This is a genomic window from Streptomyces sp. NPDC051921 (assembly GCF_040680975.1).
In the GTDB taxonomy this organism is placed as follows: Bacteria; Actinomycetota; Actinomycetes; order Streptomycetales; family Streptomycetaceae; genus Streptomyces.
In genome coordinates this window covers 110438-167046 of record NZ_JBFAXU010000009.1, presented here as the reverse complement: position 1 = coordinate 167046, position 56609 = coordinate 110438, and the positions used below count along the sequence as shown (strand labels likewise).

Below are 56609 nucleotides of genomic sequence, written 5' to 3'. Positions count from 1 at the left end.
GGATACGAGTGGCTGCCCGGGCCCTCTGCGACAGCAGGCCCGAACCAGATCATCACCCAACGTGACGACTCCCCGGCCGCAAATTGAGCAGACGGGAGTCCACTTCCGCAAGTGCCTCAACTCGGCTTGACCCAAGGGGCGTACAGGTCTTACGTTCTCAATGTGCGGCTCTCCGGAGTCGCCGCGGACGCGAAGCCCCCGGTTGTTCCCCCGTGATCGGGGGCTTCGTTCCGCCCTCACGCTCACCGAGGGTCACCGACGGTGAGCCGACGACGGGCCGCGTCGATCACGGCCTTTCGCCTTCTTCTCCCTCATCACGCACGCCCTGCGCAGGTACGATGCCCCCGGTGCGGTCAATTCCCGTCCACGTGTAGACGGTTGTGGGGGACCCGATGGACTTCGGCACACAGGGCACGCATGCCCCCGCCGAGCTCGCCTGGCTGCGCGGAGTCGACGCCTACACGATGGGCGCCTATCCGCAGGCCGAGGAGGAGTTCCGTACGGCGGTGCGCATCGACCCCGGCATGGCCGACGGCTGGCTCGGTCTGCACGCGCTGCGGGTCGACACCACGACCGCGCTGCTGCGGATGTACCGCAATCGCGAGCGCTTCGGCGAACAGCGCACCCGGCACCGCAGGACGCTCAACTCCTGGTACTGGCTGGGCTGGTGGGTCCAGCCGGTGCTCGAGAGCCCGCGGGACCTGCTCCTCGCGCACGCCTCCCACTGGCTCGACGGACGCCACGTGCCCGAGCTCGACCGCGCGCTCGCCGGGCTCCCGCCCGTCGACGCCGACCCCCAGGTGCGCTTCCTGCACGCCTGCCGTTCGTACCTGGTGAAGGACTGGGAGCAGCTGGTGCGGCACACCGAGCCGCTGGTCGACGACCCCCTGCTCGGCATCGAGGCGGGGCTCTTCGGCGGCATGGCCCGGGTGCGCCTGGAGATGTACGGGCAGGCCGAGCCGCTGCTGGCGGCGGCGCTGATGCGCTGCCGCAGCGAGCAGCCGCAGCGCAAGGAGCTGCGCTACTGGCTGGCCAGGGCGCACGAGGGCACGGGCCGCACCGCCGCCGCACTCCCGCTGTACCGGGCGGTGCACCGGATCGACCCGGCCTTCATGGACACGGCGGCCCGGCTCGCCGCCATCGCCGAGTACGACGGCTTCGAGGGCCCGGACGACCCGGTCGGACTCGCCCCGGCGATGTACGGCGGGCTCGGCGGCCAGGACACGATCGACGGCGAGCGGCTCGACCCGGACGTCGCCGCCGGTGAGGGACTGATGGTCAAGCCCGGGGCCGTGACGCAGCCCGCCGCTCCGGAGCCGCCCGAGTTCGTACGCCAGAAGGCGGCGGTCCCGGCCCAGCCGGTGCCGCCCCGCTTCCCGGCCAGCCCCACCGACCCGGCGCTGCTCGCGGAGGCGCTCGCGGAGCTGGAGCGGATGGTCGGCATGGAGCCGGTCAAGCGGCAGGTCAAGGCACTGTCGGCGCAGTTGGAGATGGCCCGGCTCCGCGCCGGGCAGGGACTTCCCGTCCAGCCGCCGAAACGTCACTTTGTCTTCTCGGGTCCCTCGGGCACCGGGAAGACCACCGTGGCCCGCATCCTCGGCCGGGTCTTCTACGCGCTCGGCCTGCTCGGCGGCGACCATCTCGTGGAGGCGCAGCGGGCCGACCTGGTCGGCGAGTTCCTGGGGCAGACCGCCGTCAAGGCGAACGAGCTGATCGACTCGGCGATCGGCGGGGTGCTCTTCGTCGACGAGGCCTATTCGCTGTCCAACAGCGGCTACAGCAAGGGCGACGCCTACGGCGACGAGGCCCTCCAGGTCCTCCTCAAGCGCGCCGAGGACAACCGCGACCACCTGGTGGTGATCCTGGCCGGGTACCCGGAGGGCATGGACCGGCTCCTCGCCACCAACCCGGGGCTCTCCTCCCGCTTCACGACCCGCGTCGACTTCCCCTCGTACCGGCCGCTCGAACTCACCGCGATCGGCGAGGTCCTCGCCGCCGCGAACGGCGACGGCTGGGACGAGGAGTCGCTGGACGAGCTGCGCTCGATCAGCGCGCACGTCGTCGACCAGGGCTGGATCGACGAGCTCGGCAACGGGCGCTTCCTGCGCACCCTGTACGAGAAGTCCTGCGCGTACCGCGACCTGCGGCTCTCCGGCTACCTGGGGACCCCGGGCCGCGAGGACCTCGCCACCCTGCGCCTGCCGGACCTCATGCAGGCGTACGGCGAGGTCCTGTCTGGCCGCGGGCCGACGAACCGCGGCCCGCAGGAACCGCCGGGGATCTGAGCGCTCAGCCCGTCAGTGCCTCCGCCGGCCGTTCGGGCCTCGGCGGCGGGGCGATGCGGTGGGCGGGGTCGCGGACCTCGCCGACCAGCATCTCCAGGACGTCCTCCAGGGCGACCAGGCCGAGCACCCGGCCGGAGGCGTCCGACACCTGTGCCAGGTGGGTCGCGGCGCGGCGCATCACGGTGAGCGCGTCGTCGAGCGGCAGCTCGGCCCGCAGGGTGGCCATCGGGCGCCAGATCTGCTGGGGCACCGCCCGCTCGCGGTCCTCCAGGTCGAGGACGTCCTTCACGTGCACGAAGCCCATGAAGATGCCGCGACCCTCGCCGCGCACCGGGAAGCGGGAGTAGCCGGTCCGCACCGTCAGCTCCTCGATGGCGCGCGGGGTGACCGACGGCGGGACCGTGACCAGGGCGGACGAGGGGATGAGGACGTCCGTGACGGGGCGGGTGCCCAGCTCCAGGGCGTCCTCCAGACGCTCCTGCTCGACCGGGTCGAGCAGTCCGGCCTGGCCGGCGTCCTCGACGAGCCGGCCGAGCTGGGTGCTGGTGAAGACGGCCTCCACCTCGTCCTTCGGCTCGACCTTGAAGGCCCGCAGGACCAGGCGCGCGCAGCTGCCGAGCGCGCTGGTCACCGGTCGGCAGGCGCGGGCGAAGCCGACCAGACCGGGGCCGAGGGCGAGCGCGGTGCGCTCGGGGTCGGCCATGGCCAGGTTCTTGGGGACCATCTCGCCGATGACCAGGTGGAGGAAGACCACCGCGGCGAGCGCGAACACGTATCCGAGCGGGTGGATCAGGCCCTCCGGCACGCCCACGGCGTGGAAGACGGGTTCGAGCAGCCGGGCGACGGTCGGCTCGGCGACCGCGCCGAGGGTCAGCGAGGCGACGGTGATGCCGAACTGCGCGGCGGCCATCATCTGGGGCAGGTTCTCCAGGCCGTACAGGACCTGGCGGGCCCGTTTGCCGCCGAGTGGCTCGATCTGGCTGCGGCGTACGGAGACGAGCGCGAACTCGGCGCCGACGAAGAAGCCGTTGGCGAGCACCAGCAGGACGGCGAAGAGCAGGGGGAGCAGACTCATCGGGCCGCCTCCGCGGCGACGGGCACCGGGGCGGTGCGCACGATCCGCACCCGTTCGGCGCGGTAGCGGTCGACCTGGCGCACCGAGAGGCGCCAGCCGGGGAGTTCGGCCCGGTCGCCCGGGGCGGGGATCCGGCCGAGCAGATCGGCGACGAGCCCGGCGACCGTCTCGTACGGGCCGTCGGGCACGTCGAGTCCTATCCGGTGCAGGGTGTGGACCCGGCAGGAGCCGTCGGCCTCCCAGACCTGGGTGCCGTCCTCGGAGGGCACGGCCGCGAGTTCCGGCCGCTCGTCGGTGGCGGTGTCGTGCTCGTCGCGGACCTCGCCGACGAGCTCCTCGACGATGTCCTCCAGCGTGACGACGCCCGCGGTGCCGCCGTACTCGTCGACGACGACCGCGATCGGCTGCTCGCGGCGCAGCCGCTCCAGGAGGGCCTGGGCCGGCAGCGACTCGGGGACGAGGAGCGGCGGGACGGCGATCCGCCCCACGGGGACCCGGTGCCGCTCCTGCGGCACGACGGCGAGCGCGTCCTTGAGGTGGACCATGCCGACGATCTCGTCGATCCGCTCGCGGTAGACGGGGAACCGGGACAGGCCGGTGGCCCGGGTGAGGTTGAGGACGTCGGCCGCGGTGGCGTCCGACTGCAGGGCGCTCATCTTCACCCGCGGGGTCATGACCTGCTCGGCGGTGAGTCCGCCGAGCGACAGGGTCCGGACGAAGAGGTCGGCGGTGTCCTGTTCGAGGGCGCCGGCCTGGGCCGAGTGGCGGGCGAGGTGGACCAGCTCCCCCGGGGTGCGGACCGAGTCGAGCTCGTCGGCCGGCTCCACGCCGAACAGCCGGACGAGCCGGTTGGCGACGGTGTTCAGGAGGGTGATCACCGGCCGGAAGAGCGCGGAGAACACGTGCTGCGGTCCGGCGACGAAGCGGGCCACCTGGAGCGGCCGGGAGACCGCCCAGTTCTTGGGCACCAGTTCGCCGACCACCATCTGCACGGCGGAGGCCAGCAGCATGCCGACGGCCACGGCGATGCCGGAGACGGCCCCCTCGGGCAGTCCGGTCGCGGTGAGCGGGCCGTCGAGCAGCCCAGCGAGCGCGGGCTCGGCAAGCATGCCGGTCACGAGCGAGGTGATCGTGATGCCGAGCTGGGTGCCCGAGAGCTGGAAGGACAGCTCGCGCAGCGCCCTGACGACGGTGCGGGCCCGGCGGTCGCCTTCGGCGGCGGCCCGCTCGGCGTCGGCGCGTTCCACGGTGACGAGGCCGAACTCGGCGGCCACGAAGAATCCGTTGGCGAGGATCAGGAGGAAGGCTGCGGCGAGCAGCAGCAGGGAGACGATCATGCCGCCGCCTCGGGTGAGGGGGCGGCGCAGGTACTACCGGACGATCCGTCCATTGCTGGAGGGAGTCACTCCTCGGGTCGAAGGGCTGTCTCGCGGACCGCCGACGGGCGGCCCTGCACATGCGAGACGGTGGTGCCGCTCGGCACCACCGCCACAAGAGTAGTCACGCCCGCGCCTGCGCGGGCAGGGGGTCGGCCCCATATGGGGGACGGATCACGCTTCGTCCCGGGGCCCGGGATCAGCCCTGCTCCGCTCCGCTGCCCCGGCTGTCGGCGAGGCCGCGCAGCGCGCGGGCGTCCTGGATGGCCCGCTGCTTGGCGATTCCCGGCTGGATGCCGAGCACGGGCAGGCTGGTGCCGTCGCTCAGGTCGAGGAAGACCCAGGGGTCGCCGGGGCGCAGGTTGACCCGCAGGATCTCGGCCCACGCCAGTCGGCGCGTCCGGGTGATGTTGACGACGGTCACGCCCTGCTCGTCGGCGACGACCTTGGGGCGGGCGAGCAGCACCAGGACGCCGAGGAAGAGCGTGGCGGTGAAGACGAAGCTGGCCCGCTCCCCCGGCCCGAGCTTCTCCAGCATCATCCCGACGGTCGTGATGACGACGAACATCGTCACTCCGGCGGTCAGCAGGACGGCCCGGGTGCGGGCCGGCCGGAAGGTGACCGGGAGGGCGGGAGCGGTGGACTCGGGCATGGGGTGTTCCTACCGGGTGGTGCGTCGGAGCGGGCGGCTGGTCAGAGGCGGCAGGCGTGGATGGCCGTGGTGAGGATGGCGCGGGCGCCCAGCTCGTACAGGTCGTCCATGACCTTCTGCGCCTCCTTGGCGGGGACCATGGCGCGGACGGCGACCCAGCCCTCGTTGTGCAGCGGCGAGACGGTGGGCGACTCCAGGCCGGGGGTGAGCGCGACGGCCTGCTCCAGGTGCTCGGCGCGGCAGTCGTAGTCCATCATCACGTACGACCGGGCGACCAGGACGCCCTGGAGACGGCGCAGGAACTGCTGGACCTTGGGCTCGTCGGCCGGGGCGCCGGTGCGGCGGATGACGGTGGCCTCGGAGGTGAGGATCGGCTCGCCGATGACCTCGAGACCGGCGTTGCGCAGGCTGGTGCCGGTCTCCACCACGTCGGCGATGATCTGGGCGACGCCCAGCTGGATCGCGGTCTCGACGGCGCCGTCGAGGTGCACGACGGAGGCGTCGACGCCCTGCTCGGCGAGGTGCTTGGCGACGATGCCCTCGTAGGAGGTGGCGATCGTCATCCCGTGGAAGTCCTCGGGGCCGTTCGCGGTGCCGGGCCGGGTGGCGTAGCGGAAGGTGGAGCGGCCGAAGTTCAGCGGCAGGATCTCCTCGGCGTTGGCGCCGGAGTCCAGGAGCAGGTCGCGGCCGGTGATGCCGATGTCGAGCCGGCCGGACGCCACGTAGATCGCGATGTCCTTGGGACGCAGGTAGAAGAACTCCACCTCGTTGTCCGGGTCGACGGTGACGAGCTCCTTGGACTCCTTGCGCTGCCGGTAGCCCGCCTCATGGAGCATCTCCATCGCAGGTCCGGAGAGAGAACCCTTGTTGGGGACGGCGATGCGCAGCATGGGGTGGGCTTCCTTTGCCTCAGGAGTTGCTGGGGTGTTCGGTGCTCGGTGTTCGGTTCGTGCTCAGAGGTGGGCGTAGACGTCGTCGAGCGAGATCCCGCGGGCGACCATCATCACCTGGACGTGGTACAGCAGCTGCGAGATCTCCTCGGCGGCCGCCTCCTTGCCCTCGTACTCGGCGGCCATCCAGACCTCTGCGGCCTCCTCGACGACCTTCTTGCCGATGGCATGGACACCCTTGCCGACCAGTTCCGCGGTGCGGGAGGTCGCCGGGTCGCCGGTCTCGGCCTTGAGCGTGAGCTCGGCGAAGAGCTCTTCGAAGGTTTTGTTCGCCATGATGTCCTAAGAGTACGGGGTGTGAGTTGCCGGGTGCTCAGCGCCTCCAACAGGTGGACGGAGGGCGGGCGGCACTCAGCGCCAGGGTTCGCTGACGGTCCGCAGGGTGGTCGCGGTGGCGACGGCGGCGGTGACGGCCTCGTGGCCCTTGTCCTCGCGGGAGCCTTCCAGACCGGCGCGGTCCAGGGCCTGCTCCTCGTTGTCGACGGTCAGGACGCCGAACCCGACGGGTACGCCGGTGTCGATCGAGACCTGGGTGAGGCCGTGGGTGACGCCCTGGCACACGTACTCGAAGTGCGGCGTTCCGCCGCGGATGACGACGCCGAGCGCCACGATGGCATCGTAGCCGCGCCCGGCGAGCACCTTCGCCACGACCGGGAGCTCGAAGCTGCCGGGGACGCGGAGCAGGGTGGGCTCCTCGATGCCGAGCTCGCTCAGGGCGCGCAGGGCGCCGTCGACGAGGCCGTCCATGATCTTCTCGTGCCACTGGGCAGCGATGACCGCGACGCGGAGGTCGCCGCAGTTCTTCACGCTGAGGACGGGTGCGCCCTTGCCGCTCATGTTTCTCCTTGCCGGTGTACGTACGCGATACAGAGGATGACGGGATACGGGATCACTGGTTGCCGCAGGTGCCGGCCGGGGTCCCGTCCAGCCAGGGCAGGTCGTGGCCCATGCGGTCCCGCTTGGTGCGCAGGTAGCGGAGGTTGTGCTCGCCCGCCTGGACCGGCATGGGCTCGCGGCCCTCGACGGTCAGGCCGTGCCGGGTGAGCGCGTCGACCTTGTCGGGGTTGTTGGTCATGAGCCGCAGGCTGCGGACCCCGAGGTCGTCGAGGATCTGCGCGCCGGCCGCGTAGTCGCGGGCGTCGGCGGGCAGGCCCAGCTCCAGGTTGGCGTCGAGGGTGTCGCGGCCGCGCTCCTGGAGCTCGTACGCGCGCAGCTTCGACAGCAGGCCGATGCCGCGGCCTTCGTGGCCCCGGAGGTAGACGACGACTCCGCGGCCGGCCTCGGTGATGCGGTCCATGGAGGCTTCCAGCTGGGGGCCGCAGTCGCAGCGCAGGGAGTGGAAGACGTCGCCGGTGAGGCACTCGGAGTGGACGCGGACGAGGACGTCACGGCCGTCGCCGATCTCACCGTGGACGAGGGCGACGTGCTCGACGCCGTCGACGGTGGAGCGGTAGCCGTACGCGGTGAACTCGCCGTGCCGGGTGGGCAGGTGGACCTCGGCCTCGCGGCGGACGGTCGGCTCGGCGCTGCGCCGGTAGGCGATCAGGTCCTCGATGGAGATGATCGTCAGACCGTGCTTGCGGGCGAACGGGATCAGCTCGGGCAGTCGCAGCATGACACCGTCCTCGCCGGCGATCTCGACGATCGCGCCGGCCGGGCGGAGTCCGGCGAGGCGGGCGAGGTCGACGGCGGCCTCGGTGTGTCCGTTGCGGGCCAGGACGCCGCCGGGCTTGGCGCGCAGCGGGAAGATGTGGCCGGGGCGGACGAAGTCGCCGGGCTCGTGCGCGCCGCCGGCGAGCATGCGCAGGGTGGTGGCGCGGTCGGCGGCGGAGATGCCGGTGGTGACGCCGTGGGCGGCGCTCGCGTCGACGGAGACCGTGAAGGCCGTCTTCATGGACTCGGTGTTGTCGTCGACCATCTGAGGCAGCTGGAGGCGCTCCAGCTCGTCGCCCTCCATGGGGGCGCAGATCAGGCCGCGGCACTCGCTCATCATGAAGGCGACGACCTCGGGGGTGGCCTTCTCGGCGGCGATGACGAGGTCGCCCTCGTTCTCGCGGTCCTCGTCGTCCACGACGACGACGGGGCGCCCGGCGGCGATGTCCGCGATGGCCTGCTCGACGGGGTCGAGGACGAGGTCCGTGGCGTCCCACAGCCGGTTCTGGGGGGCCTCGCGGAGCGCGTCCGGCAGGGCGGTGGTGTGCGAGGGGCGGGCACTCATGCGTGAGCTCCTTCCAGAGCGGCGGGGGCGGCGGCGCGGGACCGGAGCCACCAGTCGCGCATGCCCCAGATGACGAGGGCGAAGTAGATGACGTAGACCAGGCCGGAGAAGGCGAGGTCGCTCTTGAAGGCCAGGGGGACGCCGACGAGGTCGACGAGGAGCCAGGCGAACCAGAACTCGACCAGGCCGCGGGCCTGGGCGATCATCGCGACCAGGGTGCCGACGAAGATGTACGCGTCGGCCCAGGGGCTCCACGAGAGCGACGGGTAGAGGGTGAAGAGGCCGCCGACGGCGAGGGTGCCGAGGGCTGCGCCGGCCAAGAGCAGTCCGCGCTCCTTCCAGCTGGCGAAGCGGACGGCGATGGAGCCGTCCTGGGCCTGCTGCCTGCCGCGGTTCCACTGCCACCAGCCCCAGGCGGCGACGCCGATGACGAGGAGCTGCTTGCCGACGCCGCCGGCGAGGTGGGCGGAGGCGTAGGCGCCGACGAGGATCAGGCCGGAGAGCAGCTGGGCGGGCCAGGTGAGGATGGAGCGGCGCCAGCCGAGGGCCAGGGCGATCAGACCGATCGTGTTGCCGATCATGTCGGACCACATGATGTGCTGGCCGAAGACGGTGAACGCCTCGGAGTTGAGCCAGTTCACTTGACGGTCTCCTGTGCGTTCGGGCCGAGCAGCCGCTCGACGTACTTGGCGATGACGTCCACCTCGAGGTTGACCGGGGCGCCGGGCTGCTTGAGGCCGAGCGTGGTCAGGGCGAGGGTGGTGGGGATGAGGCTGATGGTGAACCAGTCGTCCCCGACCTCGACGACGGTGAGGCTGACGCCGTCGACCGTGATGGAGCCCTTCTCGACGACGTAGCGGGCGAGCTGGGCGGGCAGGCCGACCTTGACGATCTCCCAGTGCTCGGAGGGCTCGCGCTCCAGGATGGTGCCGGTGCCGTCCACGTGGCCCTGGACGATGTGTCCGCCGAGGCGCCCGCCGACGGCCATGGGCCGCTCCAGGTTGACGCGCGAGCCGACCTCCAGGGCGCCCAGCGAGGAGCGCTTGAGGGTCTCGGCCATCACGTCGGCGGTGAACTCGCCGTCGCCGAACTCGACGACCGTGAGGCAGACGCCGTTGACGGCGATCGAGTCGCCGTGCTGGGCGCCTTCGGTGACCACGGGGCCGCGCAGGCGGAAACGGGAGGCGTCCTCCAGCTGCTCGACGGCGACGACCTCGCCCAGCTCTTCGACGATTCCGGTGAACACGGTCAGGCTCCCTTGGTGGTCGGGACGGCGGTGATGCGGAGATCGGATCCGATGCGCTCGGTCTCGGTGACGTCGAGGCGCAGCGCGTCGGTGATCGTGGTGATCCCGGCGTCGGCGAGGGCCTGCGGGCCGGCGCCGAGGAGGACCGGTGCGAGGTAGCCGACCACCTGGTCGACGGCGCCCGCGGCGACGAAGGAGCCCGCGAGCGTGGGGCCGCCTTCGAGGAGGACGGAGCGGACGCCCCGTGCGTACAGCCGGTCGAGGAGCTCGGTCACGTCGATCCGGCCGTGGCGCAGGGGCAGTCGGAGCAGTTCGACGCCGGGCAGGTGCCCGGTGTCGGCGTCCTCGCCGACGACCAGCAGGGTCGGCGCGGCGTCGTCGAGGAGGCGGGCGGTGGGGCGGATCGTGGCGCGCGTGTCGACGGCGACCCGCAGCGGCTGGACGGCTCCTTCGATGCCGCGGACCGCGAGGTGCGGGTCGTCCGCGCGCAGGGTGCCGCCGCCGACGAGGACGGCGTCGGCCTCGGCGCGCAGCCGGTGCACGTCGGCGCGGGAGTCGGCGGAGCTGATCCAGCGGGAGGTGCCGTCGGCGGCGGCGATCCGGCCGTCGAGGGTGGCGGCGTACTTCCAGCGGACGAAGGGGCGGCCGCGGCGGACGGAGGTGAGCCAGGCGATGTTGCCGGTCTCGGCCTCGTCCTCCAGGAGGCCCTGCTCGACCTCGACCCCGGCCGCGCGCAGCGTGTCCGCACCGCCCGTGGCCTGCGGGTTCGGGTCGGCGACCGCGTAGACGACGCGGGCGATGCCGGCCTCCAGGAGGGCCTGGGCGCAGGGGCCGGTGCGGCCGGTGTGGTTGCAGGGCTCGAGCGTGACGTACGCGGTGCCGCCGCGGGCCAGGACCCCGGCCTCGCGCAGGGCGTGGACCTCGGCGTGCGGGCCGCCGGCGCGCTGGTGGTGGCCCTCGCCGACCTGGTGGCCGGAGGCGTCGGTGATGACGCAGCCGACGACGGGGTTGGGGCTGGTCGAGCCGAGACCGCCGGCGGCGAGCGCGATCGCGCGTCGCATGGCGGTGATGTCGGCCTGGGTGGCCACCGGGTCCTCCTGCCTCTTCGGGCACGGACTCCGGGGCCTGTCGATGACGACAGAGAGCGGATACGACGGCTTCGCACAAGGTGCGCCGAAGCCGAGAGCCCTCCGGTGCGCCCCTCCCGCGTACGGGTGCGGCGACCAGCGGACGTACGGCCGGCTCACCCCTGCAGAGGGGTCACCCGCCGCGCACTGCCTCCCATCCGGACTTTCACCGTCGGTCCAGGAATCTCACCTGGTCAACCGGCCGCTGGCTGCGGACGGGTCGCGGACTATACCGCCGGTTCGGAATTACACCGACCCCGGAGTGCGCTGCTGCTGATACAGGGCCAGTGTGCCACGACCGGGGACCGGCCATACGGGTGAGGCCCTGTGGGCTGGCTCACAGCCCGCGCCCACCCTCCCACGGAACTCCCCTTTGGTCCAGACCTATTGACGCACTGGTCTAGTCCTCTTAATCTCCGTGTCACCTCCGAGGTACGGCCCGCCGGTGTGCGCACTCCACGGGCCCGACACGACCCACCCCCTTGTTCGTTGTGTTCTGCCGACCTCCCCTGGAGGAACCGAACGTGCTGTCCCCCACGAAGAAGAGAGCGAGCCTGCTCGCGTCCGGCGCGGCCGTCGCCGGGCTGCTGATCAGCTCCCTCGCCGCCGGCGGCGTCTCGTACGCGGCCGACAACGAGTCCTGTCGTCCCGACGGGCTCTACAAGACCCCCGGCGTCGACGTCCCGTACTGCGCGGTCTACGACGCCGAGGGCCGCGAGAAAATGGGCGCGGACCACCAGCGCCGGGTCATCGGCTACTTCACCGGCTGGCGCACGGGGAAGAACGGCGAGCCCGCCTACCTCGCCAAGGACATCCCGTGGGACAAGATCACCCACATCAACTACGCCTTCGGTCACGTCGGCGGCGACAACAAGCTGTCCGTGGGCACGGACGGCCCGGACAACGCGGCCACCGGGATGACCTGGCCCGGTGTCGCGGGCGCCGAGATGGATCCGGCGTACGCCTACAAGGGCCATTTCAACCTGCTCAACAAGTTCAAGAAGCAGCACCCGAACGTCAAGACGCTGATCTCGGTCGGCGGCTGGGCGGAGACCGGCGGCTACTTCGACGACAACGGCAGCCGGGTGAACTCCGGCGGCTTCTACTCGATGGCGACCAACGCCGACGGGTCGGTCAACCAGGCGGGGATCGACACGTTCTCCACCTCGGCCGTCGACTTCATCCGGAAGTACGGCTTCAACGGCGTCGACATCGACTACGAGTACCCGACGACGATGAAGGACGCCGGCAACCCGCTCGACTGGCAGCTCGCCAACGCGCGCCGGGCCGGTCTCGTCCAGGGCTACGCGGCCCTGATGAAGTCCCTGCGCGAGAAGCTGGACCGGGCCGGCGCCACCGACGGCAAGCACTACATGCTGACCGTCGCCGCCCCCTCCTCCGGCTACCTGCTGCGCGGCATGGAGACCTTCCAGATGCAGAAGTATCTGGACTACGTCAACATCATGTCCTACGACCTGCACGGCGCCTGGAACGAGTACGTCGGCCCGAACGCCTCGCTCTTCGACGACGGCAAGGACGCCGAGCTCGCCGCCGCCAACGTCTACGGCTCCTCGCAGTACGGCGGCATCGGCTACCTCAACACCGACTGGGCCTACCACTACTTCCGCGGCTCGATGCCGGCCGGCCGGATCAACATCGGCCTGCCCTACTACACCCGCGGCCACAAGAACGTGCAGGGCGGCACCGACGGCCTGTGGGGCAAGGCCGCCGCGACCACCTGCCCGGCCGGCGCCGGTCTGACCAAGTGCGGTGACGGTGCCGTCGGCATCGACAACCTGTGGCACGACAAGGACACCAACGGGCAGGAGTCGCCCGCCGGCTCCAACCCGATGTGGCACGCCAAGAACCTGGAGAAGGGGATCGTCGGCGACTACGTCACCCAGTACGGCTTCCCCGCGAACACCACGCTGACCGGCACCTACGCCCGCAAGTACGACGCGACCCTGGTCGCCCCGTGGCTGTGGAACGCCCAGAAGAAGGTCTTCCTCTCCACCGAGGACGAGCAGTCCGTGGCCGCCAAGGCCGACTACGTGGTCGACCGCGGCATCGGCGGCACGATGGTCTGGGAGATGGCCGGCGACTACGCCTGGAACGCCGCCAAGGGCCAGTACGAGATGGGCTCGACGCTCACCTCGCTGATGTACGACAAGTTCAAGACGGCCACCCCGTACGGCGCGAAGAAGTCGAACAAGGCGCTGCCGGCGCAGGCCGTGAACGTGGGCGTGGAGTTCACCGAGTTCAAGCTGGGCGACTCCAACTACCCGATCACCCCGAAGATCAAGATCACCAACAACACCGCCGGCACGCTGCCGGGCGGCACCGAGTTCCAGTTCGACTACGCGACCTCGGCCCCGGGCAACGCCTCCGACCAGTCCGGGTTCGGCACCAAGGTGATCAGCAGCGATCACACGGGCAGCAACGTGGGCGGCCTGAAGGGCGACTTCCACCGGGTCTCCCTGAAGCTCCCGGCCTGGCAGTCGCTCGCCCCGGGCGCGAGCGTCGACCTGGCGTTCAACTACTACCTGCCGGTCTCGACCCCCTCCAACTGGACGGTGACGATCAACGGCACGGCGTACGCCCTCGCCGGCGACCTGGCGCGCGGCACGACGGTGGTGGAGCCGGGCACGACCACCCCGCCGACGACGCCGCCCACCACCCCGCCGACGACTTCCCCGACCACTCCGCCCACGACCCCGCCGACGACGCCGCCCACGGGCTGCACCGCCCCGGCGTACGTGGCCGGCCAGGTCTACACCGGCGGCACGCTCGTCTCGCACAAGGGCCACACCTGGAAGGCCCAGTGGTGGACCCAGAACGAGGAGCCAGGCACGACCGGCGACTGGGGCGTCTGGAAGGACCAGGGCGCCTGCTGACCGACTGACCCGCACGGTCCCCCGGCGGCGGTCTCACGGCCCTTGCCGCCGCCGGGTCCCACCCCGCCCGCGCCGCGCCCCCTCTCCGGGGCGCGGCGCGGGCGCGTTCCGGGCGCGGCCGCGTCCCGGGGCAGCGGGGCGGCTGCGTCCCGAGGGGCGGCGCGGCCGCGTCCTGCGGCCGGCTCGGCTGCGTCCCGGGCCGCGGTCAGGGACCGAAGAGGGGCGCTGTCAGGGGAACAGCTCGTCCTGAGCCGCGTCCCGGGCGCGCAGCAGGGCGCCGCGCAGCACCGCCGCGTCGCCCAGGGTGGTGGCGCGGACCTCGGTGCGCAGGGGGTAGAGCGTGGCGAGGGTGGCCTCGACCCGGGCGGCGAGCTCCGGGCCGCCCTGGTGACCGGTCTCGCCGGCCAGGACCACGCAGCCCGGGTCCAGGACGGCGGCCACCGCCGCCGCGCCGACGGCCAGGCGTTGGGCGAGGGCGTCGAGGAAGGGTCCGTGGCCGGAGGCGAGCGCCGTGGCCGGGGTGAGGCCGTGGGCTACGGCCAGGGCCTCGACGGCGGCGACACAGGCGAGCTCGTGGAAACCCCCGTCGCAGCCGGAGGCCGACGGCAGCCCCGAACTGCCGGGGACGGGCAGGAAGCCGATCTCGCCGGCGCCGCCGGAGGCCCCGCGGCGCAGTCTGCCGTCGAGGACGACCGCCGCTCCGACGCCCTGGCCGAGCCAGAGGAGGACGAAGTCGTCGCGGTCGCTGGCCGCGCCCTCGCGCAGTTCGGCGACGGCGGCGAGGTTGGTCTCGTTCTCGACCAGGACGTGCGCGGGGAGCCGCTCCTGGAGGACGCCGATGAGCCGGCGGTGCCAGGCGGGCAGTCCGGTGGAGTCGCGCAGTTCGCCGCTGGCGGGGTCGATGAGACCGGGCGCGCCGACGGCCACGGTGTGGAGCCGGTCGACGCCGGCCTCCTTCGCCGTCCTCTCCAGGAGCGCGACGGCCTTCTCCACTGCGGGGCCGGTGCCGCCGTCGGCGCCGACGTGCGCCGCCGCCTCGGCGAGCGTGGCACCGAGCAGGTCGGTGACGGTGACCGACACGGAGCGCGTACGGACGTCGAGGGCGGCCAGATGGGCGCGGGCGCCGATGATCCCGTACAGCTTGGCGTTGGGGCCGCGCCGCTCGGCCCCCGACTCTCCGACGACGTGGACGAGCCCGGACTCCTGGAGCCGTTCGACGAGGTCGGCGACAGTGGGACGGGAGAGCCCGGTCAGCGACTTGAGCTGGGTGGCGGTCAACGGGCCCTCGTCCTGGAGCAGTCGCAGGGCGAGCCGGTCGTTGATGGCCCGGGCGGTGCTCGGGGATGCGGCCATGCGGCGATCCTCTCAGACGGACTCGGCCACCGGTGCGCTTGGCCACTATTTATCAGGCAGGGTTCCTGATAGTTTACGCGGCACACAGGACCGCGGGAGGGACCCATGGCGGACGGAACCGTCTTCACCACTCAGCGGCTGCGGCGGGCCAGGTTCGCCGTCGCCGCCGTCTTCTGCGTGCACGGTGCCGTCACCGGCAGCTTCGCCACCCGCATCCCCTGGATCCAGGAGCACGCGGGCGTCAGCGCCGGACAGCTCGGGCTCGCCCTCGCCTTCCCGGCGATCGGCGCCTCGCTCGCCATGCCGCTGGCGGGCGCGATCAGCCACCGCTTCGGCGCCCGCACCGCGCTGCGCGGACTGCTCGCGCTGTGGACCCTCTCGCTGACCCTGCCGTCGCTCGCACCGAACATCTACGGCCTGTGCGCGGCCCTCTTCGTGTACGGCGCCACCGCCGGCATGTCGGACGTCGCCATGAACGCCCTCGGCGTCGAGACCGAGAACCGGCTCGGCCGCTCGATCATGTCCAGCCTGCACGGCATGTGGAGCGCGGGCGCGCTGCTCGGCTCCGCCGCCGGCACCGTCGCCGCCCACCTCGGCGGTGACGCCCGGCTGCACCACCTGCTCGCGGCCCTGGTGCTCACCGTGCTCGGACTGGTCAGCTGCCAGGGCGTGCTCGACCTGCGCAGCGCCCCCGAGGACGAGGCGCCGCCGCGCTTCGCGCTGCCCCCGAAGTCCGCCCTGGTCATCGGCGCGATCGGCTTCTGCGGGGTCTTCGCCGAGGGCGCCAGCCTCGACTGGTCGGCGGTCTACCTCAAGGACGAGCTCGGCACCTCCGCCGGTCTCGCCGCCGCCTCGACCACCGCCTTCGCCCTCACCATGGCCGTCGCCCGGCTCGTCGGCGACCGGGTCGTGGACCGCTTCGGCGCGGTCCGCACCGTCCGGGTCGGCGGCGCGGCGGCCACGCTCGGCGGACTGCTCGTGGTGTTCGCCCCGCACGCGGCGCTCGCCCTGGCCGGCTTCGGCCTGATCGGACTCGGGGTCGCGGTCGTCGTCCCGCTCGCCTTCGCCGCCGCCGGGCGCAGCGGCCCGAACCCGAGCCAGGCCATCGCGGGCGTCGCCACCATCACGTACACCTCGGGCCTCGTCGCCCCCTCGGCGATCGGCGGCATCGCCGACGCCACCTCCCTGGTGCTCTCCTTCGGCCTGGTCACCCTCCTCACCTTCGGCCTCGTCCTCGGCGCCGGCGTGCTCCGCCCCGGCGCGCGCACCGCGGCCGGGGCGGCGGAGGCCGGCGCCGCGCAAGGGGTCCGCTGACCTGCGGCCCATTACCATGTGGCTGATCTTTTCCGGCCTCGCCACGACGGGGCCGGGAGCCACCGGAACCCGGAGAACTGGAGCGACCACATGAGCCTCGGCGTGCGCTGGACCCTGCACGGCGACGGGAGGACACCCGCTCCGGGAGCGGTCGTCCGGCCGGACGAGCGGCTCTCCTGGCCCCGTACGGTCGGCCTCGGCGCCCAGCACGTGGTCGCGATGTTCGGCGCCTCGTTCGTGGCCCCGGTGCTCATGGGCCTCGACCCCAACCTCGCGATCATGATGTCCGGTGTCGCCACCGTGATCTTCCTGCTCGCGACCCGCGGCACGGTCCCCTCCTACCTGGGCTGCTCGCTCTCCTTCGTGGGGGTCGCCGCCGCGATCCGGGCCTCCGGCGGCACCAGTGCCACCGTGACCGGCGCGGTCCTCGTCGTCGGCGCGGTGCTGTTCCTCGCCGGCCTCGCGGTGCGGAAGTTCGGCGCGCGGATCATCCACGCGGCCATGCCGCCGATCGTCACCGGCGCCGTGGTCATGCTGATCGGCTTCAACCTGGCCCCGGTCACCGCCGCCACCTACTGGCCGCAGGACCAGTGGACCGCGCTGCTCGTGATGCTCTTCACCGGCCTCGCCGTGGTCTGCCTGCGGGGCTTCTGGTCGCGCATCGCGATCTTCCTGGGCCTGATCTTCGGCTACGCCATCTCGTGGGTCTTCGACCTGGTCTTCGGCAAGATCCACTCGATGTCCCCGAGCGGCCAGGTCGCCGACCACTGGCGGCTCGACCTCTCCGCCGTCGGCAAGGCCGACTGGGTCGGCCTGCCCTCCCTGCACGGCCCCAGCTTCGAGTGGTCCGCGATCCTCGTCGCACTGCCCGTCGTCATCGCGCTGATCGCCGAGAACGCCGGACACGTCAAGGCCGTCGGGGAGATGACCGGCGACCCGCTGGACGACGAGCTCGGCACCGCGATCGCCGCGGACGGCGCCGCCTCCGTGCTCTCCACCGCCGTGGGCGGCCCGCCGAACACCACCTACTCCGAGAACATCGGCGTCATGGCCGCCACCCGGGTCTACTCCACCGCCGCCTACTGGGCCGCGGCCGGCTTCGCCCTGCTCTTCGGCCTGTGCCCCAAGTTCGGTGCCGTCGTCGCCGCCATCCCCGGCGGCGTGCTCGGCGGCATCACGGTCATCCTCTACGGCATGATCGGCCTGCTCGGCGCCCAGATCTGGATCAACGCCAAGGTCGACCTGCGCAACCCGCTCAACCTGGTCCCGGCCGCGGCGGGCATCATCATCGGCGTCGGCGGCGTGAAGCTCACCTTCACCGACACCTTCGAGCTCGGCGGCATCGCGCTCGGCACGCTCGTGGTCATCACCGGCTACCACGTGCTGCGCGCCTTCGCCCCGGCGCACATGAAGGAGCAGGAGCCGCTGCTCGACTCCGGCACCAGCTCGTACGAGACCGGTGCCGAGAACGCGTCGAAGAACTGAGCAGCCGTTGCGACCGGATGGCGAACTTCCATCCGATGACGTTCGATTCCCTTCATGACCTCGGCTCCACCGCCGCACGGAGCACCCCGGCACGAACCACCGGCACGTCCAGCCGGTCGGACCAACCCCGGCGGCGGAGCTCGGCGCGAAGCCGATCGGCAGCTCCGGGCGATGCCGGGCCGTGAGCTCCTCGTCGGCGCCGATCCCGCCCGTCGGCCCGTCGGCGATGACGCCCTCGCCGAGGATGACCGAACGCGGCCAGAGCTCCAGGGCGTACGGCTGGTCGTGCGACAACGGCTCCTGAGGGATTCGCCCGTTCTGGGGAAGCCGGGCCCGGGGAGTTCCCTCCCGGGCCCGGCGGCTGGGAGCCTGCCCCCATGGCGCAGACCCAGCAGACCAGTCGGCGGACCGGCAGGCAGATCGGGCCGTTCGTGGCGGTCGACCCCGTGGTGGACCGGATGCGGTCGCTCCGCGCGGCCTGGCACCCGGCCGACGGGGTCGCGGTGTTCAACCGGGTCTATCTGACGGTCACCGAGGAGATCGGCAGGGCCATCGAGTCGGGCACCTTCGCCGACCGGCGGGCCGCCGCCACCCTCGACGTACGGTTCGCCCAGCGCTATCTCGCGGTCGTCGACGCCGTCGCCACCGGCTGCCAGGCCCCGGCCTGCTGGCGGCCGCTCTTCCACTACCGCCGCCACCCCGGCGTACGGCCGCTGCAGTTCGCGCTCGCCGGGATCAACGCGCACATCGGGCACGACCTGGCCCTCGCGGTGATCGACTCCTGCCGGACCCTGGGCTGCGCGCCCACGGAGCTGGAGGACGAGTTCGACCGGGTCGGCGACGTCCTCGTGCTCCTGGAGGAGCGCATCCGCGACGAACTGATGCCGGGCCCGGACCTCCTGGAGGTCGCGGACCCGCTGACGCATCTGCTCGGCTGCTGGAGCCTGGACCGGGCCCGCGACGGGGCCTGGCTCGCCGCGCGCTCGCTGTGGCAGCTGCGGCGGCTGCCCGACCTGGCCGAGGAGTTCACCGAACGCCTCGACCGGTCGGTGGGCCTGGTGGGGCGGATGCTGCTCACCCCACTCGCGCGGCCCTGATCGTCCGGGGACTCAGTCCTCCGGCAGCTCGACCGGGGCGATCTCGTCGTAGACGTCGCCCGGGCCCGGGTTGGTGCCGTCGGTCGCGCCGCCGAAGTGGTGCATGACGCCCCACACCGCGTTGAGCGCCGTCTGCACCGCGCCCTCGGCCCAGCCTGCCGTCCACGAGATGTCGTCGCCGGCGAGGAAGATGCCCCGCTTGTCCTCGGGCAGCCGGTCCTGCATGAAGTGCGTGAACAGGCGGCGCTGGTAGCGGTAGTGGCCCGGCAGGTTGGCCTTGAAGGCACCCATGAAGTAGGGCTCGTTCTCCCAGGAGACCGTCACCGGGTTGCCGATGATGTGCTTCCGGATGTCGACCTTCGGGTAGATCTCGCCGAGCGACTTCAGCATGACCTCCATCCGCTCGTTCGCGGACAGCGGCAGCCACTTCAGGCTGTCGTCGCACCACGTGTACGAGAGGCAGATGGTGGCCGGCTTGTCCGGGCCGTCGTCCAGCAGGTAGGTGCCGCGCGTCATCCGGTCGGTGAGCGTCATCGACATGACGTCGCGGCCGGTCTCCTCGTCCTTGTCCAGCCAGAACGGCCGGTCCACCGGCACGAAGAGCTTCGAGGACTCCATGTAGTGGGTCCGCTCCATCGCCGTCCAGTGGTCGATGGGGAACAGCGAGTCGTCGCACGCGATCTTGGACAGCAGCATCCAGGACTGGGCCGTGAAGATCGCGGCGCGGTAGGTGCGGATGTCGCCGGAGGCGTCGGTGACGGTGATCCGGTTGCCGGCGGCGCGGGTCAGCCGGGTCACGGCCGGGCGCGGGGTGCCCTCGTGCAGGGAGCTCAGCGAGGTGCCCTGGGCCCAGTGGACGATCTTCTCCGGCTCGCGCTCCCACAGGCGCAGCGGCAGCTGCTGCGAGCCGCCGACGATGCCGCGGTGGTGGTCGTCCGCCTCGGTGTAGACGACCCGGAGGATCTCCAGGATGGAGTTCGGGAAGTCGGTGTCCCAGCCGCCGGTGCCGAAGCCGACCTGGCCGAAGATCTCGCGCTTGCGGAAGGACTGGAAGGCCTCGGACTTGCAGAGGAAGCCGTAGAAGGTCTCGTCGTCGAGCTTCGCGACGAGCTCGGCCCAGATCTCGCGGATGCGCGGGACGTCGCGCTCGCGCATCGCCCGGTTCATGTCGGAGAAGTCGGCGCCCTCGTCGAGGCAGGCGTTCCACGCCTCGGCGACGTCGCGGTAGATCTGCGGCAGGTCGTCGATGGTCTCGGCGTAGTGGGTCTCGCCCTTGAGGTCGACGACGGTCGACGGCGTGGCCTCGGCCAGCGGGTTCGGGAACGGCGTGGTCTCCAGGCCGACCAGGTCGATGTAGTGCTGGAGCGCGGTGGAGGAGGGCGGGAAGCGCATCGCGCCCATCTCGGCCGTCAGGCCCTCGGTCTCCGGGCCCTCGAAGCCGACGGTGCGCAGCCGGCCGCCGATCTGGTCGGCCTCGTACACGACGGGCTTGAGGCCCATCTTCATCAGCTCGTACGCGGCGACGATGCCGGACAGGCCACCGCCGATGACCGCGACCTCGGCGCCGTGCTCGGTCGCGGGGACCTGCCCGAGACCGGCCGGGTGGGCCAGGAAGTCGTCGTAGGCGTACGGGAAGTCCGGACCGAACATGGTGATCGGCGGCTGCTGCTCGTCGGCGTGCTCGACGGCGTTGGGCACGGTGGACGTCATGGGGTACGGACTCCTTGCACGAAAAGGTGAAGCTGTGGAGGGCAGGGCGGGGGCGGCTCAGGCCCGGTCGTGGACCAGGGGGCCGTACAGGCCGGGGCGCCGGTCGCGGAGGTAGGGGTTCTCCGCGCGGGAGGCCGCGAGGAAGGCGGGGTCGACGTCGCCGAGGACCAGGTCCTCGCCGCGTCCGGCGCGGGTCCGGGCGGTGCCGTCGGGGGCCGCGAGCGTGGACAGGCCGACGAACTCGTAGTCGCCCTCGGGGCCGGTCCGGTTGGCGTACGCGATGTAGAGCTGGTTCTCGAAGGCGCGTACGGGGACGACGGACTCGGGGACGATCTCGGCCGGGTGCATGAGTGCGGTCGGCACGAGGAGGAGGTCCGTGCCGGCCAGCGCCTGCGCGCGGACGTTCTCGGGGAACTCGACGTCGTAGCAGATCATCAGGCCGACGGTGAGGCCGGCGAGCTCCGCCTGGACGACCGCCCGGTCGCCGGGGGTGAACCACGTGAGCTCGAAGTCGCCGAAGAGGTGGGTCTTCCGGTAGTGCGCGAGCACGGCGCCGTCGGCGCCGAAGAGCTGCGCGGAGTTGTAGAGCACCCCGTGCGCCTCGGTGTCCCGCTCCGGGTAGCCGTAGCCGACCGCCAGGCCGTGGCGGGCGGCGATCTCGGCGACGGCCCGCGCGGAGGGGCCGTCGGACGGCTCGGCGAGCCGGGCGATGTCCGCGCCGATCGCGTAGCCGGTGAGGAACAGCTCGGGGGCGAGCAGCAGGCCGGCCCCGGCCTCGGCGGCGCGGCCGGCGGCCTCGTCGAGGATCTTCAGATTCGCGGCCACGTCACCGAGCTGTCCGGAGCTCTGGAGCAGGGCGGTGCGCAGCGCGGGCATGGGCGATCCTCGGGTCCGGAGGGGAGGGGGAAGTTCGAAGAGAAATTCAAAGGGAAGACGTCAAAAACGGTACGGTTTCGGGCTCGGCCGGGACAAGGCGAGACCGTTGCGGACCGACCGTCGAACCGTTGCGCGATCGTCAGCCTTGGCGGCGATTCGTTGCGTGCGGCTCCGACCGAAGGCGTACGGCTCCCCCGCCGTGCGGCGGAGGCGCGGACCGTTCCCCGGCCCGACGCCGCGCCGCGGGCCGCGCGGAAGAGTGGTGGGCGTCCGGAAGACACCCCGGACGACCTGCCGAAACGGCCTGCCGAAGGGACCGCACGCCATGAACCGCCGTACGAAGATCGCCGCTGTTGCCGCCGCCCTGCTGATCACGGCGGGGGCGGCCGGCTCCGCCGCCGCCTCGGGAGACGGGAGGGGCGGCAGCCGGGAGGCGGCGGCGCTCACCGGCACCGCGAAGCTGTACCGGCCGGCCGGGGACGACATCACGTTCAGCTTCGACGCCCATCTGGCCGCGAAGGACAACAACGACCCGCAGGCGGCGACGGGCACCTTCCGGTTCAGCCACTACAAGCCCGGCTTCCCGGGCGGCTACGCGGTGGCGAAGGTGGACTGCCTGGTCACCGGCGGCAAGATGGCCGTGGTGACGGGCGTCATCGTCGACACCGACCTCAAGGACCGCATGGGGAAGCGGGTCGGGGTCTCCGTCAACGACCTCGGGAAGCACGACCGGCTGGGCTACAGCTGGGTCGGACGGGAGACGGACCTGGAAGTGCCGCCCTGCCTGAGCTCGGCCCCGTTCGAGAAGGTCGAGGCCGGCACCGGTGACTTCCACGTGCTGCCCTGGCAGCTGGAGTACCCGACCCGGTGAGAGACGCCCGCCGGGTGGGCCGCCCCACGGGGGTGGGCGGCTCGTTGCGGCGGGTGGCGCGGTACCTGCGGGCGGGCGGCTACGCCGGCGAGCCCGAGGAGAAGCGCCGCAGGAGCGGCGAGAGCACCAGGACGGACTTGGTGCGCTCCACGAAGGGCTCGCCCGCGATCCGCTCCAGGACGCGCTCGAAGTGCCGCATGTCGGAGGCGAAGACCTGGACGACGGCGTCCGCGTCACCGGTCACGGTCGACGCGGACACCACCTCCGGGTACCGCTCCAGCCCTCGCCGGATGTCCTCCGGCGAGGTGTTGTGGCGGCAGTAGATCTCGACGAACCCCTCCGTCTCCCAGCCGAGCGCCGCCGGATCCACCCGGACGGTGAATCCGGTGATGGCGCCCTCGGCCCGGAGCCGGTCCACGCGCCGCTTCACGGCGGGTGCGGAGAGACCGACCAGCGAGCCGATGTCGGCGTAGCTGCGGCGGGCGTCTTCCGCGAGGGCGTGGACGATGCGTTCGTCGAGGTCGTTGAGTCGCACTACGGGTGGATCACTTCTCTGCGGGGGCCTCTGCCAGGGCCGGGGCCGTGGCCAGTCGGGAGCGGCGCATGCCGTACAGGAAGTAGAACACGAGTCCCGCGGCCATCCAGCAACCGAAGACCACCCAGGTGACCGAGTCGAGACTGAACATGTTGTACGCGCAGAAGATGAAGCCGAGCACCGGGAAGACCGGGCCGAGCGCCACCTTGAAGGTGCGCGGCATGTCGGGGCGCGAGTAGCGGAGCACGATGACCGCGATGTTGACCAGGCCGAAGGCGAAGAGGGTACCGATGCTGGTCGCGTCGACGAGCTTGCCGAGCGGGATGACCGAGGCGAGGGCCGCGCAGAACAGGGAGACGATCACTGTGTTGACGCGCGGGGTGCCGGTCTTGGCGCTGACCTTGCCGAAGGCCTTCGGGACGAGGCCGTCGCGGGACATCGCGAAGAGCACCCGGGTCTGGCCGTAGAGCACGGTCAGGACGACGCTGGCGATGGAGATCACGGCGCCGGCGGCGAGCAGGGTGCCCCAGAAGGTCTGGCCGGTGACGTCGTTCATGATCGCCGCGAGGGTCGCCTCGGAGCCCTCGAAGTCCTTCCAGTGCCAGGCGCCGACCGCGACGGCGGCGACGAGCACGTAGAGGACGGTGACGATGAGCAGCGAGAGCATGATCGCCCGCGGCAGGTCGCGCTTGGGGTTCTTGGCCTCCTCGCCGGCCGTGGAGGCGGCGTCGAAGCCGATGTAGGAGAAGAACAGGCTGGCGCTGGCGGCGCCGACGCCGGCCACGCCGAGCGGCATGAAGTCCTTGTAGTTGCCGGACTTGAAGCCCATGAAGCCGATGGCGCAGAAGAGCGCGAGGGCGGCGATCTTCACGACGACCATGATCGTGTTGACCACGGCGGACTCGCGGGCGCCGCCGAGCAGGAAGACCATCGCCAGCAGGACGACGATGAGGCCCGGCAGGTTGATGATGCCGCCCTCGCCCGGGGCGGAGGACAGCACCTCGGGGATGGTGACGCCGATGGTGCCGTCGAGCAGCTCGTTGAGGTACTCGCCCCAGCCGACCGCCACGGCGGCCACGGACACGCCGTACTCGAGGACCAGGCACCAGCCGCAGACCCAGGCGACGAGTTCACCCATCGTTGCGTACGCGTACGAGTACGAGGAGCCGGCGACCGGTATGGAGCCGGCCAGTTCGGCGTACGAGAGGGCCGAGAACAGCGCCGTGAGACCGGCGATCACGAACGAGAGCGTGACGGCGGGGCCGGCCTCGGGGACCGCGGAGCCGAGCACGACGAAGATGCCGGTGCCGAGCGTCGCACCGATGCTGATCATGGTCAGCTGCCACATGGAGAGCGAGCGGCGGAGCGTGCCGCCCTCACCCTGCCCACCCTCCGCGACCAGGTTCTCCACCGGCTTGCGGCGGGTCAGGGCGGAGAGCCCGGTGGTCCTGCGGGCGGTCGGGACGGCCGTGTCCTCGGCCGGTGGGGCTGCGCCGTGGTCAAGCACTGCGGGGGCTCCTTATCGCTGCCTGTCGACGAGCGGGGACCGCGGCGGTGCGCGGGCATGCCGAGACAGCCCACGGGGGAAGGGGAAACCGCCGAGCAGGCGGTCGCCGCCACTCCTGGTACGAGGCATGAGCCTAAGGGCTGGAGCTTCGCACTCGTAATGCAGGGTTGTTGCGCACTGCCGGATGATCATTGCGCGCTTCGGGCACAGACGGGGAAACATTGCGCTCCCCCGCATGAATCGACACATCGGGGGCATGACGCGACCCGTGCACGCGCATTGACTCCTCCGGCCCGATGGCCCACCCTGCACCCGCCCGAACGGAGGTCCTCGTGAGCTGGCTGGAGCCCGAACCCTTTCTCCGCGGTACGGCGTGGCTGGACGACGGCCGGCCGGTCCGCGCCGACCCGGCCGACCTGGAACGGCTGCCCTGGGACATCGCCGAGCGGGCCGCGCTGCCCATCGGCGTGCGGGTCGAGTTCAGCGCAGCGCCCGGCACCCGGGCGGTCGAACTGCGCTACCGGGCGGCGCTCCCCGCGACCGGGGACGCCCTGCGGTCCCTACGGCACTGCTTCGCGCTCTGGCGGGGCGCGCACTGCGTCGCCGAGGTGTTCGCCGAGCCGGCCGATGAGTCCGTGGTCCGGATCGAACTACCGCCCGAGGGAGGGGAGTTCACGGTGCATCTGCCGGAGGGGCAGGCACCGGTCGTGCGCGGCCTGCGCCCGGTCGACGGCCACCTCTCCCCCGCGCCGCGCCGCCCCCGCTGGCTGGTGCACGGCGACTCCATCACGGAGGGCTGGTGGTCGACCCGCCCCGCGCACGCCTGGCCCGCGACGGCCGGCCGGGCCCTCGGCCTCGACCCGGTCAACCTCGGCTACGCAGGTGGAGCACGCGGCGAGCTCCCCCTCGCCGAGCATCTGGCACGCCTCCCGGGCTCCCTGATCACCCTCGCCTTCGGCACCAACTGCTGGGCCGCCGTACCCAGTTCGGCACCGCTGCTGTACGAGACGACCCGGGCCTTCGTCACCCTGGTGCGCCGCGGCCACCCGGACACCCCGCTGCTGCTGCTCTCGCCCGTCCTGCGGCCGGCAGCCGAGCACACGGGCAACGCCCTGGGCGCGACGCTCGCGGAGCTGCGGACGGCCATGGAAGAGGCCGTACAGGGCCTCGTGGCGGCCGGCGACGCCCGCCTGGCCCTGTTGCCCGGGGGCCCGCTGCTCGCCCCGGAGGACCTCGCGGACGGGCTGCACCCGAACGACCGGGGGCACGCGCGGATCGCGGAGGCGGTGGCGGACGCCCTGCGGGCGGCGGGCTTCGTGGACCGGCCGGTCAGTCGAGGCGCCTGACGAGGAAGGTGGCGGCGTCGGCGCGGTCGTGCGGGACGCCGGCCGCGTCCGTGTACGCGTAGCGGTCGGTGTACACCGTCACGGGCGCGTAGCCGAGGCGGGCGTACAGCGCGGCCGCCCGGGGGTTGTCGTGGGCCACGCCGAGGCCGAGGAGCGCCCTGCCGCGCTCTCGGGACAGCCCCTCGGCCGCGCGGATCAGGGCCGTACCGAGGCCCTGGCCGCGCAGGTCCTCGCGGACGTCCAGGCCGTTGAGCTCCGGGCAGTCGGCGACGGCGGCCCGCACCTCCGGCGCGGCGCAACCGTCCCAGCGGACCTGCCCGTTGCCGGCCGGCAGCCCGTCGCGCCAGGCGATCAGATATGTGCCGAGTCCGGCGTCCTGGCGGGCGAGGCGGTCGGCGTGCCGGGTGGGCGCGCCCGGGGTGGGCAGGTGGCGGTCGAGCAGCGGCAGGTCCTCGGCCCGGCAGGGCCTGATCTCCGTACGGTCCATGCGGCCGACCGTACGGGAACGCCGCGGGCCCCCGGGAGGACTTTCCCGGGGGCCCGCGGTTCACCGGGTCGCTCCGACTCAGCTCCAGCTGGCGTGCAGCGGCTTGCCCTCCGCGTAACCGGCGGCGGACTGGATGCCGACGACGGCCTTCTCCTCGAACTCGGCGAGCGAGGCCGCACCGGCGTAGGTGCAGGAGGAGCGGACACCCGCGATGATCGAGTCGATCAGGTCCTCGACGCCCGGGCGCTGCGGGTCGAGGAACATGCGGGAGGTGGAGATGCCCTCCTCGAACAGCGCCTTGCGGGCGCGGTCGTAGGCGGACTCCTCGGAGGTCCGGTTCTTGACGGCGCGGGCCGAGGCCATGCCGAAGGACTCCTTGTACGCGCGCCCCTTGGCGTCGTGCTGGAGGTCGCCCGGGGACTCGTAGGTGCCGGCGAACCAGGAGCCGATCATGACGTTGGACGCACCGGCGGCGAGCGCCATGGCGACGTCACGGGGGTGACGGACACCGCCGTCGGCCCAGACGTGCTTGCCGTACTTCTTCGCCTCGGCGGCGCACTCCAGGACGGCCGAGAACTGCGGGCGGCCCACACCGGTCATCATGCGGGTGGTGCACATGGCGCCGGGGCCCACACCGACCTTGATGATGTCCGCGCCGGCCTCGATGAGGTCCTTGACGCCCTCGGCGGCGACGATGTTGCCGGCCACGATCGGGACCTGCGGGTCCAGGGCGCGGACGGCCTTGATCGCGGAGATCATCGACTCCTGGTGGCCGTGCGCCGTGTCGATCACGAGCGTGTCGACGCCCGCGTCGAGGAGCTGCTTGGCCTTGCCCACGAAGTCGCCGTTGATGCCCACGGCGGCGGCGATGCGCAGCTTGCCGTCGGCGTCGGTGGCGGGCGTGTACAGGGTCGCGCGGAGCGCGCCCTTCCGGGTGAGGATGCCGACCAGGCGCCCGTCCGCGTCGACGGCCGGCGCGTAGCGGCGGTTGGCGTGGTCCAGCTTGTTGAAGGCCTCGCGCGGCTCGATGCCGGCGTCCAGGAGCAGCAGGTCCCTGGACATGACCTCGGACAGCTGGGTGAAGCGGTCCACGCCGGAGAGGTCGGCATCGGTGACGACACCGATGGGACGGCGGTCCTCGTCGATGACGACACCGGCCTCGTGGGCACGCTTCGGCAGCAGGGAGAGCGCGTCGGCGACGGTCTGGTGGGGCTCCAGGACGATGGGCGTGTCGAGCACGTGGTGGCGGCTCTTGACCCACGAGATGACGTCGGTGACGACCTCGATCGGGATGTCCTGGGGGATGACGACCAGGCCGCCGCGGCGGGCGACGGTCTCGGCCATGCGGCGGCCGGCGATGGCGGTCATGTTGGCCACGACCAGCGGGATCGTCGTACCGGTCCCGTCCGGCGAGGAGAGGTCGACGCCCTGACGGGACCCGACGGCCGAGCGGCTCGGCACCATGAACACATCGTCGTACGTGAGGTCGTACGGCGGCTTGACGTCATTGAGGAAACGCACGTGCTGACATCCCAGTCGTTCGGATCGGCCCCTAGGCATTTCAGCCAGGGGAAAAAGCACGTAGTTCATTGTCCCACGCCGGGGTGCGCGGGCGGTGCGGGCGAATCATCCGAGCCTTGCGCGGGGGCGCCTGTCCGATCCTCCAAGCCGGCGGGGTCGCCGCCGAGCGAGAGCAGGACCGCGAGGCCGGCGGAGCTGGCGCGGGCCGCCGCCGAGAACACTTCCTGGGCGATGGACCACTCGTCCGGTTCGGCCTCGGCATAAGCCTGCCAGTGGGTCACCACGATCGCCATGGGTTCGCGCATATCGGCGAGGCAGTCGGCCAGGGCGTCCCAGTTGCGGCCGAACCAGACCGGCAGCGGGAGGGTGCGCACGCAGCGGTTGATGAAGGCCGTCTTGTCGGTGACCCCGTGCAGGTCGAGGACGACGGCATCATCGATCCTCATCGGTGACCACCTCCCGGAAGCTCTGGTAGTGGTCGTCCGTGTAGTACGTCTCCCCACGCTGCCCGGTGACGATGCGCCGCGCGCCGCGGTCGCGTTCGCCCGGGGTCCTCACGGTGTACTCGTGGTAGTAGCCGCGCCCGCGCCGCGGCAGGACGCGCTCGAAGTTCGAGAAGACCGCGCCGTCCCTGGCGTACGGGAAGGGCCCGCCGCTCCTGATGAGGGCGAGGGTCTGCCGGGCCTCGCGCGGCAGCTCCGCCTCGCGGACGGCGGGGAGACCGGAGGAGGCCGGGGGGCGGGCGGGCGCGGAGGTGCGCGCGGGGGTGGAGGCGGCGGCCGCGGTACGGGACGGGGCGGCGTCCCTCGTACCCGCGCCGCCTTCGGAGCAGCCGGTGAGCCCCGTGAGGAGCAGCGAGAGCCCGGCCAGGACGGCGAGCCCGAGCCGGGCGCAGCGGTGGATCATGCCCTGATGCTGCCACCACCGGCCCGGGGACTCCGCGGGCCCCGGTCGCCGGGCGTGGCGGGTCCGGTCGGGGGTGGCGGGTCCGGTCGCCGGGCGCGGCGGGTCCGGTAGGGGGGTGGCGGGTCCGGTCGGGGGCGGCCCGCGCGCCGCCGGGCAGCGCCCGTCGGCTTGGGTTGCCGTCCGGCCCCGCCTGGGGTGCCGGGCGACATCGGCCGACATCCGGTGCCCTCCGGCGGCGCCCGTCGGCAACAGTTGACATCCGGTGCCGTCCGGCGGCGCCCGTCGGCTTCGGCCACCGTCCGGGGGTCCCCGCCGGGGGTGCCCGGCGGGGCCGGTTGACGGCCGGTGCCTCAGGCGGCGCCTCTCGGCGTCAGTCGACTTCCTGGGCCGTCCGGCGGCGCCCGTCGGCTTCGGCCACCGTCCGGGGGTGCCCGGCGGCGGCGCCGGACGGCGTCAGTTGCCGTCCGGGTCCGTGCGGTCGAGGGCCGGGCGGGGGCCGGGGCTGAACTCGGTGAGCAGGTAGTCGGCGGCCGAGCGGTCGGTCACCAGGCTGGTGACGAGCCCGGAGCGGAGCACCGCGCCGATCGCCGCCGCCTTGCGCTGGCCGCCCGCGATGGCGACGACCTCGGGGATCCGGCGCAGCCGGTCCGCCTCGACGGTGATGCAGCGCTCGCCGAGGTCACGGCCGACCCGGCGGCCCTCCGTGTCGAAGAGGTGCGCCGACATCTCGGCGGCGACGCCGAGCGAGGCGTAGTGGGCGCGCTCCTCCTCGGAGAGCATGTCGTGCACGGTCGAGATGCCCGGCTCCCAGGAGCCGATGGAGACGCAGGCGACCGTCACCTTGTCGAAGTACTCGAAGGCCCGCGCGATGCCGGTCTGGCTGCGCAGCGCGTTCGCCGTCGCCGCGTCGGGCAGCAGCATCGGCGCGTAGATGGGGTGGGCCTCGCCGCCGGACACCTGGGCGGCCCGGCGGACCGCCTCGACGGAGCCGCGCTCGGCCGTGCCCGCGTCGTACACGCCCGTGAGCTGGACGACGGTGCAGGGCGGCAGCCGGTCGAGGGCGGCCGCCATGTGGATGGTGGAGCGGCCCCAGGCCAGGCCCAGGACGTCGCCCTCGTTGACCAGCTCTCCGAGCAGGTCGGCCGCGACCTCGCCGAGGTTCTCCGGGTCCGGCGACTCGTCCTCGCCCTCCGCCGGCGACTCGACGACCACGGCGTGGCGCAGCCCGTAGCGGGCGCGGAGCGCGTCGGAGCGCTCGGCGTCCAGCTCGGCCGGTACGCGGATCTCGATGCGCACGAGGTCGCGCTCCAGGGCCGTCTCCAGGACCCGGGCCACCTTGAAGCGGCTCACGCCGAACTCCTCGGCGATCTGGATCTTCGACTTGCCCTCGAGGTAGAAGCGGCGCGCCATGGCCGCCGCCTGCACGAGCTCCGCGGGGCCCATCCGCAGGGCTGACCGTCCCGCCGACATACCCGCCACCGCGATCTCCTCACTGCTGTTCACGTACCGCTGCTCATGTGCCGTGTTTCGGCTGCTGCTGTTCACACTCTGGACTCACCGTTCATCCTGTCAGATCCGGCGGGTCCGAATCGGCCGTGTCGGCGGCCCGATGTGCCGCGTTCACGTACCGGTGGGTCAGTGGAGGCTCAGTGGCCACACGCCCACGCGGCCGAGGCGGTCGCGGCCTCGGCCCTGGCCCGCAGGGAGCGGACGGCGGCGGCCGGTTCGGCGGCCCCGTAGACGGCGGAACCGGCCACGAAGACGTCGGCGCCGGCCTCGGCGCACTGCTCGATGGTGGACTCGGCGACGCCGCCGTCGACCTGCAGCCAGAGCTCGAGGCCGTGCTTGGAGATCAGCTCACGGGTGCGGCGGATCTTGGGGAGCATGATGTCGAGGAAGGCCTGGCCGCCGAAGCCGGGCTCGACCGTCATGATCAGGAGCATGTCCAGCTCGGGCAGCAGGTCCTCGTACGGCTCGATCGGGGTGGCCGGCTTGAGCGCCATGGACGCCCGGGCGCCCTTGGCGCGGATCTCCCGCGCGAGGCGCACCGGCGCGGCCGCGGCCTCCACGTGGAAGGTGACGGAGCCCGCGCCCGCCTCCACGTACTGCGGGGCCCAACGGTCCGGGTCCTCGATCATCAGGTGGCAGTCGAGGGGGGTGTCGGTCGCCCGGCTGAGCGACTCGACGATCGGCACGCCCAGCGTCAGGTTGGGCACGAAGTGGTTGTCCATCACGTCGACATGCAGCCAGTCGGCCCCGTCGACCGCCTTCGCCTCCTCGGCGAGCCGGGCGAAGTCCGCGGACAGGATGCTGGGATTGATCTGCGCCATGTGCCAAGCCTGCCATGTTCTTGAGCACTTCTTTGCCGCGAAGCGGTGTGGAACTTCGTCGGGACGGTTCACGCGAAGAGCGTAATGGTACAGACCAGTTGATTTCGCCGACGGCCCGTGCCCCACCGCACCGTGGGGCCGGCCGTCACACGTCCGCGGACTCCCGCCCGTCGCGGGGTGTCGTCACCGCGACCCGGAGCGCACCGGTGGGCGAGGCGGCGATCTGGGCGACCGTGTGCTCCTCGGCGTGGCCGACGACGAGGGCCGCGGGGCCCTCGGGCGCCGGCAGCCGGCGCAGCACCCCGTACCTGTGTGACTGAGCGTCTGATCCGCTCGGCATCTGATCCGCTCGGCATCTGATCCGCTCGGGCGCCGCTCCGGGGTGTCGCGGAGGGCGCCCGCGCGGCTGGGACGGGGGTGGCGGCGACGATCAGGCCGTGCGGCGGATCAGCGCCAGGTACATCGCGTCCGTACCGTGCAGGTGGGGCCACAGCTGGACGTCCGGACCGTCGCCGAGTTCCGGGACGCCGGGCAGGAGCGGGCGGGCGTCGATCAGCTCGGCGCCGGCCACCTTCTTCAGGACGTCGTCGACGACCACGCGGGTCTCGGCCAGGTGCGGCGAGCAGGTCGCGTACCCCACCACTCCCCCGACGCGGACGGCCCGCAGCGCCTCGGCCAGCAGCCCGCGCTGGAGCGGGGCGAAGCCGTCGAGGTCGGAGAGGCGGCGGCGCCAGCGCGCCTCGGGGCGGCGGCGCAGCGCGCCGAGACCGGAGCAGGGCACGTCCATGAGGACGCGGTCGAAGACGCCCTCGCCCCACGGCGGGCGGGTGCCGTCGGCGGCGATGACCTGGTACGGGCCGGGGTTGCCGGCCAGCGCGCGCTCGACCAGTCGGGCGCGGTGCGGCTGCTTCTCGGAGGCCAGCAGGGCGGCGCCGCGCTCGGCGGCGAGCGCGCCGAGGAGGGCCGCCTTGCCGCCCGGACCGGCGCAGCCGTCGAGCCAGCGGGTGTCGGGGCCGTCGAGGGGCGCGTTGGCGAGGGCGATGGCGACGAGCTGGCTGCCCTCGTCCTGGACGCCCGCCCGGCCCTCGCGGACGGCCTCGATGGCGCCGGGCTCGCCGCCCTCGGAGAGCCGCAGCGCGTACGGGGACCAGCGGCCGGGCTCGGTCTCGGCGGACGCGGCCAGCTCCTCGGTGGTGGCCCGGCCGGGCCGGGCGACGAGGGTGACCTCGGGCCGCTCGTTGTCGGCCTCCAGAAGGCTCTCGATCCCGGCCCGCCCGCCGCCGAGCGCGTCCCAGAGCGCGGAGACCACCCAGCGGGGGTGGGAGTGGACGACGGCGAGGTGTTCCTCGGCGTCGTCCTCGTACGGCGGCGCGACCCGCTCCACCCAGGTCGCGAGGTCGTCCTGGGCGATCTTGCGCAGGACGGCGTTCACGAACTTGGCCCGCCCGTCACCGAGCACCACCCGCGCCAGCTCGACGGTCGCGGACACCGCGGCGTGACTCGGGATCCGCGTCCCGAGCAGCTGGTGGGCGCCGAGCGACAGCACGTCGAGGACCGGCGGGTCGACCTCGCGCAGCGGCCGGTCCACGCACGCGGAGATGATCGCGTCGTACGTCCCCTGGCGGCGCAGCGTCCCGTACACGAGCTCGGTCGCGAGCGCCGCGTCGCGCCCGTCGAAACCCTCGTTCTGCTCCCGGGCCTTCTTCAGCAGGGGCGGCAGCACGAGGTTGGCGTACGCGTCCCGCTCGTCGACGGCCCGCAGCGCCTCGAACGCGAGGATCCGCACGGGATCCTTCTTGGGCCGACGATGGGGCCTGGGGGCCTTGCCCGTACCGGGCCTGGGCGCACGACGATGTGCCTGCTCGCTCAAAGGTGCTCCGCGTGAGAAGTGAACCGGTGGAGAGGGGGTCGGCCGCCGACGGCCGACCCCCTCAGCCTACGTCCGCCCGGTCGTGCCGGGGAAAATGCGCCCGCGGGAGGCCCTGCGGCTCGCGATCCGGCTGCGGGCCGTACCTGAGGACCGTCCGGTCGCACCAGGACCCGCCCGGCGGTTCGAGCGCGCGTCCCGCCGCCTACGCCCCGACCCGCTCGCCCGGAGCGATCCGTACGCCCCGGGCCCAGTCCGCCGCCTTCATCGGCTTCTTGCCCTGGGGCTGGACCCACAGGAGCTCGACGGCGTGGGAGCCGGTGCCGACGTAGACGTTGTTCTTGGCGGGGGCGAGTTCGCCCGGGGCCAGGTCGGTGCGGTCCGGGAGGAGGGCGACCTGGATCAGCTTGAGGCGCTCGCCGCGGAAGAGGGTCCAGGCGCCGGGGGCGGGGGTGCAGCCGCGGACGACGCGGTCGACGCGGAGCGCCGGGGCGGCGAAGTCGACGTGGGCGTCCTCGACCTGGATCTTCGGGGCGAGCGTGATGCCGTCGGCCGGCTGCGGCACCGCCTTGAGCGCGCCGTCCTCGATGCCGTCCATGGTCGCCGCGAGCAGCCCGGCGCCCGCGAAGGCCAGCCGGGTCAGCAGGTCGCCGCTGGTGTCGGTGGGCCGGACGTCCTCGGTGACGACGCCGTACACCGGGCCCGAGTCGAGCCCCTCCTCGATCTGGAAGGTCGACGCGCCGGTCACCTCGTCGCCCGCCATGATCGAGTGCTGCACCGGTGCCGCCCCTCGCCACGCGGGCAGCAGAGAGAAGTGCAGGTTGACCCAGCCGTGGGCCGGGATGTCGAGGGCCGCACGGGGCAGCAGCGCGCCGTACGCGACGACCGGGCAGCAGTCGGGCGCGATCTCGCGCAGGCGCGCCAGGAACGCCTCGTCGCGGGGCCGCGCCGGCTTGAGGACCTCGATGCCGGCCTCCTCCGCGCGCTCGGCGACGGGGCTCGCGACCAGCCGGCGGCCGCGCCCGGCGGGGGCGTCGGGCCGGGTGACGACGGCGGCCACCTCGTGCCGCCCGGAGGCGAGCAGGGCGTCCAGGGCGGGTACGGCGACCTCGGGGGTGCCTGCGAAGACGAGCTTCACGCGGGAAAACCTCGCATCTCGGGGCGACAGAGCTTGGGGAGGGCAGCGCACCAGTCTAGGCGCGGTCGGGCCGACCCCGCCCCGCGGGCCCGCGCACCTCCCCAGGGGGCGTACGCGAGGCCGAGCGCCCTGCGCATATGCGGATACGCCCCCGCAGCGTGACCCAACTCCCGGTGGCGCGTTGGTCAAGAGAGATTGACCGAATCGGGTCGCCCTCCCCCAAGCGACCCGCCCCTTTTCACGCCGGTTCGAGAGGCTTATCCATGGCCGACCACGCAACCCACGACGCCCAGGCCCGGGCGAGTCTGCACCTCCTGGTGCGGGACATCGAGCGGGTCCGGCGGCAGGTGGACGCACTGCGCACGCTGACGGCCCAGCTGGGCAATGTGTACCGCCCTCGCCGCTCCGCCCCTTCGACGGGCTTCGTCGTCTACGGGCGCGCCCCCGCCCCCACCGTCCGGCTCGCCCAGGAGCTGCGGGACAGCGTCGAGACCCTGGTGACGGCCGCGGTCGACTTCGACCGCTCCCTCGGGTTCTCCTGGGACGCGGTGGGCTCCGCGCTCGGAGTCACCAAGCAGGCGGTGCACCGCCGCTACGGATCCCGCCGCGCCCCCCAGCCGGGCGCCGCGCTGGACCAGGACCGCACGCCGGAGCCGGCTGGGGCCCGGACGGTGCCGGTCGTCCCCCCGGCGCGCAGCATGCCGCCGCAGCCGACCTCGGGCAGCCAGACCCTGCGCGAGGAGTCCCGCTCCCCGGCCTTCCCGGCCCCGCGCAACGGCTGAGCCCGACGGCTCCCGTGCACGGCGCCCGCTCCGGCGCCGGATCCGTCCGGACCGCGGCCCCGGAGGCCTCGTAGGGCTGCCCTGGACGCCTCTCGTACGACCGCCGACCCGTACGAGCCCGACCGGGCCCCGTAGGCCCCTGTACGCGCCAGGGGAAAGGCCGCCCGCTCCCCCCGCGGGCGGCCTTTCGCCTGCGCGCCGCCGCCTCCGCGCGCTCAGCCGATGTCCGGCGGGTCCACCCGGACCCTCACCGGCTCGCCCCCGCCCCGCGCGAGGCGTGAGGCCTGGGCCTTCTTCAGTGCGGTGGCCAGGGCGTGGCCACTGCCCGGAGGCACGCGGATCAGCGCGCGGTCCCACTGCTCGCCCGGCGGGGTGTCACCGGGGCGGCGCGGGCCGCCGGGCCGGGTCACCGGGAGCGGGACGGGGCCCAGGATCTCGGCGTCCGGAGGCAGTTGGGCGGCGGCCAGGAAGGCCACGAGGGCCTCCGGCGGGCCCGCGACCGCCGCCATGCGCGAGACGGGCGGGAAGCCCAGTTCCGCCCGCTCGGCGAGCTCGCGCTGGGCGTGCCCGACGGGGTCCCAGCGGACGAGGGCCTGGACGGGCCGCAGGGTGGGCTCCGCGACGACCACGACGGTCCCGCCGGCGGCCTGGCCGCGGACCAGCGAGGCCGCGTCGATCCAGCGGCGGAGCGCCTCCTCGCCGGCCCGCAGGTCGGGACGACCGAGCATGGCCCAGCCGTCGAGGAGGAGGGCGGCCGCGTAGCCGCCCTCGGCGACGGGTTCCGCGCCGGGCGTGCTGACCACGAGGGCGGGTCGCCCCGGGACCCGGTCGAGGACGTGGTCGCGTCCGGAGGTCCTGACGGGCACGGCGGGGAAGGCCCGGCCCAGCTCCTCGGCGGTGCGGCGGGCCCCGACGATCTGGGCGCGCAGCCGGTTCGCCCCGCAGGCGGGGCAGTGCCAGTCGGCCGCGGTGCGCCCGCACCAACCGCAGTGCAGCTCCTGCTGCTCGGGAGCCTCCAACGGCCCGGAGCAGTGCCGACAGCGGGCGGGCGTGCGGCAGCGCTCGCACGCGAGCCGGGGGACGTAGCCGCGGCGAGGCACCTGGACGAGGACGGGACCGGTCTTCAGGCCCTCGCGCACGACCTGCCAGGCGAGGGTGGGCAGCCGGGCGGCGCGGGCGGCCTCGTCGCGGGCGAGGTCGGTGTCGCCGACGGTCCGTACGAGGGGCGCGGCGATCCGCACCTGGTCGCGGCCGGCCGTGAGCGGCTGGGCCCAGCCGGATCCGACGAGCTGGGCGGCCTCGACGGTGCAGCCGGTGGAGCCGAGCAGGAAGGCGCACCGGTCGTGGGCGGCGCGCAGCAGCAGGACGTCCCGGGCGTGCGGCTGCGGGGCGTGGGGTTCGCTGTGGCTGGTGTCGCCGTCGTCCCAGATGACCACGAGTCCGAGGTCCAGGACGGGCGCGAACATGGCGGCACGGGTGCCGACGACGGCGCGGACGGCGCCGCGCCGGACGGCGAGCCACTGCGCGTACCGCTTCTCGGGACCGGCCTCGGCGGTGAGCAGCGCGTGCCGGCCCTCACCGAGGTGGTCCGTGAGGGCCTGGTCGACGCGGGCGGCGGCACGACCGTCGGGAACGACCACGAGGGCACCGCGCCCGGAGGCGAGCGTCGCGGCGACGGCACGGGCGATCTCCTCGGCCCAGTGCGGCCCCGGCAGGGCGTTCCAGACGGCCCGGGGCACCCCGCCGCGCGCCAGCGAGTCCAGGAACGCGGGCCCCCGCTCGTACCGCGCCCAGCTGCCCGGCTCGGGCGCGACCGGCGGCGGCAGCGGCTCGGGCGAGGGCCTGCTCTCGGCGCGGGCGTTGCGCGGCGGCACGGCCAGCTGCAGCACGTCGGCGAGGCTGCCCGCGTACCGGTCGGCGACGGCCCGGGCGAGGCCGAGCAGCTCCGGTCCGAGCACCGGCTCGGGCGAGACGACGTCGGCGAGAGCGGCGAGCGGACCGGAGTAGTCCGACTCGGCGCGCCGCTCGACGAGGAAGCCGTCGATCAGCCGCCCGCCCTCGCGCCGTCCGCCCCGCACCTGGTGCGCCCCGGCCCCGAACCGGACGCGCACCCGCACCCCGGGCTGCGCGGCCTCGTCGAGCTCCTCCGGAACGGCGTAGTCGAAGAACTGGTCGAGGTGCAGCACGCCCTTGTTCACCACGACCCGGGCGACCGGCAGCTCCTTGGCCAGCGCGGCCCCCCGCCAGGTCCGCGGCTTCGCCCGCGGCACGTTCGCCTTCCGCACGGTCTCCCGGATGAGCGCGAGCTGCTCGGGCTCGGCGTGCCCGGGCGTCCCCCCGGCGTTCTCGTTCTCGCTGCTCACAGCCTCATACCTACCAGACGCCACCGACAGTGCGGCGGGCACGCCGAAGGCCCGGCACCACCGGGGTGCCGGGCCTTCCCGTGACGGGTGAAGGGCTGGGGCTCAGATGCCCGCGGCCTTCTTCAGGGCGTCCACGCGGTCCGTGCGCTCCCAGGTGAAGTCCGGCAGCTCGCGGCCGAAGTGGCCGTAGGCGGCGGTCTGGGAGTAGATCGGGCGGAGCAGGTCGAGGTCGCGGATGATCGCGGCCGGGCGGAGGTCGAAGACCTCGCCGATGGCGTGCTCGATCTTCTCGGTCTCGATGGTGTTGGTGCCGAAGGTCTCGACGAAGAGGCCGACGGGCTCGGCCTTGCCGATCGCGTACGCGACCTGGACCTCGCAGCGGGAGGCGAGGCCGGCGGCCACGACGTTCTTGGCGACCCAGCGCATCGCGTAGGCGGCGGAGCGGTCGACCTTGGACGGGTCCTTGCCGGAGAAGGCGCCGCCACCGTGGCGGGACATGCCGCCGTAGGTGTCGATGATGATCTTGCGGCCGGTGAGGCCGGCGTCGCCCATCGGGCCGCCGATCTCGAAGCGCCCGGTCGGGTTGACCAGCAGGCGGTAGCCCTCGGTGTCGAGCTTGATGCCGTCCTCGACGAGCTGCTTCAGCACGTGCTCGACGACGAACTCGCGGATGTCGGGCGCGAGCAGCGACTCGAGGTCGATGTCGGAGGCGTGCTGCGAGGAGACCACGACGGTGTCGAGGCGGACGGCCTTGTCGCCGTCGTACTCGATGGTGACCTGGGTCTTGCCGTCGGGGCGCAGGTACGGGATGGTCCCGTTCTTGCGGACCTCGGTGAGGCGGCGGGAGAGGCGGTGGGCCAGCTCGATCGGGAGCGGCATCAGGTTCGGGGTCTCGTCCGACGCGTAGCCGAACATCAGGCCCTGGTCGCCGGCGCCCTGCTTGTCCAGCTCGTCCTCGTCGCCCTCGACGCGCGACTCGTAGGCGGTGTCGACGCCCTGCGCGATGTCCGGGGACTGCGACCCGATGGAGACCGAGACGCCGCAGGACGCGCCGTCGAAGCCCTTCTTCGAGGAGTCGTACCCGATGTCGAGGATCTTGTTGCGGACGAGGGTCGGGATGTCCGCCCAGGCCTTCGTGGTGACCTCACCGGCGACGTGCACGAGGCCGGTCGTGATCAGCGTCTCGACGGCGACGCGGGAGGTGGGGTCCTCCTTGAGCAGCGCGTCGAGGATGGTGTCGCTGATCTGGTCAGCGATCTTGTCGGGGTGACCCTCGGTCACGGACTCCGAGGTGAACAGACGACGGGACACAACGCTCCCTGAGGTTGCAGCGGCTGCTGGCTGGCGATTGCGGACCGGCAGGGGGCTGCGCCCCGCGACGTTCCGAGGACAGTCTATCGGTCACGATCGGGCATCTGGCCAGGTCCCCCGGCATGCTCTTGCGTGATTCGGGCGCTCTCCGCCCCACCGAGCTGGCCTTTTGTCCCGTTTTGGGGATTTTCTCTCCGCCGGGGGAACGATATCCGGACGTCGTGCCCCGTTGGCGCGGAATTCACCCGGCCACGACGCGCAGACGCGGAGCCACCAGGTCCCACACCGTCTCCGCGAGTGCTTCCTTCGGTCCGTACGGCACCGGGGTCTCGGCGCCGTCGGCGGCGAGGACCACGGCCTCGTTCTCCTCCGAGCCGAAGGTCTTGCGCTCCCCCACCTCGTTGACGACGAGCAGGTCGCAGCCCTTGCGTCGGAGCTTCTTGCGCCCGTTGTCGAGGACGTCGTCCGTCTCCGCGGCGAAGCCGACGACCACCTGGCCGGGCAGGGCCCGCTCGGCGGAGATCTCCGCGAGGATGTCCGGATTGCGGACCAGCTCGATCGTCGGGGCGCCGCCGTCGTCCGTCTTCTTGATCTTGCCGGGGGCGTACGCGGCGGGCCGGAAGTCGGCGACCGCCGCCGCCATCACGACCGCGTCCGCGTCGGCGGCCGCCTTGAGGACGGCCTCGCGCAGCTGTACGGCGGTGCCGACGCGCACGACGTCGACGCCCGCCGGATCGGGCAGTCCCGTGTTCGCCTCGATGAGGGTGACCCGGGCACCGCGGGCGGCGGCCGCCTTGGCGAGGGCGTAGCCCTGCTTGCCGGAGGAGCGGTTGCCCAGGTAGCGGACCGGGTCGAGGGGTTCGCGGGTGCCGCCGGCGCTGATCACGACGTGCCGGCCGGCCAGGTCGGGGGGCGTGACGCCGCGGGCGAGGACGCGGCGGCAGATCTCGAAGATCTCCCCCGGGTCCGGCAGCCGCCCCTTGCCGGTGTCGACGCCGGTGAGCCGGCCGACGGCGGGCTCGACGACCACGGCGCCGCGGCGGCGCAGGGTCGCCACGTTCTCCTGGGTGGCCGGGTGCTCCCACATCTCGGTGTGCATGGCCGGGGCGAAGACGACCGGACAGCGCGCGGTGAGCAGCGTGTTGGTGAGCAGGTCGTCGGCGAGGCCGTGGGCGGCCTTGGCCAGCATGTCGGCGGTGGCCGGGGCGACGACGACGAGGTCGGCCGCCTGGCCGATGCGGACGTGCGGGACCTCGTGGACGGACTCCCACACCTCGGTGGAGACGGGGTTGCCGGACAGGGCGGACCAGGTGGCCGCGCCGACGAAGTGCAGGGCGGAGTCGGTGGGCACGACGCGCACGTCGTGACCGGACTCGGTGAGCCGGCGCAGCAGCTCGCAGGCCTTGTACGCGGCGATGCCGCCGCTCACGCCCAGGACGACCTTCGGCTTCGTCACCGCGCTCAACTCTGCTCCCCTGAAGGCTCGGATGCGTACGTCTCCATGAGACACCACAGGCCCGGCGGATGTTCCGCCGGGCCTGTGGTGACAAGCGTTACACGATCGAGCGCGCTACTGCGCCGGACCCTCGATGGCCTCGGAGGTCAGCAGGCCCGCGTTGATCTCGCGCAGGGCGATCGAGAGCGGCTTCTCGTGGACGTGGGTGTCGACGAGCGGACCGACGTACTCGAGCAGACCCTCGCCGAGCTGCGAGTAGTACGCGTTGATCTGGCGCGCACGCTTGGCCGCGTAGATCACGAGGCTGTACTTGGAGTCCGTCGCCTCGAGCAGCTCGTCGATCGGCGGGTTGATGATGCCCTCGGGCGCGGTGATGGAAGAGGACACGCTCTACCTTCCGAAGATGGAAAAAAGATCAGACAACGTTCATCAACGTTAGCAGCTCACGCGCGACGTCCTCGACCGAGGTGTTGACGAGCGTGGTGTCGAACTCCGACTCGGCGGCCAGCTCGACCTTCGCGGCCTGCAGCCGGCGCTCGATCACGTCGGGCGACTCGGTGCCGCGGCCGGTGAGGCGGCGGACCAGCTCGTCCCAGCTCGGCGGGGCCAGGAAGACCAGCTGGGCCTCGCCCATGGACTCCTTGACCTGACGCGCGCCCTGGAGGTCGATCTCCAGGAGGACCGGCTCGCCCGCCTCCAGGCGGTCGAGGACCGCGCGGCGCGGGGTGCCGTAGCGGTTGCCCGCGAACTCGGCCCACTCGAGCAGCTCGCCGTTGGCGATCAGCTTGTCGAACTCGTCGTCCGTGACGAAGAAGTACTGGACACCGTGCTTCTCGCCGGGACGCGGCTTTCGTGTCGTGGCCGACACCGAGAGCCAGACCTCGGGGTGGACCTTGCGCATATGAGCGACGACCGTGCTCTTGCCCACCCCTGAGGGGCCGGAGAGCACGGTCAGTCGCGGACGTACCTCTGCTGCCATGCAGCGATTATTCCAGCTTCACCGGAGTGCCCGGGACGCGTTGTCCCGGACGGGGCCGCCGTCAGGCGCCGGCGCCGCCGAACTCGCGTTCCAGGGAAGCGATCTGGTTGGAGCCGAGGCCACGGACCCGACGGCTCTCGGAGATGCCCAGTCGCTCCATGATCTGCTTGGCGCGGACCTTGCCCACGCCCGGCAGGGACTCGAGCAGCGCGGAGACCTTCATCTTGCCGATGACGTCGTTCTCCTGGCCCTGCTTGATGACCTCGTGGAGGGAGGCGCCGGAGTGCTTGAGTCGATTCTTGACCTCGGCCCGCTCCCGGCGAGCCGCGGCGGCCTTTTCGAGCGCGGCTGCGCGCTGTTCAGGGGTAAGGGGCGGAAGAGCCACGCCTACGTCACCTCGGATGTCGAACTGTCGGATACGGACCGGTGGGAAACCGGGCACCCCGCAGCGAAGCTGGGCGCCCCACACCAGTGGAGCAACGACCGACGTGGAGTACGCCGAACGCCGACTCTGTTCCGGAGACTAGCGGCCAAGGCCGCTCCAGTCAGCGAGAACAGAGGAAAAGTCCTGGTCAGCATCGACCGACCAGGACATTTCCGACAAAACGACGCTGTTTTGGGTCAACTTTTGGCAAGGAGGGAGACGGCGAGGACACGCCGCCCGACCTGCGGATTGGCGAGAACCGGCCGAAACCGGCCCGCGAGGTGCCTCAGGCGCCCACGGCCCCGCGGATCTCGTTCGCGTAACGTTCCGCCGCGGCCTTCAGGGCGACGGCGTCCGGACCCGCCTTCAGGACCCCCCGGCTGACGTTCGGGACCACGTTGCGGACCGCCGCGCCGAAGACGCGGGGCAGATCGGCCGGGGTCGCGCCCTGGGCGCCGATGCCCGGGGCGAGCAGCGGCCCGTTGATGTCGAGGTCGAAGGCGGACAGGTCGCCGAGGGTGGCACCGACCACCGCGCCGAAGGAGCCCATCGGGGTCTCCCCCGCGTTCTCGTCCGCCAGGTGCGCGAGCATCGTCGCGCCGACGGTCCGGCCGTCCTCGCGCACGGCCCGCTGGACCTCGGCGCCCTCCGGGTTGGAGGTCAGCGCGAGCACGAAGAGCCCGGCGCCGTTCTCCCGGGCGAGGTCCACGGCCGGCTTCAGGGAGCCGTAGCCGAGGTACGGGGAGACGGTGAGCGCGTCGGAGAAGAGCGGGGAGTCCTTGCGCAGGAAGGCCTCCGCGTAGGCGCCCATCGTCGAGCCGATGTCACCGCGCTTGGCGTCCATGACGACCAGTCCGCCGGCCGCCCGCAGATCCTCGACGGCACGCTCCAGGACGGCGACGCCGCGCGAGCCGAAGCGCTCGAAGAAGGCGGCCTGCGGCTTGAAGACGGCGACCGTGTCGGCCAGGGCCTCGACCACGGTGAACGTGAAGCTCTCCAGGCCCGCGATGTCGTCGGCCAGGCCCCAGGAGTCCAGCAGGGAGGCGTGCGGGTCGATGCCGACGCACAGGGGGCCGCGCTCGTCCATGGCGGCGCGGAGGCGGGTACCGAAGGAGGTCATGCGGTGGCCTTTCCGGAGTCGGTTCGGTGGGCGGCGCCGACGGCCTCGGCGAGGGTGGCGTACGGGGAGGCCGCCAGGCGCGCGGCGAGGCCCTTGTGGATGGCGCGGGCGTAGAAGGGGCCCTCGTAGATGAAGGCGCTGTAGCCCTGGACCAGGGTCGCGCCGGCGAGGATCCGCTGCCAGGCGTCCTCGGCGTTCTCCACGCCGCCGACGCCGATCAGGACGATCCGGTCGCCCACGCGCGCGTAGAGGCGGCGCAGCACGTCCAGGGAGCGCTGCTTGACCGGGGCGCCGGACAGTCCACCCGTCTCGGCGACGAGCGCCGGGTCGGACGTCAGGCCGAGGCCCTCGCGGGCGATGGTGGTGTTGGTGGCGATGATGCCGTCGAGGCCGAGCTCCAGGGCCAGGTCGGCGACGGCGTCCACGTCCTCGTCGGCGAGGTCGGGGGCGATCTTCACCAGGAGGGGGACGCGGCGGCCCTCGACGGACCGGTCGGCGGCCTCGCGGACGGCCGTGAGGAGCGGGCGCAGCGACTCGGTGGCCTGGAGGTTGCGCAGCCCCGGGGTGTTCGGGGAGGAGACGTTGACGACGAGGTAGTCGGCGTGGCGGGCGAGCCGCTCGGTCGACTTCACGTAGTCGGCCGCGGCCTCGGCCTCGGGCACGACCTTGGTCTTGCCGATGTTGACGCCCACGACCGTCCGGAAGACCGGGTTGCGGGCGCCCAGGCGGGCGGCGACCGCGGCCGAGCCCTCGTTGTTGAAGCCCATGCGGTTGATCAGGGCGCGGTCCGGCACGAGCCGGAAGAGGCGCTTCTTGGGGTTGCCGGGCTGGGCCTCCCCGGTCACCGTGCCGATCTCGACGTGGTCGAAGCCGAGCATCGCCATGCCGTCGATGGCGACGGCGTTCTTGTCGAAGCCGGCGGCCAGGCCGAAGGGACCGTGCATGCGCAGGCCCAGGGCCTCGGTGCGCAGCTGCTCGTACCGCGGGGCCAGGACGGCCGCGACGAAGGTGCGCAGGACCGGGGTGCGGGCGGCGAGCCGGATCCAGCGGAAGGCCAGGTAGTGGGCCTCCTCGGGGTCCATCCGCTTGAAGAGCAGGTTGAAGAAGAGCTTGTACATCGTCCGAAATATCCCTCGTGCGCTCATGAAGAGGGGGACACCGCGGGTCTTGCCGGTGTCCCCCTGCTTCCTCGGGCTGCTTAGTCGCGGGCCGCGGTCAGGTGCTCCGCGTGCTCCTGGAGCGAACGGACGCCCACGTCGCCCCGGCCGAGGGCCTCGATGCCCTGGACGGCCGCCGCGAGCGCCTGGACCGTGGTCAGGCACGGGACGGAGCGGGCCACCGCCGCCGTACGGATCTCGTAGCCGTCGAGGCGGCCGCCGGTGCCGTACGGGGTGTTGACGATGAGGTCGACCTGGCCGTCGTGGATGAGCTGGACGATGGTCTTCTCGCCGTTCGGGCCCTCGCCCTCGGACTGCTTGCGCACGATGGTGGCGTTGATGCCGTTGCGCTTGAGCACCTCGGCCGTGCCGGAGGTGGCGAGCAGCTCGAAGCCGTGGGCGACCAGTTCACGGGCCGGGAAGATCATCGAGCGCTTGTCGCGGTTGGCGACCGAGATGAAGGCGCGCCCCTTGGTGGGCAGCGGGCCGTAGGCGCCGGCCTGCGACTTGGCGTACGCCGTGCCGAAGACGGTGTCGATGCCCATGACCTCGCCGGTGGAGCGCATCTCCGGGCCGAGGACGGTGTCCACGCCGCGGCCGCGGATGTCGCGGAAGCGCGACCACGGCATCACGGCCTCCTTGACGGAGATCGGCGCGTCCATCGGCAGGGTGCCGCCGTCGCCGTTCGCCGGGAGCAGGCCCTCGGCGCGCAGCTCGGCGATGGTGGCGCCCAGCGAGATGCGGGCGGCGGCCTTCGCGAGCGGCACCGCGGTCGCCTTCGAGGTGAAGGGGACGGTGCGGGAGGCGCGCGGGTTGGCCTCCAGGACGTAGAGGATGTCGCCGGCCATCGCGAACTGGATGTTGATCAGGCCGCGGACGCCGACGCCCTTGGCGATCGCCTCGGTGGAGGCGCGCAGGCGCTTGATGTCGAAGCCGCCGAGGGTGATCGGGGGCAGGGCGCAGGCCGAGTCGCCGGAGTGGATGCCGGCCTCCTCGATGTGCTCCATGACGCCGCCGAGGTAGAGCTCCTGGCCGTCGTAGAGCGCGTCGACGTCGATCTCGATGGCGTCGTCGAGGAAGCGGTCGACGAGGACGGGGCGGGTCGGGGAGATCTCGGTGGACTCGGCGATGTACGCCTCCAGGCGCGCCTCGTCGTAGACGATCTCCATGCCGCGGCCGCCGAGCACGTACGAGGGGCGTACGAGCACGGGGTAGCCGATCTCGTCGGCGATGGCCTTGGCCCCGGCGAAGGTGGTGGCGGTGCCGTGCTTGGGCGCGGGCAGCCCGGCCTCCGCGAGGACCTGGCCGAAGGCGCCGCGGTCCTCGGCTGCGTGGATGGCCTCCGGGGAGGTGCCGACGACCGGCACGCCGTTGTCCTTGAGCGCCTGGGCGAGTCCCAGCGGGGTCTGGCCGCCGAGCTGGACGACGACGCCGGCGATCGGGCCGGCCAGCGACTCCGCGTGGACGATCTCCAGCACGTCCTCCAGGGTGAGCGGCTCGAAGTAGAGCCGGTCGGAGGTGTCGTAGTCGGTGGAGACGGTCTCCGGGTTGCAGTTGACCATCACGGTCTCGTAGCCCGCGTCGCTCAGCGCGAAGGAGGCGTGGACGCAGGAGTAGTCGAACTCGATGCCCTGGCCGATGCGGTTCGGGCCGGAGCCCAGGATGATCACGGCGGGCTTCTCGCGCGGCGCGACCTCGCTCTCCTCGTCGTACGAGGAGTAGAAGTACGGGGTCTTCGCGGCGAACTCGGCGGCGCAGGTGTCGACCGTCTTGTAGACCGGGCGGACGCCGAGGGCGTGCCGGACCTCGCGGACGACGTCCTCGCGCAGGCCGCGGATCTCGGCGATCTGGGCGTCGGAGAAGCCGTGGCGCTTGGCCTCGGCGAGCAGCTCGGGGTCGAGCTTCTCGGCCTCGGCGAGCTCGTCGGCGATCTCCTTGATGAGGAAGAGCTGGTCGACGAACCACGGGTCGATCTTGGTGAACTCGAAGACCTCCTCCGGCGTGGCGCCGGCGCGGATGGCCTGCATGACGGTGTTGATCCGGCCGTCGGTCGGGCGGACCGCCTCGCGCAGCAGCTCCGCCTTGTCGCCGGGCTCGCCGGTGAAGGCGAACTGCGAGCCCTTCTTCTCCAGCGAGCGCAGGGCCTTCTGGAGGGCCTCGGTGAAGTTGCGGCCGATCGCCATGGCCTCGCCGACCGACTTCATGGTCGTGGTCAGCGTGGAGTCGGCGGAGGGGAACTTCTCGAAGGCGAAGCGCGGGGCCTTGACGACGACGTAGTCGAGGGTCGGCTCGAAGGAGGCCGGGGTCTTCTCGGTGATGTCGTTCGGGATCTCGTCCAGCGTGTAGCCGACGGCGAGCCGGGCGGCGATCTTGGCGATCGGGAAGCCGGTGGCCTTGGAGGCGAGCGCGGAGGAGCGGGAGACGCGCGGGTTCATCTCGATGACGATGATGCGGCCGTCGTCGGGGTTGACCGCGAACTGGATGTTGCAGCCGCCGGTGTCGACGCCGACCTCGCGGATGATCGCGATGCCGATGTCGCGCAGGACCTGGTACTCGCGGTCGGTGAGGGTCATCGCCGGGGCGACGGTGATCGAGTCACCGGTGTGGACGCCCATCGGGTCGAAGTTCTCGATGGAGCAGACGACCACGACGTTGTCGTGCTTGTCGCGCATGAGCTCCAGCTCGTACTCCTTCCAGCCGAGAATGGACTCCTCCAGGAGCACCTCGGTGGTCGGGGAGAGCGTGAGGCCCTGGCCGGCGATGCGGCGCAGCTCGTCCTCGTCGTGGGCGAAACCGGAGCCGGCGCCGCCCATGGTGAAGGAGGGGCGGACGACGACGGGGTAGCCGCCGAGCGTCTCGACGCCCTTCAGGACATCGTCCATCGAGTGGCAGATGACCGAGCGGGCGGACTCGCCGTGGCCGATCTTGGCGTTGACGGCCTCGACCACGCCCTTGAAGAGGTCGCGGTCCTCGCCCTTGTGGATGGCCTCGACGTTGGCGCCGATGAGCTCGACGCCGTACTTCTCCAGGACGCCCTGCTCGTGCATGGAGATCGCCGTGTTGAGGGCCGTCTGGCCGCCCAGCGTCGGCAGGAGGGCGTCGGGGCGCTCCTTGGCGATGATCTTCTCGACGAACTCGGGGGTGATCGGCTCGACGTAGGTGGCGTCGGCGATCTCCGGGTCGGTCATGATCGTGGCCGGGTTGGAGTTGACCAGGATGACCCGCAGGCCCTCGGACTTGAGGACGCGGCACGCCTGGGTGCCGGAGTAGTCGAACTCGGCGGCCTGGCCGATGACGATCGGGCCGGAGCCGATGACCAGGACGGACTGGATATCGGTGCGCTTAGGCACGCTCGGCCTCCATCAGGGATACGAAGCGGTCGAAGAGGTACGCGGCGTCGTGCGGGCCCGCGGCCGCCTCGGGGTGGTACTGGACGGAGAAGGCCGGCTGGTCGAGCAGCTGCAGGCCTTCCACGACGTTGTCGTTGAGGCACACGTGGGAGACCTCGGCGCGCCCGAAGGGCGTGTCGGAGACCTTGTCGAGGGGCGCGTCGACGGCGAAGCCGTGGTTGTGCGCGGTGACCTCGACCTTGCCGGTGGTGCGGTCCTGGACGGGCTGGTTGATGCCCCGGTGGCCGTACTTCAGCTTGTAGGTGCCGAAGCCGAGCGCGCGGCCGAGGATCTGGTTGCCGAAGCAGATGCCGAACAGCGGGGTCTTGCGGCGCAGGACCTCCTGCATGACGGCGACGGGGCCGTCGGCGGTGGCCGGGTCGCCCGGGCCGTTGGAGAAGAACACACCGTCGGGGGCGACCGCGTAGACGTCCTCGGCGGTGGCGGTGGCGGGCAGCACGTGCACCTCGATGCCGCGCTCGGCCATGCGGTGCGGGGTCATGCCCTTGATGCCGAGGTCGACGGCGGCGACGGTGAACTTCTTCTCACCGATCGCGGGGACGACGTAGGTCTCCTTGGTGGCGACCTCGGCGGAGAGGTTCGCGCCCTTCATCTCGGGCTGCTGGCGGACCTCGGCGAGCATCGTGCCGTCGTCGGGGAGCGCGCTGCCGGAGAAGATGCCGACGCGCATGGCGCCGCTCTCGCGCAGGTGGCGGGTGAGGGCGCGGGTGTCGATGCCCTGGATGCCGACGACGCCCTGGTGGCGCAGCTCCTCGTCGAGGGAGCGCTGCGCGCGCCAGTTGGAGGAGACGCGGGCGGGGTCGCGGACGACGTAGCCCGAGACCCAGATGCGGGCGGACTCGGGGTCCTCGTCGTTGACGCCGGTGTTGCCGACGTGCGGGGCGGTCATCACGACGACCTGGCGGTGGTACGACGGGTCGGTGAGGGTCTCCTGGTAGCCGGTCATGCCGGTGGAGAACACGGCCTCGCCGAAGGTCTCCCCCACGGCCCCGTAGGCGCGGCCGCGGAAGATGCGGCCGTCCTCCAGGACGAGTACGGCGGGAACCTTGGCAGCTCCCCTGGTGGAGGTCGTCATCGTGCGGTGCCTTCCGTCGTGCTTGCGGTGTTCAGGTGGTTGATGGCCTCGACCCAGGCGGCGTGCTCGGCCGCGTGGTCCGAGCGGAAGCCCGAGTCGAGCAGCTTGTCGCCGTGGGCCCAGGTGACGACCAGGAGGCCGCCCTCCGTGAGGACCTTGCCGGCGATGCCCTTGTCGAGCCGGGCCTCGCGCAGGGCGTCGGCCGGGATGAGGAAGTCGTTCGCCCCGGGGCGTACGACGCCGATCCCCGCGTCCGTCAGGGTGAGCTCGGCGCGGCTCCGGGTGCCCAGGCCGTGGGCGACGATCCGGTCGAGCCACTGCCCGGCGGTGGTGGAGCCGTGGTAACGGCCGCTGAGCGTCAGCTTCGCCTCACCCGGCGCCTGCGGCACCTCGGGGAGTGCCGGGAGGTCGGACTGGAGGCTGCCGCGCCACTTCCATCCCTGGCGCATCAGCCAGTAGACGAAGGCGACGAAGAGCAGCAGTCCGGCGACCCAGCCGAGCCGACCGGCCCAGTCGGTGACGTCGGCCGACTTCTGTTCGGCTGCCTCGGCCAGTTGAATGAGTGGTGTCACGCCAGCTTCCCGTCGACGAGCGTTGCCCGGCCCCGCAGGAACGTGTGGGTGACGCGCCCCGGCAGCTCACGGCCCTCGTAGGGGGTGTTGCGGCTGCGGGAGGCGAAGTCGGCGGGGTCCACGGGACCACGGTATGCCGGATCGACCAGCGTCAGGTTGGCGGGCTCACCTGCCGAGACGGGGCGTCCGTGGCCGGTGGCCCGTCCGATCTGCGCGGGCTTGACGGACATCCGGTCGGCGACGCCGACCCAGTCGAGCAGGCCGGTCTCGACCATCGTCTGCTGGACCACCGACAGGGCGGTCTCCAGGCCGACCATGCCCATGGCGGCGGCGGCCCACTCGCAGTCCTTGTCCTCGTGCGGGTGCGGGGCGTGGTCGGTGGCGACGATGTCGATGGTGCCGTCGGCGAGCGCCTCGCGCAGCGCCGTCACGTCACGCTCGGTCCGCAGCGGCGGGTTGACCTTGTAGACCGGGTTGTACGTGCGGACCATCTCGTCCGTGAGGAGGAGGTGGTGCGGGGTGACCTCGGCGGTGACGTCGATGCCGCGGGACTTGGCCCAGCGGACGATCTCGACGGAGCCGGCGGTGGAGAGGTGGCAGATGTGGACGCGGGAGCCGACGTGCTCGGCGAGGAGCACGTCGCGGGCGATGATCGACTCCTCCGCCACGGCCGGCCAGCCGCCGAGCCCGAGCTCGGCGGAGACGACGCCCTCGTTCATCTGGGCGCCCTCGGTGAGGCGGGGCTCCTGGGCGTGCTGGGCGACGACGCCGCCGAAGGCCTTCACGTACTCCAGGGCGCGGCGCATGATCACGGCGTCGTCGACGCACTTGCCGTCGTCGGAGAAGACGGTGACGCCGGCGGCGGAGTCGTGCATGGCGCCGAGCTCGGCGAGCTTCTTGCCCTCCAGGCCGACGGTGACGGCGCCGATGGGCTGCACGTCGCAGTAGCCTGCCTCCTTGCCGAGCCGGTAGACCTGCTCGACGACGCCGGCGGTGTCGGCGACGGGGTGGGTGTTGGCCATGGCGAAGACGGCCGTGTAACCGCCGGAGGCGGCCGCGCGGGTGCCGGTGAGGACCGTCTCGGAGTCCTCGCGGCCGGGCTCGCGCAGGTGGGTGTGCAGGTCCACCAGGCCGGGCAGCAGGATCTTGCCGGTGGCCTCGATCACCTCGGCGCCCTCGGCCGACAGGCCGGTGCCGACCTCCGCGATGACCTCGCCGTCGATCAGGACGTCCTGCGCCTCGCCGCCGAGGACCTTCGCACCACGGATCAGAATCTTGCTCATGGGGGGTCTCAGCTCTCCTCGGTGGTACGGGTGGTGGCGGCGGGCTCGGAGCCGCCGAGCAGCAGGTAGAGGACGGCCATCCGGATGGAGACGCCGTTGGCGACCTGCTCGACGACCGTGCAGCGGTCGGAGTCGGCGACCTCGGCGGTGATCTCCATGCCGCGGACCATCGGCCCGGGGTGCATGACGATGGCGTGCTCGGGCATCTTCGCCATCCGGTCGCCGTCGAGCCCGTAGCGGCGCGAGTACTCGCGCTCGGTCGGGAAGAAGGCGGCGTTCATCCGCTCGCGCTGCACACGCAGCATCATCACCGCGTCGGACTTCGGCAGCACGCTGTCGAGGTCGTACGAGACCTCGCAGGGCCAGTTCTCGACGCCGACCGGGATGAGGGTGGGCGGGGCCACCAGGGTGACCTCGGCGCCGAGGGTGTGCAGCAGGTCGACGTTGGAGCGGGCGACCCGGCTGTGCAGGACGTCGCCGACGAGCGTGACGCGCTTGCCGGCCAGGTCCTTGCCGAGGCCGGCGTCCCGGCCGACCAGGCGGCGGCGCATGGTGAAGGCGTCGAGCAGGGCCTGGGTGGGGTGCTGGTGGGTGCCGTCGCCGGCGTTGATGACCGGCGCGTCGATCCAGCCGGAGGTGGCCAGGCGGTAAGGGGCGCCGGAGGCGCTGTGCCGGATGACGACGGCGTCGACGCCCATCGCCTCCAGGGTCTGCGCGGTGTCCTTGAGCGACTCGCCCTTGGAGACGCTGGAGCCCTTGGCCGCGAAGTTGATCACGTCGGCGGAGAGGCGCTTCTCGGCCGCCTCGAAGGAGATCCGGGTGCGGGTGGAGTCCTCGAAGAAGAGGTTGCAGATCGTCCGCCCGCGCAGGGTCGGGAGCTTCTTGATGGGCCGGTCGGCCACCCGGGCCATCTCCTCGGCGGTGTCGAGGACGAGGACGGCGTCGTCGCGGGTGAGGTCGGCGGCCGAGATGAGGTGACGCATCATCGGGGTGTTCTCTCCGTGGTGGGGAGGTGCGAGGGCATGCGGGTGCGCAGGGGTGTGCCCTGGACCCGGCGGGGGTGCCGGTCCGGCTAGGAGGAGGCGGACTTGCTGCCGAGCAGCACGGTGTCGCGACCGTCCTCCTCGGCGAGCTGGACCTTGACCGTCTCCCGCAGCGACGTGGGGAGGTTCTTGCCGACGTAGTCGGCGCGGATCGGCAGCTCGCGGTGGCCGCGGTCGACGAGGACGGCGAGCTGGACCGCGCGGGGGCGGCCGATGTCGCCGAGCGCGTCGAGGGCGGCGCGGATGGTGCGGCCGGAGAAGAGGACGTCGTCGACGAGGACGACGAGGCGGCCGTCGACGCCGTCACCGGGGATCTCGGTGCGGCCGAGCGCGCGGGCGGGCTTCATCCGCAGGTCGTCCCGGTACATGGTGATGTCCAGGGAGCCGACCGGGATCTTCGTGCCGGTGATCGACTCGAGCTTGTCGGCGAGCCGGCGGGCGAGGAAGACACCGCGGGTCGGGATGCCGAGGAGGACCACGTCGTCGGCGCCCTTGGCGCGCTCGACGATCTCGTGGGCGATGCGGGTCAGGACCCGCGCGATGTCGGGGGCCTCGAGAACGGGCCGCGCCGTATCGGTGTGCTGCTGCTGTGCGTCCATATGAAACGGACCTCCTTCTCCGCCTCACGGGACGGACCTTAAAGGACGTCGGAATTGCGCCGTCCACCTTACCAGGGTGGTGGAGTGCCCAGCTCACCGCCGGTACGCCACTCCGGGCGCCGTCGCTCGGGAGGGGGCGGTATGGACCATTCGGCTTGACGGGAGAGTGTCACGCTGCGTAACCTCACAGTGAGTTACCAGCCGCGCGGCGCAGCCGCAGTCGTCACAGCGTCCGGGAGCGTTATGTCCAGCGAATACGCAAAGCAGCTCGGGGCCAAACTCCGTGCGATCCGCACCCAGCAGGGCCTTTCCCTCCATGGTGTGGAGGAGAAGTCCCAGGGCCGCTGGAAGGCGGTCGTGGTCGGTTCGTACGAGCGTGGCGACCGCGCCGTGACCGTGCAGCGTCTGGCCGAGCTGGCGGACTTCTACGGGGTGCCGGTGCAGGAGCTGCTGCCGGGCACCACGCCGGGCGGGGCCGCCGAGCCGCCGCCGAAGCTGGTCCTGGACCTGGAGCGCCTGGCCCACGTCCCCGCGGAGAAGGCCGGCCCCCTCCAGCGCTACGCGGCGACGATCCAGTCGCAGCGCGGCGACTACAACGGCAAGGTGCTGTCGATCCGCCAGGACGACCTGCGCACCCTCGCCGTCATCTACGACCAGTCCCCCTCGGTCCTGACCGAGCAGCTGATCAGCTGGGGCGTCCTCGACGCCGACGCGCGCCGCGCGGTCGCCCACGAGGAGAGCTGACCCGACAGGTCAAGCGCAGAAACGTGCCGCCGGGGCCCCGGGAGTCATCGCGACTCCCGGGGCCCCGGCGTTTTTCCGTGGGCCGCGGCCCGATTCACCCGTGCGGCGGTACGGCGCGGAGCAAACGGCGAAGGGGCCCGCAGCACGTCGCGTGCTGCGAGCCCCTTCGACTGCCGGGGAGCCGCTCAGGCGTCCCGGCGCAGGCGCGGCTTCAGGTCCTTGAAGCGCGCGAGCAGACCGTTCACGAAAGTCGGCGACTCGTCCGTGGAGAACTCCTTGGCGAGCTGCACGGCCTCGTCGATCGCCACCGCGTCCGGCGTGCCGTCCTCCCAGATCAGCTCGTACGCGGCGAGGCGCACGATGTTCCGGTCGGCGACGGGCATCCGGTCGAGGTCCCAGTCCACCGCGTAGGTCGCGATGAGCTCGTCGATCCGGGCCACGTGCTGGGCATAGCCCTCCACCAGCTGCATGGTGAAGTCGTTCACCGGCGGCTGGCGGTCGTCGGCCCGGTGGAGCCGGACCTGGTCCGCGAGGACTTCCTGTACCGAGGCACCACGCTGGTCGGCCTCGAACAGGATCTGGAAGGCCCGCCTGCGGGCCTTGCTCCGGGCGGCCACGGTTAGCTGTTCACCCGGCCGAGGTAGTCGCTGGTGCGGGTGTCGACCTTGATCTTCTCACCGGTGGTGATGAAGAGCGGGACCTGGATCTCGTGGCCGGTCTCCAGGGTGGCGGGCTTGGTGCCACCGGTGGAGCGGTCGCCCTGCACGCCCGGGTCGGTGTGCTGGATGGTGAGCTCGACGGCGGCCGGGAGCTCGACGTAGAGCACGGAGCCCTCGTGCTGCGCCACGGAGGCCGTGAAGCCCTCGATGAGGAAGTTGGCGGCGTCGCCGACGGCCTTGCGGTCGACGTGCAGCTGGTCGTACGTCTGCATGTCCATGAAGACGAAGTAGTCGCCGTCCATGTACGAGAACTGCATGTCGCGGCGGTCGATGGTGGCCGTCTCGACCTTCACACCGGCGTTGAAGGTCTTGTCGACGACCTTGCCGGACAGCACGTTCTTGAGCTTGGTGCGCACGAAGGCCGGGCCCTTGCCGGGCTTGACGTGCTGGAACTCGACGACGGACCACAGCTGGTCCCCGTCGAGCTTGAGCACCATGCCGTTCTTGAGGTCGTTCGTGGAAGCCACGGTTGCGGAATCTCCTGGACTGACGTGGGACCAGGGAGGCGTACGCGCCTTACAGCGCGAGCAGCTCCTTGGTCGTGATGGTGAGTAGCTCGGGTCCGCCGTCCGCCTCCTGGCGCACGACGAGCGTGTCATCGATCCGGACGCCGCCCCGGCCCGGGAGGTGGACCCCCGGTTCGACGGTGACCGGCACACAAGCGTCCAGTTTACCCATGGCCGCGGGTGCGAGCTGCGGGTCCTCTTCGATTTCCAGGCCCACACCGTGCCCGGTGAGGGGCGTGGTGGCGTGGCCATGGCCGGCCGCGGCGAGAATCTGCCGGGCCGCGCGGTCGATGTCCCGGTACTCGGCACCGGGTACGAGCGCCTCCCGGCCGGCCCGCTGAGCGGCGAAGACGAGATCGTACAGCTCGATCTGCCAGTCCGCCGGGGTGGTGCCGATGACGAAGGTGCGGCCGATCTCGCAGCGGTAGCCGCGGTAGTTCGCGCCGAGGCAGACGGAGAGGAAATCGCCCTCCTCGACCCGGCGGTCGGTCGGCTTGTGCCCGGCCCGCCCGGCGTGCGGCCCGGTGGCCACGGAGGTGGCGAAGGCGGGCCCGTCGGCCCCGTGGTCCACGAGCCGGCGTTCGAGTTCGAGGGCGAGGTGCCGCTCGGTCCTGCCGACCAGGATCGACTCCAGGAGCTCGCCGAGGGCCTGGTCGGCGATCTCGGCGGCGATCCGCAGGCAGGCGATCTCGTCCTCGTCCTTGACGATGCGCAGCTGTTCGACGGCGTAGGAGAGGTCGGCCAGGCGCAGCCCGGGTGCGACCGAGCCCATGGCACGGTGCCGCGCCACGGTCAGGTGGTGCTCCTCGACGGCGAGCGCGTCCGCGCCGGCCTTGCGGGAGAAGTCGACGCCCGCGACCGCGGGATCGCCGCCGTCGGTGGGCAGCACCAGCTGGCGCAGCAGCTCGTCGACGCGTCCGTCGGCGGGATCGCCGCCCGGGGCGGTGGGGCGGAGCAGCACGTCCTCGTCGGGGCCGAGCAGCAGTACCGCGCCGGCGGGCGAACCGCCTGCGAGATAGCGGACATTGGCGGGGCGGGAGACCAGGGCCGCCGGGCTGCCCGCTGCCGCGCACCGGTCGCGCAGCCGTAGACGACGGTCCGCATACACCTCAGACATGTTCCGAGCCTACGAGCGGCGGGGCCTGGTGGCCTGTTGTGGACGCCCTTCCGGGCAGCGGCCGACCGGGCGTCGACCGGGCGGGTGTCGACCTTGCGCGGCGGGGTCGGGCGGGTCGGCGGGTCAGGCCGGGGGCCGGCCGGATATCGCGCGGGCCAGGACGTCGTCCAGGACGCGGGCGGTGGTCTCCACGTCGTACGTCGAGTTGTCGATGATCGGGAGCCCGGAGCCGTACCAGCCGGCCATCCGGCCGTGGATCGCGGCGACCTCCTCGTCCGAGAGGCGCCGGTTGCCGCTGCGCTCGGCGTTGCGCTCCAGGACGACGTCCAGGCCGGGCAGCAGCACGACGGGCAGCAGGCCGGGGCCCACGTGGCGCTTCCAGCCGCCGAGGCCGACCACCGGCCAGTCGGGGAAGACCGCGTCGTCGAGGATGCACGAGATGCCGTTGGCCAGGAAGTTGCGGGCGGCGAAGCCGCAGGTGCGGCGGGCGAGCCGGTACTGGGCCTCGGAGTGCTCGTTCCAGCCCGACTGGGGGTCGGCGAAGCCGGAGCAGACCCATTCGCGCACGTCGTCGAGGCTGATGTGGGCGGTGGGGACCGGTCGCCGGGCGGCCCAGTGGCGGGCGACGGTCGTCTTGCCCGCGCCGGCCGGGCCGATCAGCAGCACGGCGAGCGTGGCGGCTCCGGTGCCGGTGACGGCGGGCGGCATCGTGATGGGCCCGGTGACCTGGCCACCGCCCCACCCGGCCGACGGCCCCTGGGGCGCGGCCGGGTGCGGAGCCTGTGCGGCGTGCGGTGCCTGCGGAGCGGCCCCGTGCGGAGTCGGCGCGTACGGGGGCTGGGCCTGCGGAGCCGGGGGGCCCTGGGGGCTCGGCGGAGCCGGGTACGGGTGGTGCGCGGGGACCGGCGGGACGGACGGGTGTCCGCCCTGGGCCCGGGCTCCGGGGACCCCGGCTACCCAGTGCGCCTGGCCCGCGGCTTCGTGCGGTGGCAACGGAGCCCCCATCCCGTGCTGCATCCGGTGCCCACTCCGTCCCTGCGCCGATGATTCCGTCGTTGCCGGAACGTTACCGCCCCCGGCTTCCCCAGGGGAAACGGCCGGGGGCGGATCGTCGTGCCCGAAGCGGTGCCCGTCAGGCGTCGAGCTCCTCCGCGAGCGCGCGCAGGGCGAGCCGGTAGGAGCCGATGCCGAAGCCGGCGACGGTCCCGGTGGCGACGGCGGCGACCACCGAGGTGTGCCGGAACTCCTCACGGGTGTACGGGTTCGAGATGTGCACCTCGATGAGCGGCGCGGTGCGCTGGGCGGCCGCGTCACGCATCCCGTACGAGTAGTGGGTGAACGCGCCCGGGTTGAGGACGACCGGGAGCGAACCGTCGGCGGCCTCGTGCAGCCAGCGGATCATCTCCCCCTCGTCGTTGGTCTCGCGCACCTCGACGTCGAAGCCCAGTTCCTCGCCGAGGGTCCGGCAGGACTCGACGAGGCCCTTGTAGGAGGTGGCGCCGTAGATGTCGGGCTCGCGGGAGCCGAGGCGGCCGAGGTTCGGGCCGTTGAGGACGAGAACGCGACGCCGCTCGGTCACGCGGACACCTCGCCGTAGGCCGCGACGAGGACGGCCGGGTCGGGCCCCTCCAGCACGACCGGCTTGGCCAGACCGTCGAGGACGATGAAGCGCAGCAGGTCGCCGCGGGACTTCTTGTCGACCTTCATGGTCTCCAGGAGCTTGGGCCACTGGTCGCCGCGGTAGGTGAGCGGCAGCCCGACGGACTCCAGGACGGCGCGGTGC

At 72.4% G+C, this 56609-nt stretch carries 54 protein-coding genes and 1 riboswitch (2 of these 55 running past the window's edge); of the genes, 10 read left to right on the top strand and 44 right to left on the bottom strand.

The window, feature by feature from the left end:
* Positions 1-87 carry the 3' end of a hypothetical protein gene (locus AB0M16_RS14830; RefSeq protein WP_365342652.1) on the top strand. The gene continues 543 nt to the left of window position 1, outside the view, so 87 of the gene's 630 nt are visible here — the last part of the coding sequence; its start codon lies beyond the left edge, outside the window; its stop codon occupies positions 85-87.
* A gap of 305 nt (positions 88-392) precedes the next feature.
* Positions 393-2285 carry an AAA family ATPase gene (locus AB0M16_RS14825; protein ID WP_365342650.1) on the top strand — a complete coding sequence of 631 codons (1893 nt, stop codon included), beginning with the start codon at positions 393-395 and terminating at the stop codon, positions 2283-2285.
* Positions 2286-2289: 4 nt separating this feature from the next.
* Here AB0M16_RS14825 and AB0M16_RS14820 read toward each other — a convergent pair whose 3' ends face one another.
* The 10 genes from AB0M16_RS14820 to ribD form a co-directional block, all read right to left on the bottom strand.
* Positions 2290-3360, bottom strand: coding sequence for a hemolysin family protein (locus AB0M16_RS14820; RefSeq protein ID WP_365342648.1), 1071 nt, complete (start codon positions 3358-3360; stop codon positions 2290-2292).
* Positions 3357-4697, bottom strand: a complete 1341-nt coding sequence (locus AB0M16_RS14815; RefSeq protein ID WP_365342646.1) for a hemolysin family protein — start codon at positions 4695-4697, stop codon at positions 3357-3359. The genes AB0M16_RS14820 and AB0M16_RS14815 overlap by 4 nt, the downstream gene beginning before the upstream one ends.
* Before the next feature lie 238 nt (positions 4698-4935).
* Positions 4936-5388: a PH domain-containing protein gene (locus AB0M16_RS14810; RefSeq protein ID WP_365342644.1), complete on the bottom strand. Its 453-nt coding sequence runs from the start codon at positions 5386-5388 to the stop codon at positions 4936-4938.
* A gap of 41 nt (positions 5389-5429) precedes the next feature.
* Entirely contained in the window at positions 5430-6278 is an 849-nt protein-coding gene (gene hisG, locus AB0M16_RS14805; protein WP_365342642.1) for an ATP phosphoribosyltransferase, read from the bottom strand.
* A gap of 63 nt (positions 6279-6341) precedes the next feature.
* The gene (locus AB0M16_RS14800) at positions 6342-6614 is read right to left on the bottom strand and encodes a phosphoribosyl-ATP diphosphatase (protein WP_356072066.1); all 273 of its coding nucleotides are present in this window, start codon (positions 6612-6614) and stop codon (positions 6342-6344) included.
* A gap of 75 nt (positions 6615-6689) precedes the next feature.
* Positions 6690-7175 carry a 6,7-dimethyl-8-ribityllumazine synthase gene (ribH, locus tag AB0M16_RS14795; RefSeq protein ID WP_365342640.1) on the bottom strand — a complete coding sequence of 162 codons (486 nt, stop codon included), beginning with the start codon at positions 7173-7175 and terminating at the stop codon, positions 6690-6692.
* 52 nt (positions 7176-7227) lie between these two features.
* Positions 7228-8556 (bottom strand): bifunctional 3,4-dihydroxy-2-butanone-4-phosphate synthase/GTP cyclohydrolase II, encoded by a 1329-nt coding sequence (locus AB0M16_RS14790; RefSeq protein WP_365342638.1) that lies wholly within the window; start codon positions 8554-8556, stop codon positions 7228-7230.
* The gene (locus AB0M16_RS14785) at positions 8553-9149 is read right to left on the bottom strand and encodes a nicotinamide mononucleotide transporter family protein (protein ID WP_365342791.1); all 597 of its coding nucleotides are present in this window, start codon (positions 9147-9149) and stop codon (positions 8553-8555) included. Before AB0M16_RS14785 ends, AB0M16_RS14790 begins: the two co-directional genes overlap by 4 nt.
* A 44-nt stretch (positions 9150-9193) precedes the next feature.
* Entirely contained in the window at positions 9194-9802 is a 609-nt protein-coding gene (locus tag AB0M16_RS14780) for a riboflavin synthase (RefSeq protein WP_365342636.1), read from the bottom strand.
* A 2-nt stretch (positions 9803-9804) separates the two neighbouring features.
* Positions 9805-10890 carry a bifunctional diaminohydroxyphosphoribosylaminopyrimidine deaminase/5-amino-6-(5-phosphoribosylamino)uracil reductase RibD gene (ribD, locus tag AB0M16_RS14775; protein ID WP_365342634.1) on the bottom strand — a complete coding sequence of 362 codons (1086 nt, stop codon included), beginning with the start codon at positions 10888-10890 and terminating at the stop codon, positions 9805-9807.
* Positions 10891-11069: 179 nt separating this feature from the next.
* Positions 11070-11199: riboswitch (FMN riboswitch) on the bottom strand.
* Between the two features lie 254 nt (positions 11200-11453).
* Here ribD and AB0M16_RS14770 point away from each other — a divergent pair.
* Positions 11454-13823, top strand: a complete 2370-nt coding sequence (locus AB0M16_RS14770) for a chitinase C-terminal domain-containing protein (protein WP_365342632.1) — start codon at positions 11454-11456, stop codon at positions 13821-13823.
* Between the two features lie 228 nt (positions 13824-14051).
* On the opposite strand, the gene AB0M16_RS14765 is transcribed toward AB0M16_RS14770, so the two are convergent.
* Complete coding sequence (locus tag AB0M16_RS14765) at positions 14052-15176, bottom strand: ROK family transcriptional regulator (RefSeq protein WP_365342630.1); 1125 nt, start codon at positions 15174-15176, stop codon at positions 14052-14054.
* Positions 15177-15281: 105 nt separating this feature from the next.
* On the opposite strand from AB0M16_RS14765, the gene AB0M16_RS14760 reads away from it, so the two are divergent.
* The 3 genes from AB0M16_RS14760 to AB0M16_RS14750 all read left to right on the top strand — a co-directional run bounded on the left by AB0M16_RS14760 (position 15282) and on the right by AB0M16_RS14750 (position 19072).
* Positions 15282-16490 carry an MFS transporter gene (locus AB0M16_RS14760; protein WP_365342628.1) on the top strand — a complete coding sequence of 403 codons (1209 nt, stop codon included), beginning with the start codon at positions 15282-15284 and terminating at the stop codon, positions 16488-16490.
* A 90-nt stretch (positions 16491-16580) separates the two neighbouring features.
* Positions 16581-17975, top strand: a complete 1395-nt coding sequence (locus AB0M16_RS14755) for a solute carrier family 23 protein (protein ID WP_365342626.1) — start codon at positions 16581-16583, stop codon at positions 17973-17975.
* A 377-nt stretch (positions 17976-18352) separates the two neighbouring features.
* Complete coding sequence (locus AB0M16_RS14750) at positions 18353-19072, top strand: DUF5995 family protein (protein ID WP_365342624.1); 720 nt, start codon at positions 18353-18355, stop codon at positions 19070-19072.
* A gap of 12 nt (positions 19073-19084) precedes the next feature.
* On the opposite strand, the gene AB0M16_RS14745 is transcribed toward AB0M16_RS14750, so the two are convergent.
* Together AB0M16_RS14745 and AB0M16_RS14740 are read right to left on the bottom strand one after the other, a co-directional pair.
* Positions 19085-20782: an NAD(P)/FAD-dependent oxidoreductase gene (locus AB0M16_RS14745; RefSeq protein ID WP_365342623.1), complete on the bottom strand. Its 1698-nt coding sequence runs from the start codon at positions 20780-20782 to the stop codon at positions 19085-19087.
* A gap of 57 nt (positions 20783-20839) precedes the next feature.
* Positions 20840-21658, bottom strand: a complete 819-nt coding sequence (locus AB0M16_RS14740; RefSeq protein ID WP_365342621.1) for a carbon-nitrogen hydrolase family protein — start codon at positions 21656-21658, stop codon at positions 20840-20842.
* A 325-nt stretch (positions 21659-21983) separates the two neighbouring features.
* Between AB0M16_RS14740 and AB0M16_RS14735 the strand changes: the two genes are divergently transcribed.
* Positions 21984-22529, top strand: coding sequence for a Repetin (locus AB0M16_RS14735; RefSeq protein WP_365342619.1), 546 nt, complete (start codon positions 21984-21986; stop codon positions 22527-22529).
* 79 nt (positions 22530-22608) lie between these two features.
* Here AB0M16_RS14735 and AB0M16_RS14730 read toward each other — a convergent pair whose 3' ends face one another.
* Together AB0M16_RS14730 and AB0M16_RS14725 are read right to left on the bottom strand one after the other, a co-directional pair.
* Positions 22609-23064, bottom strand: a complete 456-nt coding sequence (locus AB0M16_RS14730; protein WP_030691274.1) for an Lrp/AsnC family transcriptional regulator — start codon at positions 23062-23064, stop codon at positions 22609-22611.
* A 10-nt stretch (positions 23065-23074) separates the two neighbouring features.
* Positions 23075-24571: an amino acid permease gene (locus AB0M16_RS14725; RefSeq protein ID WP_365342617.1), complete on the bottom strand. Its 1497-nt coding sequence runs from the start codon at positions 24569-24571 to the stop codon at positions 23075-23077.
* 332 nt (positions 24572-24903) lie between these two features.
* On the opposite strand from AB0M16_RS14725, the gene AB0M16_RS14720 reads away from it, so the two are divergent.
* Entirely contained in the window at positions 24904-25917 is a 1014-nt protein-coding gene (locus tag AB0M16_RS14720; RefSeq protein WP_365342615.1) for a GDSL-type esterase/lipase family protein, read from the top strand.
* Here AB0M16_RS14720 and AB0M16_RS14715 read toward each other — a convergent pair.
* From AB0M16_RS14715 to fmt, 9 genes are all read right to left on the bottom strand, one after another.
* A complete protein-coding gene (locus tag AB0M16_RS14715) occupies positions 25901-26404 on the bottom strand; it encodes a GNAT family N-acetyltransferase (RefSeq protein WP_365342613.1) in 504 nt (167 codons plus the stop codon). The genes AB0M16_RS14720 and AB0M16_RS14715 overlap by 17 nt on opposite strands.
* Positions 26405-26482: 78 nt before the next feature.
* Positions 26483-27925, bottom strand: a complete 1443-nt coding sequence (locus AB0M16_RS14710; RefSeq protein ID WP_365342611.1) for a GuaB1 family IMP dehydrogenase-related protein — start codon at positions 27923-27925, stop codon at positions 26483-26485.
* A 65-nt stretch (positions 27926-27990) separates the two neighbouring features.
* Entirely contained in the window at positions 27991-28371 is a 381-nt protein-coding gene (locus tag AB0M16_RS14705) for a barstar family protein (RefSeq protein WP_365342609.1), read from the bottom strand.
* On the bottom strand, positions 28358-28831 hold the full coding sequence (locus tag AB0M16_RS14700) for a ribonuclease domain-containing protein (RefSeq protein WP_365342607.1): 474 nt from the start codon (positions 28829-28831) through the stop codon (positions 28358-28360). Before AB0M16_RS14700 ends, AB0M16_RS14705 begins: the two co-directional genes overlap by 14 nt.
* 453 nt (positions 28832-29284) lie before the next feature.
* Complete coding sequence (locus AB0M16_RS14695) at positions 29285-30334, bottom strand: sugar-binding domain-containing protein (RefSeq protein WP_365342605.1); 1050 nt, start codon at positions 30332-30334, stop codon at positions 29285-29287.
* A gap of 143 nt (positions 30335-30477) precedes the next feature.
* Positions 30478-31161, bottom strand: coding sequence for a ribulose-phosphate 3-epimerase (gene rpe / locus AB0M16_RS14690; protein ID WP_365342603.1), 684 nt, complete (start codon positions 31159-31161; stop codon positions 30478-30480).
* 145 nt (positions 31162-31306) lie between these two features.
* Entirely contained in the window at positions 31307-31462 is a 156-nt protein-coding gene (locus AB0M16_RS14685) for a hypothetical protein (protein ID WP_365342601.1), read from the bottom strand.
* Positions 31463-31591: 129 nt separating this feature from the next.
* On the bottom strand, positions 31592-33031 hold the full coding sequence (locus tag AB0M16_RS14680) for a transcription antitermination factor NusB (RefSeq protein WP_365342599.1): 1440 nt from the start codon (positions 33029-33031) through the stop codon (positions 31592-31594).
* A 202-nt stretch (positions 33032-33233) separates the two neighbouring features.
* Positions 33234-34166: a methionyl-tRNA formyltransferase gene (fmt, locus tag AB0M16_RS14675; protein WP_365342597.1), complete on the bottom strand. Its 933-nt coding sequence runs from the start codon at positions 34164-34166 to the stop codon at positions 33234-33236.
* A 263-nt stretch (positions 34167-34429) separates the two neighbouring features.
* Between fmt and AB0M16_RS14670 the strand changes: the two genes are divergently transcribed.
* Complete coding sequence (locus tag AB0M16_RS14670) at positions 34430-34948, top strand: hypothetical protein (protein WP_365342595.1); 519 nt, start codon at positions 34430-34432, stop codon at positions 34946-34948.
* Positions 34949-35163: 215 nt separating this feature from the next.
* Here the strand turns inward: AB0M16_RS14670 and AB0M16_RS14665 are convergent, their stop codons facing one another.
* From AB0M16_RS14665 to pyrR, 14 genes are all read right to left on the bottom strand, one after another.
* Positions 35164-37311 (bottom strand): primosomal protein N', encoded by a 2148-nt coding sequence (locus AB0M16_RS14665; RefSeq protein WP_365342593.1) that lies wholly within the window; start codon positions 37309-37311, stop codon positions 35164-35166.
* A 102-nt stretch (positions 37312-37413) separates the two neighbouring features.
* Entirely contained in the window at positions 37414-38622 is a 1209-nt protein-coding gene (gene metK, locus AB0M16_RS14660; protein WP_365342591.1) for a methionine adenosyltransferase, read from the bottom strand.
* A 241-nt stretch (positions 38623-38863) separates the two neighbouring features.
* Positions 38864-40078 carry a bifunctional phosphopantothenoylcysteine decarboxylase/phosphopantothenate--cysteine ligase CoaBC gene (gene coaBC / locus AB0M16_RS14655; RefSeq protein ID WP_365342589.1) on the bottom strand — a complete coding sequence of 405 codons (1215 nt, stop codon included), beginning with the start codon at positions 40076-40078 and terminating at the stop codon, positions 38864-38866.
* A gap of 114 nt (positions 40079-40192) precedes the next feature.
* On the bottom strand, positions 40193-40465 hold the full coding sequence (gene rpoZ / locus AB0M16_RS14650) for a DNA-directed RNA polymerase subunit omega (protein WP_005319902.1): 273 nt from the start codon (positions 40463-40465) through the stop codon (positions 40193-40195).
* Positions 40466-40493: 28 nt separating this feature from the next.
* The gene (gmk, locus tag AB0M16_RS14645) at positions 40494-41057 is read right to left on the bottom strand and encodes a guanylate kinase (RefSeq protein ID WP_365342587.1); all 564 of its coding nucleotides are present in this window, start codon (positions 41055-41057) and stop codon (positions 40494-40496) included.
* Between the two features lie 61 nt (positions 41058-41118).
* Positions 41119-41442, bottom strand: a complete 324-nt coding sequence (locus AB0M16_RS14640; protein ID WP_030493613.1) for an integration host factor — start codon at positions 41440-41442, stop codon at positions 41119-41121.
* Positions 41443-41767: 325 nt separating this feature from the next.
* Positions 41768-42601 (bottom strand): orotidine-5'-phosphate decarboxylase, encoded by an 834-nt coding sequence (gene pyrF, locus AB0M16_RS14635; protein ID WP_365342585.1) that lies wholly within the window; start codon positions 42599-42601, stop codon positions 41768-41770.
* Positions 42598-43719, bottom strand: coding sequence for a quinone-dependent dihydroorotate dehydrogenase (locus tag AB0M16_RS14630; protein ID WP_365342583.1), 1122 nt, complete (start codon positions 43717-43719; stop codon positions 42598-42600). Before AB0M16_RS14630 ends, pyrF begins: the two co-directional genes overlap by 4 nt.
* Positions 43720-43799: 80 nt before the next feature.
* A complete protein-coding gene (gene carB / locus AB0M16_RS14625) occupies positions 43800-47108 on the bottom strand; it encodes a carbamoyl-phosphate synthase large subunit (RefSeq protein ID WP_365342581.1) in 3309 nt (1102 codons plus the stop codon).
* On the bottom strand, positions 47101-48243 hold the full coding sequence (gene carA, locus AB0M16_RS14620) for a glutamine-hydrolyzing carbamoyl-phosphate synthase small subunit (RefSeq protein WP_365342579.1): 1143 nt from the start codon (positions 48241-48243) through the stop codon (positions 47101-47103). The genes carB and carA overlap by 8 nt, the downstream gene beginning before the upstream one ends.
* Positions 48240-48815, bottom strand: coding sequence for a hypothetical protein (locus AB0M16_RS14615; RefSeq protein WP_365342577.1), 576 nt, complete (start codon positions 48813-48815; stop codon positions 48240-48242). Before AB0M16_RS14615 ends, carA begins: the two co-directional genes overlap by 4 nt.
* A complete protein-coding gene (locus tag AB0M16_RS14610) occupies positions 48812-50098 on the bottom strand; it encodes a dihydroorotase (protein ID WP_365342575.1) in 1287 nt (428 codons plus the stop codon). The genes AB0M16_RS14615 and AB0M16_RS14610 overlap by 4 nt, the downstream gene beginning before the upstream one ends.
* Before the next feature lie 8 nt (positions 50099-50106).
* Positions 50107-51084, bottom strand: coding sequence for an aspartate carbamoyltransferase catalytic subunit (locus tag AB0M16_RS14605; RefSeq protein WP_365342573.1), 978 nt, complete (start codon positions 51082-51084; stop codon positions 50107-50109).
* Between the two features lie 86 nt (positions 51085-51170).
* Entirely contained in the window at positions 51171-51740 is a 570-nt protein-coding gene (gene pyrR / locus AB0M16_RS14600; RefSeq protein ID WP_365342571.1) for a bifunctional pyr operon transcriptional regulator/uracil phosphoribosyltransferase PyrR, read from the bottom strand.
* Positions 51741-51983: 243 nt separating this feature from the next.
* Between pyrR and bldD the strand changes: the two genes are divergently transcribed.
* Positions 51984-52484: a transcriptional regulator BldD gene (gene bldD, locus AB0M16_RS14595; protein WP_030607052.1), complete on the top strand. Its 501-nt coding sequence runs from the start codon at positions 51984-51986 to the stop codon at positions 52482-52484.
* A 185-nt stretch (positions 52485-52669) separates the two neighbouring features.
* Here the strand turns inward: bldD and nusB are convergent, their stop codons facing one another.
* The 6 genes from nusB to aroB all read right to left on the bottom strand — a co-directional run.
* Positions 52670-53101: a transcription antitermination factor NusB gene (nusB, locus tag AB0M16_RS14590; protein WP_365342569.1), complete on the bottom strand. Its 432-nt coding sequence runs from the start codon at positions 53099-53101 to the stop codon at positions 52670-52672.
* A gap of 2 nt (positions 53102-53103) precedes the next feature.
* A complete protein-coding gene (gene efp / locus AB0M16_RS14585) occupies positions 53104-53670 on the bottom strand; it encodes an elongation factor P (protein WP_215071963.1) in 567 nt (188 codons plus the stop codon).
* Between the two features lie 49 nt (positions 53671-53719).
* The gene (locus AB0M16_RS14580; RefSeq protein WP_365342566.1) at positions 53720-54826 is read right to left on the bottom strand and encodes an aminopeptidase P family protein; all 1107 of its coding nucleotides are present in this window, start codon (positions 54824-54826) and stop codon (positions 53720-53722) included.
* Between the two features lie 123 nt (positions 54827-54949).
* Complete coding sequence (locus AB0M16_RS14575) at positions 54950-55843, bottom strand: AAA family ATPase (RefSeq protein WP_365342564.1); 894 nt, start codon at positions 55841-55843, stop codon at positions 54950-54952.
* Positions 55844-55958: 115 nt separating this feature from the next.
* Positions 55959-56405, bottom strand: coding sequence for a type II 3-dehydroquinate dehydratase (gene aroQ, locus AB0M16_RS14570; RefSeq protein ID WP_365342562.1), 447 nt, complete (start codon positions 56403-56405; stop codon positions 55959-55961).
* Positions 56402-56609: the 3' portion of a 3-dehydroquinate synthase gene (gene aroB / locus AB0M16_RS14565; protein ID WP_365342560.1), read on the bottom strand. The gene runs 887 nt beyond the window's last position; the window shows 208 of its 1095 coding nt (coding positions 888-1095); its start codon lies off the right edge, out of view; it ends in the stop codon at positions 56402-56404. Before aroB ends, aroQ begins: the two co-directional genes overlap by 4 nt.

Bases quoted from the DNA above. Each gene is read 5' to 3' on its own strand.
- AB0M16_RS14825 (WP_365342650.1), top strand. From the start codon at position 393: ATGGACTTCGGCACACAGGGCACGCATGCCCCCGCCGAGCTCGCCTGG.
- AB0M16_RS14820 (WP_365342648.1), bottom strand. From the start codon at position 3,360: ATGAGTCTGCTCCCCCTGCTCTTCGCCGTCCTGCTGGTGCTCGCCAAC.
- AB0M16_RS14815 (WP_365342646.1), bottom strand. From the start codon at position 4,697: ATGATCGTCTCCCTGCTGCTGCTCGCCGCAGCCTTCCTCCTGATCCTC.
- AB0M16_RS14810 (WP_365342644.1), bottom strand. From the start codon at position 5,388: ATGCCCGAGTCCACCGCTCCCGCCCTCCCGGTCACCTTCCGGCCGGCC.
- hisG (WP_365342642.1), bottom strand. From the start codon at position 6,278: ATGCTGCGCATCGCCGTCCCCAACAAGGGTTCTCTCTCCGGACCTGCG.
- AB0M16_RS14800 (WP_356072066.1), bottom strand. From the start codon at position 6,614: ATGGCGAACAAAACCTTCGAAGAGCTCTTCGCCGAGCTCACGCTCAAG.
- ribH (WP_365342640.1), bottom strand. From the start codon at position 7,175: ATGAGCGGCAAGGGCGCACCCGTCCTCAGCGTGAAGAACTGCGGCGAC.
- AB0M16_RS14790 (WP_365342638.1), bottom strand. From the start codon at position 8,556: ATGAGTGCCCGCCCCTCGCACACCACCGCCCTGCCGGACGCGCTCCGC.
- AB0M16_RS14785 (WP_365342791.1), bottom strand. From the start codon at position 9,149: ATGTGGTCCGACATGATCGGCAACACGATCGGTCTGATCGCCCTGGCC.
- AB0M16_RS14765 (WP_365342630.1), bottom strand. From the start codon at position 15,176: ATGGCCGCATCCCCGAGCACCGCCCGGGCCATCAACGACCGGCTCGCC.
- AB0M16_RS14760 (WP_365342628.1), top strand. From the start codon at position 15,282: ATGGCGGACGGAACCGTCTTCACCACTCAGCGGCTGCGGCGGGCCAGG.
- AB0M16_RS14755 (WP_365342626.1), top strand. From the start codon at position 16,581: ATGAGCCTCGGCGTGCGCTGGACCCTGCACGGCGACGGGAGGACACCC.
- AB0M16_RS14750 (WP_365342624.1), top strand. From the start codon at position 18,353: ATGGCGCAGACCCAGCAGACCAGTCGGCGGACCGGCAGGCAGATCGGG.
- AB0M16_RS14745 (WP_365342623.1), bottom strand. From the start codon at position 20,782: ATGACGTCCACCGTGCCCAACGCCGTCGAGCACGCCGACGAGCAGCAG.
- AB0M16_RS14740 (WP_365342621.1), bottom strand. From the start codon at position 21,658: ATGCCCGCGCTGCGCACCGCCCTGCTCCAGAGCTCCGGACAGCTCGGT.
- AB0M16_RS14735 (WP_365342619.1), top strand. From the start codon at position 21,984: ATGAACCGCCGTACGAAGATCGCCGCTGTTGCCGCCGCCCTGCTGATC.
- AB0M16_RS14715 (WP_365342613.1), bottom strand. From the start codon at position 26,404: ATGGACCGTACGGAGATCAGGCCCTGCCGGGCCGAGGACCTGCCGCTG.
- AB0M16_RS14705 (WP_365342609.1), bottom strand. From the start codon at position 28,371: ATGAGGATCGATGATGCCGTCGTCCTCGACCTGCACGGGGTCACCGAC.
- AB0M16_RS14700 (WP_365342607.1), bottom strand. From the start codon at position 28,831: ATGATCCACCGCTGCGCCCGGCTCGGGCTCGCCGTCCTGGCCGGGCTC.
- rpe (WP_365342603.1), bottom strand. From the start codon at position 31,161: ATGGCGCAGATCAATCCCAGCATCCTGTCCGCGGACTTCGCCCGGCTC.
- AB0M16_RS14670 (WP_365342595.1), top strand. From the start codon at position 34,430: ATGGCCGACCACGCAACCCACGACGCCCAGGCCCGGGCGAGTCTGCAC.
- gmk (WP_365342587.1), bottom strand. From the start codon at position 41,057: ATGGCAGCAGAGGTACGTCCGCGACTGACCGTGCTCTCCGGCCCCTCA.
- pyrF (WP_365342585.1), bottom strand. From the start codon at position 42,601: ATGACCTCCTTCGGTACCCGCCTCCGCGCCGCCATGGACGAGCGCGGC.
- AB0M16_RS14630 (WP_365342583.1), bottom strand. From the start codon at position 43,719: ATGTACAAGCTCTTCTTCAACCTGCTCTTCAAGCGGATGGACCCCGAG.
- carA (WP_365342579.1), bottom strand. From the start codon at position 48,243: ATGACGACCTCCACCAGGGGAGCTGCCAAGGTTCCCGCCGTACTCGTC.
- AB0M16_RS14610 (WP_365342575.1), bottom strand. From the start codon at position 50,098: ATGAGCAAGATTCTGATCCGTGGTGCGAAGGTCCTCGGCGGCGAGGCG.
- AB0M16_RS14605 (WP_365342573.1), bottom strand. From the start codon at position 51,084: ATGATGCGTCACCTCATCTCGGCCGCCGACCTCACCCGCGACGACGCC.
- pyrR (WP_365342571.1), bottom strand. From the start codon at position 51,740: ATGGACGCACAGCAGCAGCACACCGATACGGCGCGGCCCGTTCTCGAG.
- bldD (WP_030607052.1), top strand. From the start codon at position 51,984: ATGTCCAGCGAATACGCAAAGCAGCTCGGGGCCAAACTCCGTGCGATC.
- AB0M16_RS14580 (WP_365342566.1), bottom strand. From the start codon at position 54,826: ATGTCTGAGGTGTATGCGGACCGTCGTCTACGGCTGCGCGACCGGTGC.
- AB0M16_RS14575 (WP_365342564.1), bottom strand. From the start codon at position 55,843: ATGCAGCACGGGATGGGGGCTCCGTTGCCACCGCACGAAGCCGCGGGC.